The organism is Nocardia sp. NPDC060255, assembly GCF_042727395.1.
Taxonomy (GTDB): Bacteria; Actinomycetota; Actinomycetes; order Mycobacteriales; family Mycobacteriaceae; genus Nocardia.
This window is the reverse complement of the sequence record NZ_JBHXAU010000012.1, coordinates 1-57,155: the sequence shown is the minus strand read 5'-3', so window position 1 is coordinate 57,155 and position 57,155 is coordinate 1. Positions and strand designations below refer to the sequence as shown.

Below are 57,155 nucleotides of genomic sequence, written 5' to 3'. Positions count from 1 at the left end.
CTGAGATAGTGGTCTCTTGGTCGGCGGTGTGTCGGTGGTTTGCCATAGTCTGGAATGAAGGGTTGCGCGGTAACGACATCGCGTTACTGTCGCAAACCGAGACGAAATACCCGTTGAGGGAGAGGGAAGAACTGTGCGCACGTCCGGCAGCCGGCTATTCACCAGTGAGTCCGTGACCGAAGGTCACCCGGACAAGATCTGTGACGCCATCAGCGATTCCATTCTCGACGCGTTACTGACCGAGGACCCGCGCAGCCGGGTCGCGGTGGAAACCCTCGTGACGACCGGCCAGGTCCACGTCGCGGGTGAGGTCACCACCACGGCGTACGCCGACATTCCCCGGATCGTCCGGGAAAAGGTCTTGGAAATCGGATACGACTCGTCGGCAAAGGGTTTCGACGGCAACTCGTGCGGCGTGAACATCGCGATCGGCGCGCAGTCGCCCGATATCGCGCAGGGCGTCGACACCTCGCACGAGGCGCGCGTCGGCGGCTCCGACGACGAGATCGAGAAGCAGGGCGCGGGCGATCAGGGCCTGATGTTCGGCTACGCGACCACCGATACTCCCGAGCTCATGCCGCTGCCGATCGCGCTCGCGCACCGGCTCTCGCGCCGGCTCACCGAGGTCCGCAAGTCCGGCGTGCTGCCGTACCTGCGGCCCGACGGCAAGACCCAGGTCACCATCGAATACGAGGGTGATCGCCCGGTCCGGCTCGACACCGTCGTGATCTCCACCCAGCACGCGGCCGACATCGACCTGGACAACCTGCTCGCGCCCGACATCAAGGAAAAGGTCGTCGACGCCGTCATCGCCGACCTCGAGCTGCCCTCGCTGGACACCTCGAACATCCGGCTGCTGGTCAACCCGACCGGCAAGTTCGTGCTCGGTGGCCCGATGGGCGACGCGGGCCTGACCGGCCGCAAGATCATCGTCGACACCTACGGCGGCATGGCCCGCCACGGCGGCGGCGCGTTCTCCGGCAAGGATCCGTCGAAGGTGGACCGCTCGGCCGCGTACGCCATGCGCTGGGTCGCCAAGAACGTCGTCGCGGCCGGCCTGTCCGACCGGGTCGAGGTGCAGGTGGCCTACGCCATCGGCAAGTCCGCGCCGGTCGGCCTGTTCGTGGAGACCTTCGGCACCGAGAAGGTCGACCCGGCCCGCATCTCGGCCGCCATCGCCGAGGTCTTCGACCTGCGCCCCGGCGCGATCATCCGCGACCTGGACCTGCTGCGCCCGATCTACGCACCGACCGCCGCCTACGGCCACTTCGGCCGCACCGACGTCGACCTGCCCTGGGAGCACACGGACCGTGCGGACAAGCTCCGCGCAGCAGTCGGCCTGTAGGCCCGACCGCACCGAGTGAACAAACCCGCGGCGGAAACCCCCGCCACACCGGGGGTCCCGCCCGCGGGCCCCGCAGCCGTGGAGCACCCGATAGCTCGGGTGCTCCCATTGCTGTCTCCGGCCCACCTGGACCGTGACTTCGATTACCTGGTCCCGCCCGAGTTGGATGCGATCGCGCAGCCTGGTGTGCGCGTTCGTGTCCGCTTCGCCGGTCGGCTGGTCGACGGGTACCTGCTGGAGCGTCGCACGCACAGCGACCACAGCGGGAAGCTGGTGAAACTCGAACGCGTCGTTTCTGGCGAACGCGTACTGACGCCCGAGATCATGAAACTGGCCACCGCAGTGGCCGCCCGCTACGCCGGTACTCGCGCCGATGTCCTTCGCTTGGCCATCCCACCGCGGCATGCGCGCACCGAAACCGGCGGGGCGAAGAAGTCGGCGGATGCCGAAGCTGGAGAAGAGGATTCGGCGGACAGCGCGTCGGACACGCCGAGTCCCGCACGGAAGCAACGGCGTTCAACCGCCAAAGCTCCACTGCGGGTCGACCCCTTGCCTGAGATGACGCCCCCCGTCGATTCCGCTGATGCCGAGGCCGATTCGATCGGCCGTGATCCGGCGGGCGATGAGAGTTCCGCTGGATCCGCAGAGATTCGGGAGGACTCGGACCGATCAGGAGTAGGTGGCGCGGCCGGATCGGCGCAGTCATCCGATGGAACGGCCGCGAAGGCTGATTCGGCTGGAAGCATTGCGGAGTTTCCCGCCGCGTCCGATACCGCTGGCGTCATGGAGAGTCCGCAGAACTCGGACCGATCGCCCGACGTGGATGCCGCGGCCAGTTCGGCGCAGCCGTCGGACGCGGCGGCCGCCAATGCCGATTCCGCTGGTGCCGAACTTGATTCAGTGACGTGCGAACCGACGAACGATTCGGGTTCCCGCACCACTACCACCAGCGGGGCAAGTTCCGCTGACCAGCGGAGTGTCCAGTCCACGCCACCAGGCGTGAATGCGCCAATGCGGTCGGCGAAGTCGTCGAATTCAGTGCCTTCGACTGCCGATTCCACTGGGTCTGAAGCTGATTCGCCCGCAGCCCATGGGACAGTCGACGGTAGGTCTCTCGCGGCATCCGCGCCGACCGCAGCCGAGCCTGTACCGACGCAAGAAAACCCACCCGTTCCATCAGACGTGCATGGTGCCGCGCAGCCGGATAGGTCGCTCCACGGGGTGCCTTCGACTACTGATTCTGCTGTCGTCGAGGACGATTCGACGCCGTATGATCGCGCGGTTGACGAGAGTACCGCCACAACCGCGACGGATGCACCTAGTTCCGTAGGCGGGCAAGCGGATTCGGCCGCACTGTCAGACGCGCCAAGTTCCGCGGAGCCGCGACAGGAACTGGCGTCCTCGAACACTTCGGGGGTCGAAGGGGATTCGGTGGTTGCTAATTCGGCCGCGGACGCGGGTGACAAGGCGCCCGTGCGCGATGGCGAGCTGGTCTCGGCGGCGGAGTCGGCTGGTGCCGTAGCGGCTCGGCCGGTTGAGCCTGCCTCCTCGGGTGCGCCGAGCATTGCGGGGCGGCCGTCGGAATCGGTGTCACCGAATGACGATGAGATCGAAGGTGATTCGGTGGTCGCCGGTTCGGCAGCAGAAGCGAGTGCGACGGCGAGCACAGGGAGCGGAAGCGGCAAGCTTGCCTCGGTGGCGGCCGACACGGGGGATGGCGGTGGCGAGCCGGAGCCGGAGCCGGAGGTCGAGTCGGACGGTGGTTTGTCTGTTGCCGTCGTCGGCCAAGGGCCTTGGGGGCGATACATTCACGGCCCGGCGTTTCTGACTGCGCTTGCGGGGGGTAAGGGGCCGCGGGCGGCTTGGCAGGCGTTGCCGGGGGAGGACTGGCCGCGGCGGTTGGCGGAGTTGGCGGCGGCGGTTGCCGAGCAGGGGCGTAGTGCGATTGTGATGGTGCCGGATCAGCGGGATCTGGATCGGGTGTTGGCGGAATGTACTCGGCTGCTGGGGGAGTCGGCGGTGGGGTTGTCGGCGGGGCTCGGGCCGGCGGCGCGGTATCGGCGGTGGTTGGCGGTACTCCGAGGGACGGCGCGGGTGGTGGTCGGGACGCGTAGTGCGGTGTTCGCGCCTGCGAAAGACCTTGGGCTGATCGCTATTTGGGATGACGGGGACGACACCTACGCGGAGCCGCGTTCGCCGTATCCGCATGCGCGGGAGGTGGCGATGCTGCGGTCGCACGAGACGGGGGCTGCGTTCGTCGCGGCCGGTTTCGCGCGGACTGCCGAAATTCAGGCCGTTGTCGAGTCCGGCTGGGCGCACGACCTGGTTGCCGATCGGATGGTGGTGCGCGATGCCGCGCCGCGGATCAGCGTGCCCGGCGATACCGATCTGGCGATGGAGCGGGATCCGGTCGCGCGGGCGGTCCGGATTCCCGGCGTCGCGTACGCGGCCGCGCGGGCGGCGCTGAAGGAGGGTGCGGGTGTGCTGGTGCAGGTGCCGCGTCGCGGGTACGTCCCGTCGCTGGCCTGCGCGAAATGCCGGACCCCCGCTAGGTGCAGGCACTGCAACGGGCCGCTGGCACTGCCGGATGGCCGTGCGCGGCACAGTGATTCGCAGGGCGACGCCGCGCACAGCCCGAGCTGTCGCTGGTGTGGCATCACCGAGGCGGCGTTCCGCTGTTCGTCGTGCGGTTCGCGGGCCTTGCGCGCCGTGGTGATCGGCGCGACCCGCACCGCGGAAGAACTCGGCCGGGCATTCCCCGGTGTGCCGATTCGCGGGTCCGGTGGTGGCGCGATGCTCGACACGGTGGAACCCGGTCCGCAGGTGGTGGTCGCGACCGTCGGCGCCGAACCGGTCCTGCCCGGCGGTTACGGAGTAGCTCTGCTGCTCGACAGTTGGGCCCTGCTCAGCCGCGCCGACCTGCGCGCCTCCGAGGACGCGCTGCGCCGCTGGATGACCGCCGCAACCCTGGTCCGGTCGCGCGGTCAGGTCATCGTGATGGCCGACCCCGGCATCCCCACCGTGCAGGCGCTGGTCCGCTGGGACCCGGTCGGCCACGCCAGAGTCGAGTACGCATCCCGCGCCGAGGTCGGCTTCCCCCCGTCCGTCCGAATGGCGGCAGTCGACGGCACCTCCGACTCCATCGCCGAATTACTCTCCGCCACAGACCTTCCCGCCGACGTAGAGGTACTCGGCCCGGTCCCCCTGCCGATCGGCGCCCGCAAGCCGTTCTCCTCCGGCGACACCCCCGCCGAAGTCGAACGAATCCTGCTCCGCGTCGACCGCAAATCCGGCCCCGCCCTGGCGCGCGCCCTGACTGCCGCCCAAGCTATCCGCAGCACCCACCGCTCCGACGCCCCACTGCGAGTGCAAATCGACCCGGTCGACATCGGCTGACCCGGTTCCGACCCGCATCGCCGAATCGCCTTTCGCCCCGGAGCTTCCTGCGGATGCCGAGGCGCCGGGCCCGGCGCTACTGCAGTCGGCGCCGCACGCTGTTCTCCTAGGATGATGCTCCCTGCCGGGGGCGAGCCGATCTCGCTGCAGGGCAGTCGACAGCGCATCTACGAGCACCACGCGCTCACCGTGCGGCGTGTCATACGGCGAGTTAACCAGCAGTTGGCGAGAACGTGTGCGGCGTCGTGATTGAGTGGATGGATGACGACACCCTTGCTCCGCCGCACCCTCGCGACCGCGTGCTTTGTGGTCGTTGCGCTCGGACTGGCGTCCTGCTCCTCTGACGATCCCAAACCGCCGAAGTCCACGTTGAACCTGACTGTCACGCCGGCGACTCCGGGGTCGACGCCGACGCACGTCACGCTCACCTGCGAGCCGACCGGCGGCGATCATGCCAATGCCGAGGCGGCTTGCAAGGCGTTGGCGGCGGTCGGCGGCGACTTCGACAAGCTCACCGGCGATCCGACCGCCGTCTGCGTACAGGTCTTCGAGCCGGTCGACGCTGCGGTGACCGGCACGTGGCAGGGTAAGCAGGTCGACTGGCGCAAGGTATTCGGCAACAAGTGCGAACTGAGCGCCCGGACCACCCCGGTCTTTTAGGGCGCGCGCAACGCCTCGATCTCCCGCTCGGCCGCGGCGAGCAACTCGACCGGGCAACCCCAGTAGTCGTAGATGCCGCCGCGGTCCCGGTTGCTGCCGCAGACCACGAACACTCCGGTGCCGAGCGCGCGTTTGAGGTGGCCCGCCAGCCATCCGACGAACCCGCTGTTGTCCAGCCCGGCGGGGAAATGGAACGAGAACAGGCCGAACTTCTCCACGTCGGCACCATCGGCCGCGGCGAACGGGACGAGCGCGCTCCAACTTTCCGCATCGCGCACCACCGCCAGCGTGCGCGGGGTCAACTGGGGCGGATCGGCCAGCGGCGATTCCCTGAAACACCACACACCCGAGTGCACGTCGAGCTCCGCAGCGGCAATGACCCGCCGAAGTCGTTGCGTCGTCTGGGTTTCGGTCTCGATGCTGATATCCACCACCTGGCCACGGTAGCAATCGGCGCTGACCTCAATTCTTTAACTGGCCAATCAGTTAATGATAAGATCTCGGCATGGCCCGCACCGTCGATCCGAATCGTGTCGCCGAACGTCGTCGCGCCATCACCTCCGCCGCGGCGGAACAGTTCGCCACGCACGGCTACGAACGGACCACGGCCACCCAGATCGCCCGCGCCGCCGGACTGAGCTCGGGCAGCGTCTTCTACTACTTCAAGGACAAGGCCGCCGTCTTCCGCTCGATCTTCGAGCAGTCGATTCCCGAGCACACCGAACTCATCGCGCGCCACATCCACCGAACCGATTGCCTGGAGGCCATTCTCGACATCGTCGAGGGGCTGGCCGGCGAGGTGCTCGACCCGGCGGCGCCCGGGCTGATGTTCGAGCTACTGCGCCGCCTCGGTCACGACGACGAACTGGCGACGATCATGCTCGACGACGCGCGACTCAGCGCCGAGGCCCTCGCCGCACTACTCGATCGCGGCGTCGACACCGGGCAGATCGACCCGGGATTCGAGTCCATGGAAACCGCACGCTGGATTCTTGCCGTCGTAGACGGCGCCTTTCTGAATACCGACCCGGCCGACCCATACGACCCGCGCCCGCTGGTGCGCGCGACCGTGTCCCGGCTGCTGCGACCGATCGAAACGGGGCACCCATGACGACCACCTCCGCGCCCACTGTGCTGCGCTTTTCCACGGTATGGGCCTGGCTGTTCGTGGTCGGTGGGCTCGCCATCGGCTGCGGCATCGGTTTCGCCGTGCATCCGGTCGGCCACTGGGTGTCCGATACCTTCGACGGCAGCCCCGGCCCACTGAAGCTCGCAACGAGCGTGCCGACCGGGTGGCTCGTGCTGGTCACCACGCTCGTCGGAACCGTTGCGGGCGTTGTACTTTACGAGGCCGCCCGCACCGAGAGCCTCACCCTCACCGTCGCCGACGACTATGTCGAGCTGGTCAAGGAGGGGCGTTCCCAGCACGTCCCACGCAGGCGCGTCGTCGCCGTGTTCCGCGAGGACGCCGACCTGGTGCTCACCGACCGGAACAAACGCAGGCTCGCGCGCTTCGGCGCAAATGACCTGAGCCGCAATGACATCGAGCATGCCTTCCGCAGTCACGGCTACCCATGGCTGGACCAGAACGACCCGTTCGGCGCGGACTACGTGCGCTGGGTCGAGGGCCGACCCGATACCGGGAAGGCCGTCGACACCGTCCTGCGTGCCCGCCGGCGCGCGCTGGCCGACGAAAAACCCCTCGATGTCGAAGAACTCGACGAGAAACTGCTCGAACTCGGCATCGACGTCCGGGATCGCCACGGGGAGCAGCACATTCGAGTCTTCGATCTGACGGGATAGCGACGATCAGCCGAAGGCGACCCGATTGCGTTGTGCCCATTCGGCATAACTCGCGGGCAGCCGGCCGAGCACCAGCCGCACGTCTGGGCTGATCTGCTGCTCGGCGGCGGTCGGTTCGCCGAGAATCGACAGTGTGTGCTCCACCACCGGCTCGGGCATGAACCGTGACATCCCGGTAAAGGCCTGCGCCCGAGTCAATTCCACGAATCGGATCGGTGCGTCGAGCGCGGCGCCGATCGCCTCGGCCTGCTCCCGCGGCGTGCTCAGAGCAGGTCCGGTGAGGGTGTAGATCTGCTTGGCATGCCCGTCCTCGGACAACGCGGCGGCCGCGACCGCGGCGATATCGGCCGGATCGATGGACGGCAATCCGATCGCCCCGAACGGTGCGGCAACCGTCCGCTCGGCGCGCACGGATTCTGCCCACGCATATGTATTGGAGTAGAAACCTGCTGGCCGCAGGATGGTCCAGTCCAACCCGGACCGTTGAATGGCCTCCTCATAGGCGGTCAGCCGCGCGTACCCCTCGGCCCCTGCCCTGGTACCCACGCCCTGCGACGACACGAACACCACCCGCCGAACGCCGCCCGCCTCGGCGACCTCGAGCACCCGCTCCGGATCCGGCCCACTCACCAGTTGCTCGCCGGTGATGAGCAGAAACAGTGCATCGGCACCTGCGACGGCAGGGGCGAGGCTGTCCGGATCGGCCAGGTCGGCCACCACCGAACGCACACCTTCGGGCCATGCGATCTCTTTGCTCCCACGGGAAACCGCCGTGACCTCGTGACCCGCCGCGGCGAGGTTCCGCACGAGGTCCGCGCCGATGTTTCCAGTTGCTCCGGTAACCACGATCATCTTGCTCACTCCATTTAGTTAGTTGGCTGACTTAAACGAAGCTATCCGACAAAGCCCAGCGTGTCTATAGTTAGTTAAGTGACTAACTCAGCAGCCCAAGATCGCCCGAAGGGTGGTAAACGCGAGCGCCTCGGCGCCGCCGCGGCCCGTGTGTTCCACGAGCAAGGGGTCGAGAAGACCACGATCGCCGACATCGCGCACGCCGCCGACGTCCCGGTCGGCAACGTCTACTACTACTTCAAAACCAAGGACCAGCTGGTCCGCGCCGCGATCGGCGCCCATGAACAGGCGCTGAGCGGCCTGATCGCAGTGCTCGAGCAGCTGCCGACCCCGCAGGACCGGCTCAAAGCGCTGATCGGCGGCTGGGTCGACGAGCGCGAGACGGCCGCCCGGATCGGCTGCCCCTCGGGCACCCTCGCCACTGAACTGGACAAGCGAGCCGACGGTCTGGACCGCGAGCTCGCCGACGTCATGCGGCAGCTGGTCGACTGGGTCGAGGGGCAGTTCGAGGCGATGGGTCGCGCGGACGCCAAGGGGCTTTCCGTCGCACTGATCGCGGCCTATCAGGGAATCTCGTTGCTCACCAACACCTTCCGCGACCCCGAGTTGATGGTGACGGAAGGGGACCGGCTGACGCGCTGGATCGACTCGCTCGTGCCGTGAGCCGCTGGCCGCTCAGGAATTCTCGAACCGACCCTTGCGTTCGATGCATTGACGATATATCGTCGATAACATGAAACGAACACGAGGGCCTGAGGAGGCTTACATCATGGAAAACCAAGGACATCGAGAATTTGGACGGCGCGGCCCCTGGCAGCGTCAGGGCGAGGACGTCGATCCTCGTCAGCGACTCCGCCGCGGCGGACGGCACGGTCACGGTCCCGACTTCGGACCGGGCTTCGGCCCAGGTTTCGGGCCGGGCTTCGGGCCGCATTTCGGTCGCGGTCGTGGTCGCGGTGGTCGTGGCCGGCGCGGCGACGTGCGGGCGGCGGTCCTGCTGCTGCTCACCGAGCGGCCGATGCACGGCTACGAGCTCATCCAGCAGATCCGCGAGCGCAGCGACGACGTCTGGCGTCCGAGCCCGGGGTCGATCTACCCCGCGCTGGCACAGCTGGAGGACGAGGGCCTGGTCCTCATCGAAAAGGTCGCCGGGCGCAAGACGGCTCAGCTGACCGAGACCGGCACCGCCTACGTCACCGAACACAAGGAAGATCTGGGTGACCCGTGGGCGGACGTCAAGGAAGACGTCGGCGCGCAGGCCATCGACCTGCGGGAACTCGTCGGTCAGCTGATGGGTGCGGTCGCGCAGGTCGCAGCGGCGGGTACGCCCGGACAGGCGGCCAAGGCGGCGGAACTGCTCACCGAGACCAGGAAGTCGCTCTACCGGATCCTGGCTGAAGACGAGACCCCCGAAAAGTAACGGCAGGTGAAACACCCCGCTGGAGCGCGCATTTGGGGCGGGTTCAGTAGATCATTGTGAGATGCGACAGTTTCGGGGTTTGTGGGTTTGGGGAATTTCACACTTGGGTAGGGGGATGCTGGTCGCCGCACTTGCCGTAGTAGCCATGCTCGGCACCGGTGCGGCGCAGGCCGCGCCGTCCGGCTACCGCTCGCCCGAGATCCCCACCCAGCCCGGACCGCCGCAAACCGATCACCTCGGCGCGGCAGCCTATCTGAAGACACACAAGAACGCGGTTCCGTTGGGCACCAACAACTTCGGCTGCAAGCCTACCGTCGCCCACCCGCGGCCGGTGGTGCTCGCGCACGGCACGGACTCCAGTGCCTACTCGGACTACTCGGCCATCGCGCCGCAACTCGCCGCCGCCGGATTCTGCGTCTTCGCGCTCAACTACGGCGGCAGCCCGGGGGCGGACAGTTACGGCACCGAAGACGTGGTGCTCAGCTCGTACCAGATCGGCGAGTTCGTCGACCAGGTGCTGACCGCCACCGGCGCCACCCAGGTCGACCTGGTCGGCTTCTCCCAGGGGGCCTCGGTCACCCGGTTCTACACCAACAAGCTCGGGGGCGCGCCGAAGGTCGGCAAGTGGATCGGCCTGGCGTCGCCCAGCTACGGCGGGGTGATGTACGGACTGGTGCCCATCGTGCAGGCGGTGCCGGGCGGACTGCAGGCATTCGCGCGGGTGACCTCGCTCGCCGCGATCCAGCAGGCGCAGGGTTCGGCGGTGATGACCGAGCTCAACGCGGGCGGGGACACCGTGCCTGGCCCGCAGTACACCACGATCGGCAGCAAGGTCGACGAGATGATCCAGCCGAACAGCAATATCGCCCTGCGCGGGCCCGGCGCGGAGAACATCTCGCTGCAGGATCGTTGCCCGGTCGACCTGACCGGGCACTTCCACATGGTCTACGACCCGTTCGTGCAGCAGCTGCTGCTGAACGTGCTGGATCCGAGTACCCCGGCGCCGGTGTGCCGTCCGGTGATGCTCGGCACCGGCATTCCGGAAGTGATCATCGCGGGCAATTCCTGAACGGGCGGCCGGACGGAGGACAACGCACCCCGTCCGACCGCACTGGAGTTCTACCAGCTTCGGGCTGGTGGATCGGGGACATTCGGTCGTCTCACTAGAATGAGACGACCGTGTTCGTCGCTTCCGGGAGTTTGCCGTGACCATTCAGCCTGTTCGCCTGTTCGGCGATCCCATTCTGCGTGCCCGCGCGGCGGAGGTCACCGACTTCGACCGGGAGCTGCAGCAGCTGGTGACCGACCTGACCGACACCATGCACGACGATGGTGGCGTCGGCATGGCCGCACCGCAGATCGGAGTGGGGTTGCGTGTTTTCGTGTACGACACTCATGACGCCGCGGGGCATCTGGTGAACCCGCTGTGGGAAGTGGTCGGCGACGAGGAGCAGGTCGGGCCCGAGGGCTGCCTATCGATTCCCGGTGTGCGCTACGACACGCGGCGTGCGCTGCGGGTGCGGGCGACCGGCGTCGACATGCACGGTGCGCCGGTCGAATTCACCGCCGAAGGGCTGCTCGCCCGCTGCGTGCAGCACGAGACCGATCATCTCGACGGTGTGCTGTTCATCGATCGACTGGACCCCGCCGCGCGCAAGGACGCGATGCGGACCATTCGTGAATCCGATTGGTTCAGTGCGGGTGTGACGGCGCGGCCGTCGCGGTCGGTGACTGGAACGGGCCAGGCCGGTCCGTTCGGACGGGGGCGTTGATGCGCATTGTCTTCGCGGGCACGCCGGATCCGGCGGTGCCGTCGCTGCGGCGGTTGATCGAATCCGAGCGCCACGAGGTGATCGCGGTCGTGACCAGGCCCGACGCCGTCGCCGGTCGCGGGCGCAAGGTGACGAGGTCACCGGTCGGGTTATTGGCCGACGAGCACGGGATTCCGGTGCTGACGCCGCGGCGACCGTCCGAACCCGAGTTCATCGAACAGCTCACCGCGCTGGCGCCCGACTGCTGTCCGGTGGTCGCCTACGGCGCGCTGCTGCCGCAACGTGTGCTCGACATCCCCCGGTTCGGCTGGATCAACCTGCACTTCTCGCTGCTGCCCGCCTGGCGCGGCGCGGCGCCGGTACAGGCCGCGATCGACGCCGGCGACGAGATCACCGGCGCGTCCACCTTCCAGATCGAGGCCGGGCTCGACACCGGTCCGGTGTTCGGCATGGTGACCGAGAAGATCGCCGTCACCGACACCGCGGGCGAACTGCTCGCGCGGCTCGCCCTCAGCGGTGCACAGCTACTCGAAGCGACCCTCGACGGCGTGGAAAACGGGACCTTGCAAGGTGTTCCGCAGGCGACCGAGGGCGTCTCGCACGCGCCCAAGATCACCGCTGACGCCGCGCACATCCGCTGGGACCTGCCCGCCCTCGCCATCAACCGCCGCATCCGCGCCGTCACCCCGGCCCCCGGTGCATGGACCTCGGTCGACGGCAACCGACTGAAGCTCGGTCCGATCGAACTGGTCGAGGAGACCCTGCCGCCCCGCACCATCGAGGTCCGCAAATCCGGCGTCTACGTAGGCACCGCAACCACCGCGATCCGCCTGGATCAGGTTCAGCCACAAGGTAAACGCATGATGGCGGCCCTCGACTGGGCCCGCGGCGCCCGACTGCAGCCGGGCGCGGTGGTCGAGTGACGATCCTCGATCGTCTTGACGGAAGGACCCTGGCGGGGCCGAAGGCAGGTGGCGGTGAATGCGCCCGATCCCTGTCGCGGAGCACTTTTGCGGCCGAGCGCGGTGGAGTGTCGCTTGTCGATCGTCTGATCGGCGAGCCCCAGGCGCGGGCGAAGGTGGCCCGCAGTCTTCATATCCGTGGCGATGCGCCGCGACCTCAACGAGAGCGGTGGAGCATGTCAGCACGGTGCGAGGATTTCCTGGTCGACGGGGCTGTCGACGCCGGGTTCGAGCAGGACGCGGTGGTCGGATGACGCCCCCGGAACGCAAGCGTGGCAACGAGTCTCGCGACTCGGATCGGTCGCGCAACGATAGATCGAACGGTGCCGAATCCGGACGCGGGAATACGGGGGCCCGGACGAACAGTGCGCGCGCGGGAGACTCGCCGCGACAGTCCGCGCCACGACGTGACGACTCTCGCGGACGGCCCGGCGGCTCGAATCAACGGCCCGCACAGTCGAAGTGGAACAGGTCCGACGAGCAGAGTGGTGACCGTCCGGTGCGTCGTGCGGCATCGTCGAATTCGGCCGCGGGCCGGTCGGAATCCAGTCGAGGTGGATCGGCGCAGGAGCGTTCGCGTTCGACCGATGGTCCGACTGGCCGGTCAGCAGCGGCGCGCGGCGGGCAATCGGCGCCGGGTGGTGCGCGTTCGGGCAATGGCTCGAACGACCGGGCGGGGGCGCGCGGGGGACGGCCTGCGCTGGGTGGTTCGCATTCGGCCGATGAGTCGGCTGGCCGGTCGGCGGTGCGCGGGCAGTCGGCGCAGGGTGGTTCGCGTTCGGCCGATAGTTCGGCTGGTCGGTCCGCAGCGGGCGGCGCTCAGTCTGCCCGGGGCGGTTCGCGTTCGGCCGATAGTTCGGCTGAGCGTTCGGGCGCTCAGCGCGGTGCGGAATCGGCGAAAGGTGGTGCGGGGACTGGTGCTGGTCGGTCGGCACCACGTCGTAGCGGGCAGTCGGCGCAGGGTTCGCGTTCGGCGGATACTGCGGGGCGGCCGGTTGTGGCGGCGAAACGTGGTGGCGGACCGAAGGATCGGGGATCGGCTTCGGGTGGACGGTCTGGCGTGAGCGATTCCGTTGACGCGCCTCGGCTGGTTGCGCGTGATGTGTTGCGGGCGGTGCGGGAGCGGGATGCGTACGCGAATCTTGTGCTGCCGGGGCTGCTTCGGGAGCGGCGGATCAGTGGGCGGGATGCGGCGTTGGCGACGGAGCTCACCTACGGGGCATGCCGTTCGCGTGGGTTGCTCGATGCGGTGATCGAGGCGGGGGCGGGGCGGCCGATCGCGGAAATCGATGGGGCGTTGCTGGATGTGTTGCGGTTGGGGGTCTATCAGCTGCTGCGGACCCGGATCGGGGCGCACGCGGCGGTGGATACCTCGGTGGCGCTGGCGCGCGCCGAATTCGGTGCGGGCAAGGCGGGTTTCGTGAACGCGGTGCTGCGGCGCGCGGGGGAGAAGACCGTCGAGGAGTGGGTGGAGCAGCTCGCGCCGCAGGATCCGGTGGGGCGGTTGGCATTCGAGTTCGCGCATCCGGTGTGGATCGCGCAAGCCTTCGCCGATGCGCTCGGCGCACGCGCGGGCGAGCTGCGTGACGCGCTGGCTGCCGATGACTCGCGGCCTGCGGTCCACCTCGTCGCCCGGCCCGGTGAGATCACCGCCGAGGAATTGGCGCTGGTCACCGGCGGAGAAGAGGGCCGCTGGTCGCCCTACGCGGTGTATTTGGACGGCGGCGACCCAGGAAAACTCGAGCCGGTCCGCGAAGGCATGGCCGGTGTGCAGGACGAGGGCAGTCAGCTCGTCGCACTCGCACTGACCCGCGCGCCACTGAACGGGCCGGACGGCGGTCGCTGGCTGGACCTCTGCGCCGGACCAGGCGGCAAGGCCGCACTGCTCGGCTCCCTCGCCGCCATCGACGGCTTCCGCGTCGACGCGGTCGAGCCCGCCGAACACCGCGCCGAACTCGTCCGAAAGTCCGTGCAGGGCATGCCCGTCGACGTCCACGTCACCGACGGCCGCGACAGTGGACTCACCCCCGGCTACGACCGCATCCTGGTCGACGCACCGTGCACCGGCCTCGGCGCACTCCGCCGCCGCCCCGAGGCCCGCTGGCGCCGCACCCCCGCCGACGTCGCCGAACTCGTCACCCTGCAACGCGAATTACTCACCGCCGCATGGGATCTCCTCCGCCCCGGCGGCGTCCTCCTCTATTCCACCTGCTCCCCCCACCTCTCGGAAACAGTCGTGGTCGTAGCCGACGCGGCCCGCCGCCTAGGCGCCGAACAACTCGACGCCCGAGACCTCCTCCCCGGCGTAACCGACCTGGGCGACGGCCCCACCGCCCAACTCTGGCCCCACCGCCACGGCACCGACGCCATGTTCATGTCCGCCCTCCGCAAACCCTGACCCCACCCCGCGCACGATTCCGCTGCCCGCGCACGGTTCGGCCAGCGATTTCGTGCGCGGCTGCGTGGAATGTGCGCGGCGGCACGGAACGTTGGCGTTGGTGTGCGCCGTCGGCGAAGCCTGGGCGACAGGCGGTTCCGAGTTGACCTGTGAGCTAGCACTGCGCTCTGCGCATGAGTTTGCTGGCCGCGTGCGAATCAGCCAGCGATTTTGTGCGCAGCGACGTGGAAAGCGCGCTGCTCCGAGCTGTGCGCGGCGATGACGCGATAGTCCTCGACCGAGGGGGAACTGGTGTAGTTGGCTTCTCGGGCGATGCCGACACCAGTTCCCAGTGATCAGTTGTCCAGCTCGTTGGTTCCATTTGTCCAAGCCGGGGCGCATGGTCAGCGAGCAGACTGGCGTTTATGGCACTGACTTGGGAAGACGTGGTCAAGATTGCGACCGGGCTGCCGGGTGTCGAGGAATCGACGTGGTGGCGTAGCCCGGCACTGAAGGTGGGTGGGAGAGGGTTCGGCAGGTTGCGCATCGAGGCCGAAGGGGGTTTGGCTCTGGTGTGTGATCTGACAGAGAAGGAGGCGCTACTGGCCTCCGGTGATCCGGCTTTCTTCACCACACCGCATTACGACGGAACCGGGTTCATCCTCATCGATCTGGACCGCATCGATCCCGAACGGTTGCGCGAAATGCTCGATGACGCATGGTGGCTCACCGCGCCGCCGAAAGTGCGCGGGCAGCGTGAGTTCCAAACGTACTGAGCCGGCTACTCGCGACTGGACTGTTCCCGCAGTCGCGCAAGGGTTTTCGCGAGGATGCGGGAGACGTGCATCTGCGAGATGCCCATCTGCTGGGCGATCTGGGTCTGCGTCATCGATTCGAAGAACCGCATGGTGAGGATCCGCCGCTCCCGCTCGGGCAGCCCGGCCAGCAGCGGGCGAATCGCGACATACTCTTCGACACGGTCGAATTGGGTCTCTTCCTCGCCGAGGGTGTCCAGCAGTGACGCGTCGGTGTCGCGGCCGAGGGTGGCCGCGTCGATGGAGCTGGGCTGGTAGGCGTTGCCCGCGATGACGGCCTGGGTCACCTCGTCCGGGTCGACGTCGAGTTCGGCGGCGATCTCCTTGGCGGTCGGTGATCGGCCGAGGCGCTGGGAGAGCGCGTCGATGGCCGCGCCGATCCGCAGATGGGTCTCCTTGACCCGGCGTGGCACCCGCATGGCCCAGGTGTTGTCGCGGAAGTAGCGGCGGACCTCGCCCATGATGGTGGGCACCGCGAAGGAGAGGAAGTTGGAGCCGCGCTCGACGTCGAATCGGTCGACGGCGTGCACCAGCCCGACCCGCGCCACCTGGGTGAGATCGTCGAACGGCTCACCGCGCCCGCTGAATTTGCGCGCGATGTGATCGGCCAGCGGGATGCAGCGGCTGATCAGTTCCGCGCGGATCGCGGTGTGCCGCGCGGTCCCCGGCTTGGCCGCGCCGAGCTGTTCGAACAGCAACCCGAGGTCGTCGTAGCTGGCGACGGTCTTCACGGCTTCGAGGGTTTCGGTTTCCTCGGCGGCGTCCTCGGTGGTGACGGTCTCCGCGTCGTCGGCGGGCTGCTCCGCCGCATCGGTGACGGTATCGGCGTTGTCGTCGCGATCGGAGTCGAACACGGTGTCCTCGTCCGCCACTACGCTTTCCCCCGGACCCGACGGAACTCGACCGTCGTCGGATATCCGGAAACCGTCGAATCGAACGAATCCTGGGTCGCCTGTACCTCATCGGTGAGCGTGCGCAGCACGTGCCAGCCGAAGCTGCGCTGATCCGGTAAGCCCGCCTTGGCGGCGATTCCACTGACGCGGACCAGTAATTCGGTCTCGCCGACGGTGAATCGACAGTTCAAGCTGGTGTCGGGTCCGGCGACAGCGATCAGCGTCGAGCAGACCTCGTCGACGGCCAGCCGGATGTCGGCTACCTCGTCCAGCGTGAAATCGCTTAGTAGGACCAGAGTTTCGGCGAGCCCACGAACGATGGGCAGCTGTGTGACCGATGCGGCCACCCGAATCTCCACCGGGGTGCTGTACAGCCCCTGTTCCGCCGAAATGTTGATCACCCTCATCAGGCTACCCACTCCCGCGCTGGGCAACCCCCACTACCGATAGACTGCGACGTTGTGTCCACCCCGACTTACGCGCGTCCGGCCGTCCCGATGATTGCCCCCTCCATCCTGTCCGCCGACTTCGCACACCTCGCGGACGAGGCGCGAGCGGTCGCCGGCGCCGACTGGCTACACGTCGATGTGATGGACGCGCACTTCGTGCCGAACCTGACGCTCGGGCTCCCGGTGGTGGAGAGCCTGTTGAAGGCGACCGACATCCCCCTCGACTGCCATCTGATGATCGACGACCCGGGCCGCTGGGCGCCGCCGTACGCCGAGGCGGGCGCGCACAATGTGACCTTCCACGCCGAGGCGACCGACGATCCGGTCGCGGTGGCCCGCGATATTCGCGCGGCGGGTGCCAAGGCCGGGCTTTCGGTGAAACCGAACACACCGATCGAGCCGTACCTGGAGATTCTGCGTTCGTTCGACACGCTGCTGGTGATGAGCGTCGAGCCCGGTTTCGGCGGTCAGTCGTTCATCGCCGACGTGCTGGAGAAGGCGCGCATCGTCCGCAATCTGGTCGACGCGGGCGAGCTGCGCCTGCTGGTGGAGATCGACGGTGGCATCAACACCGACACGATCGAGGCCGCAGCTGAGGCGGGCATCGACTGTTTCGTCGCCGGGTCCGCTGTGTACAACACGGCCGATCCCGGTGCCGCTGTCGAGAAGCTGCGCAGGCAGGCCGCCGCGCTGCGAACGGTCTGATCCGCGAAAACGCTTACAGCACGCGGACTTTGCGGGTGCCGATGGCGCGGGTCGCCTCGATCACCGTGTTGAGCGGCGGCCGGGTGGTCGCCGATTCGGGCGGGCGGATCCAGGTGCGATAGCCGGTGTGCTCGTCGTCCGGAGACGGCAGCACGACCTGGCTGCCGGTGCAGGCGACCGTGGCGTACATCCGGAACAGCTCGGCGGAGACCGCGGCGCTCAGGGTGTCCGGACGGTACGGACCGGTCAGGAAGGTCCAGCGTTTGGCGCGCGGATGATCGACGATCGGTCCCGCGATGGCGGCCTGTTCGAGCCGTTGCCGCACTCGCTCGCCGAGATCGGCCGGCATGGTGATGGCGCCGTAATGGGCGCCGATATGCAGCAGAATGCGACGCGAGGTGGGATCGATCGAGGCGGGCAGGTGCAATTCGCGCCGGTACTGTACGCAGCGAACTTCCAGCGTCGAATCGAGAAGAGTGGTCACTGCGCGCCCCCAACTGTGTCGAACTTGATTTGACCCACTGTGGTTATCTGACTTCCTCGAGTGGTGGACAATCCCTGGGTCGAACTTCCTGGGTCTGCACCAGCGTCACCAGGTCGAACGGTTCCGCATCGAACTGCTCGGATCGGAAGTTGAACGGTAGGAATCAGCTACATAACAATATTGCTGCTATTTCTGTCACGGCGCAAGCAAACGTTAAAAGTGTGTTGCGAGTGGGTATGCCAAGGATTCGCGGGTTTGCTAGCGGTCTGCAAAACGCAACTTTGCGGTATCAATAATGCGATCAAACAATTATCGTCGACATGAATTGTGTGACAAATCCGCATGCTCGAACTTAATTCGACATTAATTCGTTATTGGCCGTTTGGACAGGCGGGCGTGGCCCGGCGGGCGGTTTGATTCCCTCGGCGGTTGCCGGGATGAGGTCCGATGGTTTCCACAACGCGGAACCGTGCTGTCGGCTACGACGAGCCGTCGTTAAGCTGGGGCCAGCGGCACCGACCGGCGGGAATACCCGTCGCGGCCGGGCTGTTCCGCAACCGGGGACAACGACGCGACAGGGAGTCAGGCATGTTCACAGGCATCGTCGAGGAACTGGGCGAGATCGTCGCCACCGAGCGGCTGGCCGACGCCGCCCGGCTGACGATCCAGGGCGCACTGGTGACCTCCGATGCCGGGCACGGTGATTCGATCGCGGTGAACGGCGTGTGCCTGACCGTCGTCGAGGTGATCGGCGGCGATTCGTTCACCGTCGACGTCATGCAGGAGACGCTGAACCGGTCCAGCATCGGCAAGCTGGACACCGGATCGAAGGTCAACCTGGAACGCGCCGCCGCGCTGAACAGCCGCCTCGGCGGACATCTCGTGCAGGGCCACGTCGACGGCACCGGCACCGTGCTCTCCCGCACCCCCTCGGAGAACTGGGAGGTCGTGCGCATCTCGCTGCCCGACGCGATCGCCCGCTATGTGGTGGAGAAGGGCTCGATCACCGTCGACGGCATCTCGCTCACCGTCTCCGGCCTCGGCGTCAGCGACGAACCCGCCGAAACCGACAGCAGGGACTGGTTCGAGGTCTCGCTCATCCCCACCACCCTCGCCATGACCAACCTCGGCTTCGCCACCGTCGGGACTACGGTCAATCTGGAGGTGGACGTCATCGCCAAGTACGTCGAACGATTGCAGCAGCGCGGGTGAACGGCCGGGCGGTCAACATCCGCGAGCCAGGCCGTAGTGTAGTGGCGGACCTATTTCGAGATGGAGCACAACAGACGTGACCAGGTTCGACACCATCGAGCGCGCAGTCGCCGACATCGCCGCAGGTAAGGCGGTCGTCGTCGTCGACGACGAGGACCGCGAGAACGAGGGCGACCTCATCTTCGCGGCCGAGAAGGCCACCCCGGAGCTGGTGGCCTTCATGATTCGCTACACCTCCGGATACATCTGCGTGCCGCTCACGGGTGACGACTGCGACCGGCTCGGCCTGCCGCCGATGTACGCGATGAACCAGGACAAGCACGGCACCGCCTACACCGTGTCGGTCGACGCCCGCGAGGGCATCACCACCGGCATCTCCGGTGCCGACCGCGCCACCACCATGCGACTGCTCGCCTCCGACGAGGCCAAGGCCGACGACTTCACCCGGCCCGGCCACGTGGTCCCGCTGCGCGCGAAGGACGGCGGCGTGCTGCGTCGGCCCGGCCACACCGAGGCCGCGGTCGACCTGTCCCGGATGGCCGGGCTGCGGCCCGCGGGCGTGATCTGCGAGATCGTCAGCCAGAAGGACGAGGGCCACATGGCCCGCACCGAGGAGCTGCGCGTCTTCGCCGACGAGCACAACCTCGCGATGATCTCCATCGCCGACATGATCGCCTGGCGGCGCAGGCACGAGAAGCACGTCATCCGGGTCGCCGAGGCGCGGATCCCCACGGCGCACGGCGAATTCATGGCCGTCGGATACCAGAGCATCTACGACGAGGTCGAGCATGTCGCGCTGGTGCGCGGCGATATCGCCGACGGCGACGATGTGCTGGTACGGGTGCACTCGGAGTGCCTCACCGGCGACGTGTTCGGCTCGCTGCGCTGCGACTGCGGTCCGCAACTGGACGCCGCGCTGGAAATGGTGGCCGAGGAAGGCCGCGGCGTGGTGCTCTACATGCGCGGGCACGAGGGCCGCGGCATCGGGCTGATGCACAAGCTGCAGGCCTACCAGCTGCAGGACTCCGGCCACGACACGGTCGACGCGAACCTGGAGCTCGGGCTGCCCGCCGACGCACGGGACTACGGCACCGGCGCGCAGATCCTGGTCGACCTCGGGATTCGCACGATGCGGCTGCTCACCAACAATCCGGCCAAGCGGGTCGGATTGGACGGATACGGGCTGCAGATCACCGACCGGGTGCCGATGCCGTTGCGCGCCAACGCCGAAAACCTGCGGTACCTGCGGACCAAGCGCGACCGGATGGGCCACGACCTGATCGGGCTCGACGACTTCGATATGGGCGAGACCGCCCGCTGATTCACGGAGAGGCAGACATCGATGAGCGGTACCGGCGTACCGACTTTCGCGCTCGCGGATGCCAAGGACCTGAAACTCGGCATCGTCGCGTCGCGCTGGCACACCACGATCTGCGACACCCTGGTGGCCAACGCCGAGCAGGTGGCCAAGGACGCCGGCGTCGTGCACGTCACGGTGGTGCGGTGCGCGGGTGCGATGGAGCTGCCGGTGGTGGCGCAGGAACTGGCCCGCTCGCACGACGCGGTGGTCGCGCTGGGTGTGGTGATCCGTGGCGGCACACCGCATTTCGAGTATGTCTGTGATGCGGTGACCGCCGGGCTCACCCGGGTTTCGCTGGATGCTGGTACGCCGGTTGCGAATGGGGTGCTCACCACGAACGACGAAGATCAGGCGCTGGACCGCGCCGGGTTGCCTGGTTCCGCTGAGAACAAGGGCGAGCAGGCTTGCGCCGCGGCGCTCGATGCCGCGCTCACCCTGCGCTCGCTGCGGCAGTCCGCATTGTGAGTATGGCCGGGCGGAGTCTGTCGATGGGCGTGGCTGAGCAAGATTCGTTCTCTCGTCTGTTGCCGGGCCGGGTCGGGCTGCGGTCGCCCTACCTTGCGTTGTCGGGTGGAGTCCGACCGTCGATGCGTGGCAGGGCAGAGTCCGTGCTCCCCGGTGTCGGCAGGTTAGGAGCGTTGGCTGCACCGTGCGTCGGCGAGCAGGGGCGGTGCATCGGTGTGTTGCCGCGACGCGTGCGTGGGACGGGTATCTGATGCCGGTTGTACGGATATTCCGGAGGAACGCCGAACCCGTTGCGGGACAGGGTGATCTGCCCGAGTGGGAACTCGAGGTGCGGCCGCGTCGTGCGGTGCGTACTGCCCGGATCGTCGCCGCCGTGATCGCTATCGCGTTCCTGGCCGGCGGCATCTGGTTGCGGACTGGCTCGACCGGCGTCAACTTCCGGGTCGCCGACCAGCTCGCGATGATCGGTATCGGTCTCCTCATCGCGGCTGCCGTTCTCCTGCTCACTCGCCCGCGCGTACGCGTCGGCGCTAACGGCGTCTCGGTCCGGAACATCTTGGGCGACAGTGACTTCCCGTGGGACACCGTGCGGGGTGTCACCTTCCCGGACAAAAAAGCGTGGGCCCGCCTGGAACTCGTCAACGACGACTACGTCCCCATGCTCGCCATTCGCTCCAACGACAAGGAACATGCCGCCCAGGCGATGGACAAGCTGCGCGAGCTCGGCGCGAAGTACACCGCCGACCAGGAGTGACCTGAGGACTCCGACACGGTCGCGTGTCGGAGGTTCATGCCGGGGTATGCGCTGGGTGGCCCGTTAACCTGCACCTATGCAGACCGGTGCGTTCGTCCTTGCGGCGGCCTTCGCCGAGGATCCGCTGATGACCTATCTCTGGCCGCGGCCGGCGATGCGGGAGCACGCGTTGCCTGGCTTCTGGGATTCGCGCATCGCGTCGCGAGCCGAGACCGGCATGGTCGACTCCGCGTGTGACGACGACGGGAACATCGTCAGCGTCGCGCTGTGGGAACCCGCCGGGATCGTCTCCTCGATCGCCAAGCCGTTCAGCCTGTTACGAGCGCTGAAGGGACACCTACCGCGAGCGCTCGCGGCATCGCGCCAAATGGAAGACGCCCGCCCCGACGTGCCACACCTGTACCTGGCCGCAGTCGGCACCCGCCCCGATTCCCAGCGCCAGGGCTTCGCCTCATCGTTGCTCGAACAACGCCTCGCCAGCTCCGTCGAACCCTGCTTCGTAGTCTGCAATTCCCGCGCGACCCTGCCGTTCTACGAACGCTTCGGCTTCGTCCAACAGGGCGAACTGACCATCGACCACGGCCCCGTCGTCTACCCCATGCTCCTGCCCCGCTGATTCCGCCGCCAACAGCAACGGATCCGCTCTGTTTCTAAGGATTCGCGCGCACTCTGACCCTAGGCAGCGTGCGGATTCCGAGAGCCGGTGCGGCTGCTGTCACAGCCGCACAGCCAGGATGCGCCACCAAACGGCATCAACGCGACCGTCGAACGGGAGATGGTGGCGGCCCTACTCGTACATTGCCGCCACCATGTCCCGTTGATCATGAAATCCGACCACCACCGCGTCCCCACTGTCAGCCGAACACCGTTTCTGTCACCCGAACACCCGGTACAGCGGGTGTGAGGCTTACGGAAACGGTGTTCGGCCGCCACAAAGGGAGTGCGTCGGAGCCGCAGCGGTCCCCAAACCGCCACACGACATCCTCACTCCCGTCCAAAGCGCTCGAGAACAGCACCACAGCCAGTCCTCCCGCTCCCAACCGCACATTTATTACCCAGGCCGCGGTAGAGCAAGTCGGGGACCCCACCTGACGTGCCCAGCACTACTCCGGTCATCTGATGAACCAGTCGACAATCTCGGAGCCAGCACACCACCGGAGTTCTCTGTGTGTATACCAACCCGGACCTGTACACAAACAGACCCTCGGAAAGGTGCACTTATCCGGGCAAGTGCTTCTTAGGGATTCCAGGCGATGACCTGTTCATTGAGCTGAAGACCTGATCCCATGTTTTCTTGTGAGTAGTGCTGGGCGCGTCGTGTGCCGTACCCGGCTTTAGGTGCGCGTCAGGTGCGCGATGTCACGTTCCCGAGGTGGTCATCTGGCTGTGGTTGCGTCACAAGCGCTTTGGACAAGAGCGGGGTGGTCGGCTGCGGTTTCGGTGCGCGATCAACCCCATCAGGCGGTCCATGGCGGTTTCAGTGCGCGATCAACCCCGCCGGGTGCACCCCGACCCCGGCATGCCCGAGATCTGCACTCTGTCTCGGGATCGGCACTCGGAATAGGGCCCTATAGCCAGTGCCGATCCCGAGTTAAGGTGCGGATTCTGCTGCCCGCGTGGCGCGTTGGAGGCCGCTCACCCTTTGTGTAATGCGCTCACCTCGTGTACTGGGTGTTCGGCTGACACAGTGGGTGTACGGATGGGTTCTCGCGTGGCGTTCGGGTGGTCGTCAGCGGTCGTCGCCGAGGACCGCGCCCTCGCGGCGGGGGTCGGCGCCGCCGACCCAGCCTTGGCCGTCGTGTTGGAGTGCGCTGAGGCCGCTGGATTGGGGAGCTATCGAGACCTTGTGGCCTAGTTCGCGGAGGCGAATGACCAGGGGGTCGGTGTTGCCGTTGTCGGCGGTGATGATGCTCGGATGTTCGCCGCCGAGGCCGGTTTCCGGGGCGTTGCCCGCGCCGAACGAGAGCGACGAGACGGCTTGTTGGGGGTCGAGGCCCCAATCGAGCATGCCGATCAAGGTTTTCACGACGAACTGGATGATCACCGAGCCGCCGGGGGAGCCGGTGACATAGGAGAGGGGGCCGCGGGTGCCGTCGGGGGCCTTGTCGAAGACCAGGGTGGGGGCCATCGAGCTGCGCGGGCGCTTGCTGGGCTGGACGCGGTTGGCCACGGGGACACCGTCGGTGCCGAGCGGGTCGGCGGAGAAGTCGGTGAGCTGGTTGTTCAGCACGAAGCCGTCGACGACGTGGAACGAGCCGAACGCGGATTCGACCGTGGTGGTCATCGCGGCGGCGTTGCCGTACTTGTCCACCACGGAGATGTGGCTGGTGCCGTGTTCCGGTGGCTGCGGGCCGACGCCGAGCGGGACGGGGCCGAAGTCGCCGGGCTGCGCGGTGCCCATGCTGTGGCCGCGGTCGATCAGGCCGGCGCGCTGCTTGAGGTAGTCCTTGTTCAACAGGGTCTGCGGTGAATTGCCGGGCAGCGGAATGAAATCGGTGTCGGCCACGTACTTGTTGCGGTCGGCGTAGGCGAGGCGCTCGGCCTCCGAGATGAGGTGCACCGCGTCGGCCTTCGGCTTACCGCCGTTGCGGGCTTCGGCACCGGAGCCGAGGTTGTCCGGTGGCAGGGCGGCGAGGTCGAAGTTCTCCAGGATGCCGAGGGTCGAGGCGACGGTGATGCCGCCGGACGACGGGCTCGGCATGCCGCAGATTTCGTGCGTGCGGTAGCCGGTGCAGAGGGCGGTGCGCTTCTTCGCCTGGTAGTTCGCCAGGTCGGCGGTCGTGATCAGGCTGGGGGTGCGGCCGCCGGAGGTGGTGGTGGCCGCGTCGACGATGTCCTTCGCGATCGCGCCGGTGTAGAAGGCCTGCGCGCCGTCGGAGGCGATGGCGCCCAACGTCTTCGCCATCGCCGGGTTGGTCAGCGTGGTGTCGGCCGCCTTGCCGGTGCCGTCGGGATTCAGGAAGTAGGCTTTCGCGGCGTCGTCGAGGGCGAGATCCTTGGCCGACTCCGCGATCTGCTGGGCGAAGCGGGCGCTGATCGGGAAGCCGTGGTCGGCGAGCTGGATGGCGGGATCGAACAACTCGCGCCAGCCGGTCTTGCCGTGATCGCGATGCGCCATCTCCAGCATCCGCAAAACGCCGGGCACGCCGATGGATCGGCCGCTGGCCCGGGCGTTCGGCTTCGGCTGGCTCCGGTCGACGTCGTCGACCCAGCGCAGATAGTTCTCGGTCGCCGCGGCGGGCGCGAGCTCGCGTCCGTCGTAGGCGTCGACGGTTTTGCTGGCCGCGTCGTAATACATCATGAAGGAGCCGCCGCCCAGGCCGGAGGCCTGCGGTTCCACCAATCCGAGCACCGCCTGCGCCGCGATCAGCGCATCCGCGGCGGTGCCGCCGTCCCGCAGGACCGCACATGCGGCCTTCGTCGACACCGGGTTCGCCGTCGCTACCGCGAACGTCTTCGTGTGCACCGGCGTCATCCCCGACCGGTATCCGGTGGCGATCTCCGGATTCGTGCTGATGTCCGGCGTCTTACCGCCGGTGGTACCGGCCGGCGTCGCGGCCACCGGCGTTCCGTTCGGCACCGTGTCGCAGACGCCGCTCGCCTTGTCCTGGTCGGATGAACAAGCCGTGACCGTCCCGAGGGCGAGCAGCAATGCCGCCGCCACACCCGTCCACATTCCTCGCGCGCGCCTCATGGGGGGACTCTAACGCTCGCCACCGACACTGCGGGAGAGTTTGTCGTACCAACGCTAGGGCGGTCCGTAGATCAACACCGGCGGAGTTGCCGGGGTGATCTGTCGATCGAGGTCGGGAGAATTCGTAGCGCCGAGCGGTGCCGGCGTTTCCCACCTGTCGGGATGAACTCGATTGCGCGCCACCACTTGTCGTCCGGAACCGGCCGGTCCGTCGCTATCCGCGGGGCCGTGGCCTGCGACGACCCCGGGCGCCGCGGATCCATCGGTAGGCTGGCCGCGTGACCATCGAGGCGGTGCTCTTCGACTATTCCGGGACCTTGTTTCGACTCGAGGACGACGATTCGTGGGTGGACCATATGGTCGGCGCCGACGGCCGAGCGTTCGACGTGCACGAGAAGACCGAGATCCTGCGCAGAATGACGGCGCCGGTCGAGCAGCTCGTCCAGTTCGGCACCGACGGCCAGTACGCCTGGGACAACCGCGACCTGGATCCGAAGCTGCACCGGCAGGCCTATATGGAGGTCCTGCGCAGGTCCGGCGTCCCCACCGACGACCAGGCGGCCATCCTGTACGAGCGCCTGATCGATCCGCTGACCTGGACGCCCTACCCCGACGTCGAAGAGGTCCTCACTCTGCTTGCGGCCCAAGGCATTCAGGTCGCCGTGGTCAGCAATATCGCCTTCGACATCCGCCCCGCCTTCACCACCCGGAACTGGGACCGCTACATCGACGCCTTCGCCCTCTCCTTCGAGATCGGCGCGGTGAAACCCGATCCGCGCATCTTCGCCTCGACCCTCGACAAACTCGGCGTCGAACCCGAGGCGGCCCTGATGATCGGTGACAGCGCCGAGGCGGACGGCGGCGCGACCGCCCTCGGTTGCCGATTCGCCCTGGTAAACGCGGTGCCGACGCAAGAACGTCCGTCCGGTCTCCGCGACGCCCTACGCAGTCACGGACTTTCGCGCTAGCAACGATCACCCGGACCCGGGCCGATCACGGCAAGATCATTTTTGGGTCACGGTAATTCCGTCCGAGTTGTCCGGCTCTTTCCCGTGATCTACCGTTCTGCCCGCGCGCCCGTTGACTCGGGCCGAGAGTGTGGATCGGAAGTGGGGGAGCGCCGTGGGCGCGGAATTTTCGGACGATGATCTGGCCGTCGCCGAGCGATTATGGGCGTTGAGCGCGATGCCCGAGCCCGCGCGGGAAGCCAAGGAAGCCGCCTTCGGTCTGGCCGGATTCGGCCTCGCGTACGCGGTGCTCATGGGCCTGACGCTCGGGGCCGAAGCCGCAGGTGGCGCGGCAATTCAGTTCCTGTTCAGCTGGCTGCTCGCCCCGGTCGTGTGGGGTTTCACCCGCGGCGCGAGCGGCGTGCGGGTACTGGCGATCATCTTGGCGGCCGCGCAGGCCGTGGTCGGCTGGCGAACCCATCCCCTCGACGTGCCGTTCGAGCAGTGGATCGTGGCTGTGTGCTATTCGCTCGGCGCGTCGACGGCCGTCGTCTACCAACTGACCCGCGCCGAAGCCAAGGCCTGGTTCGACATCGACGAATCGTGAGTCGCGCGCGCGACCGAAACGTTCCTGTCGCGCAGTAAGTTTCGGCGGTTCAGCGCGCGACCGTTCGGACCGGCACGCGGAACCCGGCGCTGTGCCGGACCTGTCGGACGTCCTCGATAGGCTTGATGGGTGGCAGATCCAGCGACGTACCGGCCCAAGCCGGGCACGATTCCCGTCGAACCCGGGGTATACAAGTTTCGGGACGCTCATCGGCAGGTCATCTACGTCGGCAAGGCAAAAAGCCTGCGCAGCAGGCTGAACTCGTACTTCGCCGACGTGGCTTCGCTGCATCCGCGCACCCGGCAGATGGTCACCACGGCGGCGAGCGTGGAATGGACGGTCGTCTCCACCGAGGTGGAGGCGCTGCAGCTCGAATACAACTGGATCAAGGAATTCGACCCGCGATTCAACGTGCGGTACCGCGACGACAAGTCGTATCCGGTGCTCGCGGTGACGTTGAACGAGGAGTTCCCGCGCCTGTTCGTCTACCGCGGCGCGCGTAAGAAAGGCGTGCGCTACTTCGGCCCGTACGCGCATGCCTGGGCGATCAGGGAAACCCTCGACCTACTGCTGCGCGTGTTCCCCGCGCGCACCTGCTCCAACGGAGTGTTCAAGCGGCACAACCAGATCGGCCGCCCCTGCCTGCTCGGCTACATCGACAAGTGCTCGGCGCCGTGCATCGGCCGGGTCAGCGCCGCCGAGCACCGCCAGATCGTGGAGGACTTCTGCGACTTCCTGGCCGGCCGCACCGACCGCATGGTGCGCCAGCTCGAGCGCCGGATGCAGGAGGCCGCCGAGGATCTGGACTTCGAGAACGCCGCGCGCCTGCGCGACGACGTGCAGGCGCTGCGCCGCGCGCTGGAGAAACAGGCCGTCGTGCTCGGCACCGGCACCGACGCCGACGTGATCGCCTTCGCCACCGACGAGTTGGAGGCGGCGGTGCAGATCTTCCACGTCCGCGACGGCCGGGTCCGCGGCCAGCGCGGCTGGGTGGTCGACAAATCCGGCGACGCCATCGACGCGCCGGAGGCGGGCAGCGAGCTGGCGGTGCTCGTCGAGCAGTTCCTCACCCAGTTCTACGGCGAACAGGTCTCGGTGGCCGAACTCGGCGAGGCCGAGCAGCCCGCCACCGTGGTGCCGCGCGAGGTGCTGGTCCCCGAACTCCCCGCCGACGCCGACCAGCTCCAGGAATGGTTGTCGAACCTGCGCGGCTCGGCCGTGCACCTGCGGGTGCCGCAACGCGGCGACAAGAAGGCCCTCGCCGAGACCGTGCAGCGCAACGCGATGGAGGCGCTGCAGCAGCACAAGCTCAAGCGCGCGGGCGACCTCACCTCGAGATCGGCTGCGCTACAAGCCATTCAAGACGCCCTCGAACTCGACAGCGCCCCGCTGCGGATCGAATGTGTCGACATCAGCCATGTACAGGGCACCGACGTGGTCGCCTCGCTGGTGGTGTTCGAGGACGGCCTGGCCCGCAAATCCGAGTACCGCCACTACACCATCAAGGAGGCCGCGGGCGACGGCCGTTCCGACGACGTCGGCAGCATCAGGGAGGTGACCAGGCGGCGCTTCTACAAGCTGCAAAAGGAGCGCGACCTGATGGCCAGCGAGGACCTGGAAGCCGAAAACGCCGACGACACAACGGAACTCCTCTCCCGTCCCGGCATCGATCCGGACACCGGCCGCCCGCGCAAGTTCGCCTACCCGCCCAACCTCTACGTCGTCGACGGCGGCGCGCCCCAGGTCGCGGCCGCCGCCGAGGTGCTCGACGAACTCGGCATCACCGATGTCGCGGTGATCGGCCTGGCCAAACGCCTCGAGGAGGTGTGGGTGCCCGGCGAGAGCGACCCGGTGATCATGCCGCGCAACAGCGAGGCCCTGTTCCTGCTGCAACGGGTGCGCGACGAGGCACACCGATTCGCAATCACCTTCCACCGCAGCAAACGCTCGCGCCGGATGACCGCGTCCGCGCTGGACTCGGTGCCCGGGCTGGGTGCGGCGCGCCGAACCGCGCTGGTTACCCATTTCGGTTCCGTCGCGAAACTGAAGGAGGCCACGGTGGAGCAGATCACCGAGGTCCCCGGCATCGGGCTGGCCACCGCGAAAGCGGTACTCGCCGCGTTGCAAGGGGGCTGAGAAACATCGGAATCATCGGCTTCCCTGCCATCCACCTATATTCTCGGTACCGTTCCATCACATGTTTGCGAGCCAGGCGTCAGCGAGCTAGCCAGGGAATCAGCGTCCACGTGCACCACAGAAGGTAATCGCGCATGTCTGCGCCCGATACCGGGAGCAGTGCGGGATGATTCCGAGAGGTACCCAAGACGGATCCGGTAGGACATGACACGCGTCGAATCGAACAACACTGCGGGAAATCCGCGACAGACCGAGGGGCGGGCCAGCCCCTCGAGCGCTGTCGCAGCGGCGAACCCGCAGGTCGAGGTCGTCATCGTGACCGGGCTATCCGGCGCGGGCCGCGGCACCGCCGCCCGCGTGCTCGAGGATCTCGGCTGGTACGTCGCGGACAACCTGCCGCCGGAGCTGATCGGCCGGATGGTCGAACTCGGTGCGTCCGCCGAGCCGCCGATCCGCAGCCTCGCCCTGGTGATGGACGTGCGCAGCAGGTTTTTCACCGGCGACCTCTCCGTGGTCACCGATCAATTGCGCAAGCTCGGCATCGGGACCAGGGTGCTGTTTCTCGAAGCCTCCGATGACGTGCTGATCCGGCGCTTCGGCTTCGCCCGCCGCAGGCACCCGCTGCAGAGCGAGAGCAAAGATGGCACACTCTCCGCGGGCATCGCCGCGGAACGGATCCGGCTCTCGGCCGTGAAAACCGCGGCGGACCTGGTCATCGACACCACCGAACTGTCCATCCATCAGCTGCACCGCAAGCTGGAGGAGGCCTTCGGCGGCGGCGCGCCGAGCGCGTTGCAGCTGACCGTGCAATCCTTCGGCTTCAAGCGTGGGGTTCCACTGGACGCCGACATGGTGTTGGATGTGCGTTTTCTACCTAATCCACATTGGATACCGGAATTGCGGGAACACACTGGTCAGGAATCAGTGGTGAGCGAGTACGTGCTGTCGCGCCCCGGCGCCGACGATTACCTGCGTACCTGCCACCACCTGGTCGACCTGACGATGAACGGTTACCGCCAAGAGGGGAAGCGATACATGACGGTGGCAGTGGGCTGCACCGGAGGCAAGCACCGCAGCGTGGCGATCGCCGAGGCTCTCGGCGAACTGATGAGCGAGGTCACCGGCGGCACCGAGGGATCCGCCGACGTGGTGCGGGTCGTGCATCGGGATCTGGGGCGAGAATGACTGGTTGGGAATCGGATCCCAGCATTGTCGCGCTGGGCGGTGGGCACGGCCTGTATGCGACGTTGACCGCCATCCGGCGGCTGACCAGGAAGATCTGCGCGGTCGTCACCGTCGCGGACGACGGCGGTTCGTCCGGTCGCCTACGCGCCGAACTGGGCGTGCTACCGCCCGGTGACCTGCGGATGGCGCTGGCCGCGCTGGCCGAGGAGTCCGACGGCATCTGGACGCAGACCGTGCAGCACCGCTTCGGCGGCACCGGCGCACTGGCCGGTCACTCGGTCGGCAACCTCATCCTGGCCGGATTGGCCGAGGTACTCGGCGACCCCGTCGCCGCGCTGGACGAACTCGCGAAGATGTTGCGCATCACCGGACGGGTGCTGCCCATGTCGCCCATCGCGCTCGATATCGAAGCGGATGTGGCTGGGCTGGAAGCGGATCCGCGCGTCAGCCGGTGCATTCGCGGTCAGGTCGCCATCGCGACCACCCCCGGCAAGGTGCGGCGGGTGCGGTTGATCCCGTCCGACCCGCCGGCCAGTCAGGAAGCCACCTCGGCCATCGAACACGCCGACGTGGTCGTTCTCGGACCAGGATCCTGGTTCACCAGCGTCATCCCCCATGTGCTCGTCCCCGAACTACGAGAGGCGCTGGTGTACACCCGAGCCAGAAAAGTTCTGGTGCTGAACCTCGCCGCCGAGCCCGGCGAAACGGCGGGTTTCTCCGCCGAACGGCACCTGCATGTATTGTCCCAGCACGCACCGGAATTCGTGGTCGACGACGTGGTGGTCGATTCGGGCTCGGTGCCCGAGGGTCGCGAAAGAGAACATGTGGCGAGAGCCGCCGAACAGTTGCGCGCACGGGTAACCTTCTCCGATGTCGCCGAGGCGGGGACAGACCGGCATCACCCCGGAAAGCTTGCCGCCGCACTGGATCAACTGATCCGGCAACCTCGGCCGCAAATGGCAGGGCTTCGAGTCGAGGGACGGCACATGGGTCAGGATGTGCGTTCCGGGTTGGGTGGAAAGGAGCGCGTCTCGTGGCGATGACAGCCGATGTGAAAGACGAGCTGAGCAGGCTCACGGTGTCGCAAGTCAGTTCCCGCAAGGCGGAACTGTCCGCGCTGCTGCGCTTTGCGGGCGGCCTGCACATCGTCGGTGGGCGAGTGATCGTCGAGGCCGAGGTGGACATGGGTTCCATCGCGCGCAGGCTGCGCCGGGAGATCTTCGAGCTATACGGCTACGGCTCCGACGTGCACGTGCTCGGCGCGGGCGGTCTGCGTAAGACCTCCCGCTACGTGGTGCGGGTGTCGAAGGAGGGCGAGGCGCTGGCCCGGCAGACCGGGCTGCTCGATGTGCGCGGTCGTCCGGTGCGCGGCCTGCCCGCCCAGGTGGTCGGCGGCAGCATCGCCGACGCCGAAGCCGCTTGGCGCGGAGCGTTTCTCGCGCACGGTTCGCTCACCGAGCCCGGTCGTTCCTCCGCGCTGGAGGTCAGCTGCCCGGGGCCGGAGGCGGCGCTCGCGCTCGTCGGTGCGGCCCGCAGGCTCGGCATCACCGCTAAAGCGCGCGAGGTGCGCGGCACCGATCGGGTCGTGGTGCGGGACGGCGAGGCCATCGGCGCGCTGCTCACCAGGATGGGTGCGCATGGCACCCGGATCGTCTGGGAGGAGCGCAGGCTGCGCCGCGAGGTGCGGGCCACCGCCAACCGGCTGGCCAACTTCGACGACGCCAACCTGCGCCGCTCGGCCAGGGCCGCGGTCGCCGCGGCGGCCAGGGTGGAGCGCGCGCTGGAGATCCTCAGCGACGACGTGCCCGACCATCTCGCCGCCGCGGGCAAGCTGCGCGTGCAGCATCGTCAGGCGTCACTGGAGGAACTCGGCCAGCTCGCCGACCCGCCGATGACGAAAGACGCTGTGGCGGGCCGGATTCGGCGCCTGCTGTCGATGGCGGACCGGCGCGCCAAGGAACTCGGCATCCCGGACACCGAGTCGGCCGTCACCGCCGAACTACTCGACGAAGCCTGACGGACACGTCACCCGGCCGGTTGCCCCCAGGGGCACCCGGCCGGACCGCTGTCCGCGCATCCGCTCCGATGACCGCCACACCCGCACTCTGTCTCGGGACCTGCACTGGCTTTAGGGCCCTATTCCGAGTGCGGCTCCCGAGAGTCAGTGCGGATTCTTGCGGGCGGGTGCGGATTCCGGGCGAAGGGGACGTATGTCACCCCTGCGGGGGTACTGCCCTGGAATGTCAGGGTGGTTGACGGGGCTGCGGCGCTGGTAGGCGCGTCGTACTGTGAGGAAACAGACCGGTCGGTGATTGATTTCGCTGGTTACCGTGGTGGTGTGTCCAGGTGCATGTCAGTGCGGTAACAGGCGGGCACTACTGTTACAAGACATCGGAATGATCCGCTTGAAAGCTGAGGAGCGATAACGTGACTGTCCGGGTAGGCATCAACGGCTTCGGTCGTATCGGACGTAACTTCTTCCGGGCGGTGGAGGCGCAGAAGGCGCTGGGCACCACCGACATCGAGATCGTCGCGGTCAACGACCTCACCGACAACGCGACTCTCGCGACCCTGCTCAAGTACGACTCGATCCTGGGCCGCTTGCCGCAGGACGTCTCGCTCGACGGCGACGACACCATCGTGGTCGGTGACCAGCGGCTCAAGGCGCTGGCCATCAAGGAGGGCCCGTCGGCACTGCCGTGGGGCGACCTGGGTGTCGACGTGGTCGTGGAGTCGACCGGCATCTTCACCGACGCGACGAAGGCCAAGGGCCACCTCGCGTCCGGCGCCAAGAAGGTCATCATCTCCGCACCCGCCAAGGGTGAGGACCTGACCGTGGTCATGGGCGTCAACGACGACAAGTACGACGGCAGCCAGAACATCATCTCGAACGCCTCGTGCACCACCAACTGCCTCGGCCCGCTGGCCAAGGTGCTGCACGACGCCTTCGGCATCGAGCGTGGCCTGATGACCACCATCCACGCGTACACGCAGGACCAGAACCTGCAGGACGCGCCGCACGCCGACCTGCGTCGCGCCCGCGCCGCCGCGCTGAACATCGTGCCCACCGGCACCGGCGCCGCGAAGGCCATCGGCCTGGTGCTCCCCGAACTGCAGGGCAAGCTGGACGGCTACGCGCTGCGCGTGCCGGTCCCGACGGGCTCGGTCACCGACCTCACGGTGAAGCTGGCCAAGTCGGCGTCGATCGACGAGATCAACGCCGCTTACCAGGCCGCCGCCGCGGGCGCGCTGAAGGGCTACCTCAAGTACAACGTGGACCCGATCGTGTCCAGCGACATCGTCACCGACCCGCACTCCTGCATCTACGACGCGCCGCTGACCAAGGTCATCGACGATCAGGTGAAGGTCGTCGGCTGGTACGACAACGAGTGGGGCTACTCGAACCGTCTCGCCGATCTCATCGGCCTCGTCGGCAAGTCGCTCTGAGGCCATGACAGTCAAAACTCTCGAGGACCTGCTCAGCGAGGGTGTCGAAGGTCGGGGCGTGCTCGTGCGCTCCGACCTGAACGTCCCCCTCGACGACAGCGGTCAGATCACCGATCCCGGTCGGATCATCGCGTCCGTGCCGACCATCAAGGCGCTGGCCGAGGCCGGCGCGAAGGTGATCGTCACCGCGCACCTCGGTCGGCCGAAAGGTGAGCGGGATCCGAAGCTCTCGCTCGCTCCGGTCGCCGCGAAGCTCGCCGAAGAACTGGGCCGCAACGTCCAGCTCGCCGGCGACGTGGTCGGCGGGGACGCGCTCGCGCGCTCCGAGGGGCTGACCGACGGCGATGTGCTCCTGCTGGAGAACATCCGCTTCGACCCGCGCGAAACCAGCAAGGACGACGCGGAGCGGGCCAAGCTCGCCGCCGCGCTGGTCGAGCTGGTCGGCGACGACGGTGCGTTCGTGTCCGACGGTTTCGGTGTGGTGCACCGCAAGCAGGCGTCGGTCTACGACGTGGCCAAGCTGCTGCCGCACTACGCGGGCAAGCTGGTCGCGGCCGAGGTCGAGGTGCTCGCCAAGCTGACCACGGACACCGAGCGGCCGTACGCGGTCGTGCTCGGCGGTTCCAAGGTCTCCGACAAGCTCGCGGTCATCGAGGCGCTCGCGCCGAAGGTGGACACGCTGGTCATCGGTGGCGGCATGTGCTTCACCTTCCTTGCCGCACAGGGCCTTTCGGTGGGCGCCTCGCTGCTGCAGGAAGAGATGATCGACACCTGCAAGGATCTGCTCGATCGGTACGCCGACGTCATTCACCTGCCGCGCGACATCGTGGTGGCGAACAAGTTCGCGGCCGACGCGGACTCGAAGGTTGTTCCGGCGCACGAGATTCCGGACGGTTGGCTGGGTCTGGACATCGGCCCCGAATCGACCAGCCGGTTCGCCGCGCTGCTGACCGAGGCGAAGACGGTGTTCTGGAACGGCCCGATGGGCGTGTTCGAGTTCGAGAGCTTCGCGGCCGGCACCAAGGGCGTGGCCGAGGCCATCGTCACGGCGACCGGCAAGGGCGCGTTCACCGTCGTCGGCGGTGGCGACTCGGCCGCGGCCGTGCGTGCGCTCGGGCTGCCCGACGACGGTTTCTCGCACATCTCCACCGGCGGCGGCGCGTCGCTGGAATACCTGGAGGGCAAGGAACTTCCGGGCATCGCAGTGCTGGAAGATTGAGGAGTGCTACGACTGTGACAAAGTCTCTCGCCAGGAAGCCGCTCATCGCGGGCAACTGGAAGCTCAACCTCAACCACCTCGAGGCGATCGCGCTGGTGCAGAAGATCGCCTTCGCGTTGCCGGAGAAGTACTTCGCCAAGGTCGATGTCTCGGTGCTGCCGCCGTTCACCGATCTGCGCAGCGTGCAGACGCTGGTGGAGGGCGACAAGCTGCTGCTCACCTATGGGGCGCAAGATATTTCGGCGCACGACTCGGGTGCTTACACCGGCGAGATCAGCGGCGCGATGCTGGCCAAGCTCGGCTGCACCTTTGTCGCGGTCGGGCACTCCGAGCGGCGGCAGTACCACTGCGAGGATGACGCCACCGTGCTGGCCAAGGCCAAGCAGGCGCTGAAGTACGGGATCACGCCGATCGTCTGCATCGGTGAGGGCCTGAACGTCCGCGAGGCGAAGACGCACGTCGAGTACAACCTCGAGCAGCTGCGTGGTTCGCTGAAAGGCCTGACGGCGGAGGAGATCTCGAAGGTCGTCATCGCCTACGAGCCGGTCTGGGCCATCGGCACCGGCAAGGTCGCCACCCCCGCCGACGCGCAGGAAGTCTGCGGCGCGATCCGCGCGGAGCTGGCCAAGCTGGCCACCCCGGAGATCGCGGCCGGTGTCCGGGTGCTCTACGGCGGCTCGGTCAACGCCAAGAACGTCGGCGAGCTCGTCGGCCAGACCGACATCGACGGTGCCCTCGTCGGCGGCGCCTCGCTCAAGGGTGACGAGTTCGCCACCCTCTCCGCGATCGCCGCGGGCGGCCCACTGCCGTAACCGTTTCCACCCACCAGGGCCGGGCACCGCAACAGCGCTGCCCGGCTCTGCTGTGTTCTGGATAGTCTGTGCCGTATGCCGACCGAGCGAGCCGAATACCTTGCGGCGCTGCCACGTAAGCCGATGGGGGCCGGTGCGCTGTTCGTCGACGAGGCGGAACGGGTGTTGCTGGTCGAGCCGACCTACAAGGACCATTGGGAACTGCCGGGCGGCGTCGTGGAAGCCGATGAAGCGCCCTACGCCGCTGCCGTCCGGGAGATCGGCGAGGAGTTGGGTCTGACGGTGCCCATCGGGCGGCTGCTGGTGCTGGATTGGGTTCCGCCCGGCCGCTACCCGACCGATGGCGTGATGCTCGTCTTCGACGGTGGCGTGCTGAGCGTCGGCCAGGCCGCGGCGATATCGCTTCCGGCGCAAGAGCTTCGGAGCTGGGCCTGGTGTGACGCGGCCGCGGCTGCGGCGCGTCTGCCTGCGGTGCTGGCCAGGCGGGTGGCGGCAGCGAGCCGCGCTCGGGCCGAGGGGATTACCGCCTATCTGGAGGACGGGTTCGTCGTGCGCTGATTACTCGGCGCGCAGGGTGAGGCCGTTGCCGTTGGTGTTGCGGAGGGTGAGGGTGTCGGCGTCTGCGGTGGCGGTTGTCTTGCCGTCCAAGGCTTTCAGGACTGCTTGCTCGACCTCCATTACCTCGGGGGAGCACAGCATTTTGGTGGTGGCCACCTGGAAGGTGAGGTCGGTGTCGGGACCTGTTGCGTGGCCGGTCATTCGGTTGCAGCCCGCGGTGCCGGAGACGGTGCCGTCGTCGGCGATGGTGAGGGTGGGTTTCACCTCATCGATTGTCTGGGAACGGATTTGGGCGTCGGGGGTGATGAGGGCGGTGACGATCCAGGTGTGGCCCTTGATCGGGCGGTCCGGCTTGGCCACCTTCTTGTCCAGCATGGTCACCGTCAGCTTGTCGCTCTTCAGGGTCAGTTTGGTGTCGTCGAGCTGCCAGGTGGGGTCGGAGGTCAGCAGGCCGTTGAGCCATTCGTCGGCACCCGCGTGGTCGCCCGCGCAGGCCATGAGGGTGCCTGCCAGGCCGGTCACGTGCAGCTTGTTGTTGTCCAGCGTGACCGCGCCCGAAAAGGAGTTGCAGCCCGCATCCGCGGCGATCCGGCCGTCGGTGAAGGAGAGGGTCAGCGGACCGCCGCCGGGAATCGGCGCGCCGTCGACCGCGGTGGAGAGGAAGGTGCGGCCCGCCAAGCCCGGCGCGGTCGTCTTCGGGGTCGTGTCGCCGCTGGAGCAGGCGGTGACCGCGAGGAGAGCCAACAGGGCGACCGAGCCGAACCGCACGCGAGTAGCCGACATGACGGCGATGCTACCGATGACGTGCGGCCCGGCCCGGTCTCCGGCAGGTCAGACCGGCATGCCGAGGGCGGAGGCGAGGGTCTGGCCGATGGCGTTGGCGAACGCCGCGAACGCGCCGGGATCGAGGATCTGCAACGGCACGTCGCGATTGCTGCAGCTCTCCGGCGCGGGAACGCCGTTGAGCCGATCGTTGAGCCACAGTGCGGCCGAACCCGCGCCCGAGACGGCGGCGATGCCGTGCTCGCTGAGCAGTTCCCGGGTGTAGAACACCTTGGCGCTCGGGTCTTTGCAATAGGTGTCGTAGACCTTGTTGAGCGAGTTGACCGGCATCACCTCGTCGAGCGGCGCCTCATAGAAGTACATCGGGGACATCGGTGTGCCGCGGCGGCCGAGACTGATTTCTTCGAGCATGGGCTGTAGTTCGGGCGCACTGAGCGGGTCACCGCCGGGGTAGTCGAACAGCCCCTTGATGTTCACGAACGGGAACCCCGCGAATTGCAGTGCGACACACTGTCCTTCGTGCACCACGCGGATGGCTTTGCCGAGCGGGTTCATGTATCGGTCGACGAATTGGTTCAGCTCCGGATATTCCCTTGCCACGCCGAACAATCCACCGAGCACAGCACCGCCGAACGTGGAGGTGCCGTTGTTGTAATCGATCGCCGCACGGATATCGGCCATCACGCCGCCCGCCGCGGTGCCGACGAGATTCAGCTCCGGTGCGTACGCGCGTTGCAGTTCGGCGGCGTGCGCGGTCGGGATGGCGCCGCCGGAGTAGCCCCACATCGCCGTGCGCGTTGCGGCTCCCGGCAGTCCGGCCGGCTCGAAGTTCTGGGCCGCGCGAATGGCGTCCAACGTGATCCGGCCGCCGAGCGGACCGGTCGCGTAGGCCGCGTTCGGTCCCTGATGGTCGGGCACCACGACCGCATGTCCGAGCTGCAACATGGCCTGAACCTCGATGAACTCCGCACTGATCACCGGGTTGGTCGGGTTGGGCAGCGAGCCCATTTGCAGCACATAGGACGGTGCGCAGTTGACCGACAGCGAGTCCTCGGCGAACTGGAACGAGACGAGACTGCGGTCGGGAGTCGGCGACGGGCGGTACGGCACGATGACCGTGGCGACCGCCGGGATCGGCTCGCCACGCGTGTTGGTGCTGCGATACGACAACTGCCAGGCCCGCACGTTCAGGGGGATCAGGAAGAAGTTCGCGAGATTGACCTGTCGGGCCGCCAGGATTTCGCCGGGTTGTGCGGCCGTGACCTTGGCCGGATCGGGGTTGTAGAAGCCCTGATCCAGAAACGGCGGCGCGGGCGGCAGCGGGAACGGCAGTGGCGGCGCCACCGGTACCGGATCCGCGTGTGCGGTGCCGATCATCACAGGGCAGATCGCGACGGTTAATCCCGCGGTCAGCGCCAGGCAAGTTTGCGCGACCATTCTCTTGGTGCCCGCGGCAGTGCCCATCTTCATTTGGAACTCCTCGACCTCTACGCAACGCTGCGCGCCACGGCTCTCGGGCAAAAAGAGAGCAAATGTTTCCTAACTGGCGCGTCGACTGTAAAGTGCGTGCTGTCGCTGTGTCAACGATCACGCTGACCCGATGACCGCCCGTGCGGGACCGGGCGGGCAGGATGGGGAATCATGACCGGGAGCGCCGAAACACCGCGTCCACGGCGGACGCAGCAGGAACGCCGCGCGGCCACCGTCGCCAAGCTGATCGATGCGACGATCGCCGCGATCGGCGAGGTCGGCTATCAGCGCACGACCGTGCAGGAGATCTGCGGTCGGGCCGGGCTGTCCGTCGGGGCCATGTTCCGGCAGTTCGACAGCAGGCTCGACCTGATCGTGCGGACCGCGGAGGAGATCGTCACGCGGCAGCTCGCCGCGTTCACCGTGGTGATGGAACACCTTGGTGAGCATGCGAATCCGCTCGACACCGCGTTGCGCTTCCTGCAGGAGGCCCAGTCCGACGGCGTCACGCACGCACTGCGCGAGATCTACCTCGCGGCCCGCTCGGACGCGGAACTGCGGGTCAGGATCGCGCCGACGGTCGAGAACTATTACGACGAGATCGTCGCTACGGTAGACCGCACGGGAGTGCTGAACCAGTTTCCGCAGCGGCTGCGGGAGCCCATTTTCTTCATGGCGCTGCATGTGTTCTCGGGGCAGGCGGTCGTGCGCGGGGTGTATCAACGGCCTGACCTCGACGAGTCGGTTCTGACGCTGGTCGCGGACATGTTGCGCACCTACGCCGGTTCGGTGGACGAATAGGTCGCGCGGGGTGAGGTTGTGGACGCTGCAGGCGCCCGAGGCGGTCGCCGCGGTGCGGGCAGCAGGTCGCTACCGCGCGAGCTGGGATCTCGTGTCATCGAGTTTTCGGCCGGCGTATCGGCTGATGGCCGCCGAAATGGCAAGGCGCGGTATCGATTGCGCGGATGCGCCGCCGATATGGTGCTGGCCGGGGCGCGGACTTCGCGGTGCTTCCGTCCGGCGCACCGCGAATGCGCTTCTCGGAGAACATGAATGGGTGCACGGTAGGTGGTTGCTGAAACTCCGTGTGCCGGAGCCGGTTACGCTCGCCACGTCATACTCGGCATGGAACGACCACCTCGCTTACACCCTCGGCGACCCGCATGGCACGGCTGAGATGGACTGGACCGGTCGGTTGCACACCGACTGGGACGAACATCAGGTGACGATCCCCGAGCTGCGTTCCGAGTGGATCGTGCGAGCGCGGCCCTACTCGCCAGACGCCGAGACCGCAGCCAGGATCGCAGCGGATCCATTGCTACGCACGAAAGAGCTGTAGTCGTGCGAGGACAGCGCCACCTTTCAGGTCGGGGCAACGGCGAGGATTACCGCAGGTCTCGTGCTCCCCACGCAAGCACTTTGAATGCGGGCGACAAGCCGTGCTGCCAGGCGCTAGGCTCGGCTTCGTGCACCGACGCTTTCCAATCTCCCCGCCGCCCGCCTCCTGAGCGAGGTGTAGGCGTACTTCCGTATTAGCCCCAGCCACGCGCGTTCCGACGGGCCGTGTCGGGTGGTGCCTGTTGCTGCGCGTTCACTACGGCGACTTGCGGCCTGCGCAAGCCGAGTTCGGCGGTGCTCATTCCGCGTAGCTGAGCGTTCGTTGCGGCGCTGCGCGGTCCAGTGGGCCGTGTTGGGTGGCACCTGTTCTGCGTATCTGCGTCCGTTGCTGCGATGTGCGGACTAGCAGGCTGAGTTCGGCGGCGTTCGTTCGGACTCGCTGCGGCGAATACGTAGTCCAGTGGCCGTGCCTGTCGGCGTTGGTTCCGCGCACATGCGATTCGCATGGCGATGCGTGGCGGGCAGTGCTGGTTGGTCTACGTTCTGCGGGACCTGCGGATTCGCTGTGGTGACGCGTGGTTTATCGGGCCGTGCCGGTTGGTGTACGTTCCGCGGACCTGCGGATTCGCTGTGGCGATGCGCATCTCGGCGGGGCCGTGCCGGTTGGTGTTCGTTACTGACACTTGCGCGTTCGTTGCGGCGATGCGTGGTCTGCGGACGGACGGTACGGGCTTGTGCGTCTGTTCGGCATTCGTTGTGCACCTCGCTTCCGCGACCTCATCCCTCTCTGTCGCAGGAGCGCGAAACCATCATGTCCATATCTCTGTCCACGACCGGCCGTTCCGGGCTGGTCTACCTTGTCGGTGCCGGAATGCTCTGGGGCACCGGCGGTTTGCTCGGTACTCTGCTCGGCCGGGCGACTGGGTTGTCACCGATTGCGGTGGCTACCTGCCGGCTTGCCGTCGGCGGGCTGTTGCTTGTTGCTCTACTTGCCGCAAAGCGGCAGCCGTGGCCACGAAATCTCTTGGCCTGGCGCAGGATCAGCGCGGTCGCCGTGCTGGCCGCTACCTTCCAAGCGTGCTACTTCGGAGCGGTGGCGGCATCATCGGTCAGTGTCGCCACGCTGATCACCATCGGTGCGTCACCGGTGGTGGTTGCGCTGCTCGAACAGGTCACCGGCCGCCGCGCCGTAGATCGCAGGCGGGCTGCGACAATCGGGCTCGCCCTGTCCGGATTGGCGCTACTGGTCGGCGTGCCCTCCGAGGACGTGGGATCGGCCGGACTGCTCGCCGGTGCTGCCCTCGCCGTCGTGGCTGCGAGCGCGTTCGCGACGGTCACCGTGATCAGCGCCCGGCCGGTACCCGGCCTCGACCCGATGACCACGACCGGCCTCGGATTCACCGGCGGCGCAGTACTACTCGCCCCACTGGCGATCACCACCGGAATCACCTTCGCCCCGAACATCGGCAGCTTCGCCCTGCTCGCGGCCCTCGGATTGGTGCCGACAGCGATCGCCTACACCCTGTACTTTCGCGGCCTGCCCGACGCCGGACCAGGCACCGCCGCGATCCTCGCGCTACTCGAGCCGCTGACCGGCGCCATCCTCGCCGCCATCGTCCTCGGCGAACGACTGACCCCACTGGGCATGCTCGGTGCCGCCCTGCTCACCGTGGCACTGATTCTCACGAGTAGTCACCCGAGTACCAGCGAAACAACGGACCGGATGCATTGAGCGGCAACCGATCCACGCGTGCCGTGTGCCGAGGCCGACATCGGCTCGCGGCATGATACCGGCCTCATCGTGTCGGTCACCGTAAGGAGAGTCGGCGATATCCACGACAGCGATTTGAAATCGCCTCGAGCGACGCCGCTTCCGGGCATGGTGCCGGTACCGGTGAATAGCTGCTGCGTCGGTGCTGGCGGACGTGATGTCAGGTGGCTCGGAAGCGGCGGTTCAACAGTGCGTTACGTACCACGCACCCGGCTGAGCCGCCGCATTCCACCGCGCTGATAGGCCGGATCGTCCCCGGCGAGGTGACCAGGCGCGGGCCAGCAGCGACGACGTGCCGTCCGTACCGGCGCGGCGCCCCTGCCGTTCGGATGGCTAAGCTTCGGTGAGTGATCACCGCGCCTAACACCGCTGTCTCGACCTGGGCTCCGTTGAGGTCGAGGGTGTATCGCGCCTTGTGGATCGCGCAGCTGGTGTCGAATCTGGGCACCTGGATGCAGACCGTCGGCGCGCAGTGGGTGTTGGTCGACGAGCCGAACGCGGCCGTGCTGGTGTCGTTCGTGCAGACCGCGATCACGCTGCCGGTGATGCTGCTCGCCATTCCGTCCGGTGTGATCGCCGACCTGGTCGATCGGCGCAGGCTGCTGCTCGGCGCGCAGTCGACGATGGCGGTGCTCGCCGCAGTGCTCGCGGTGTCGACGGCGACCGGGCACACCACCCCGTCGGTATTGCTCATTCTGCTGTTCCTGATCGGCTGCGGGCAGGCGCTCACCGGCCCCGCCTGGCAGGCGATTCAACCGGAACTGGTGCCGCGCGAACAGATTCCGTCGGCGGCCGCGCTCGGCAGCATGAGCATCAATATCGGGCGCGCGGTGGGGCCCGCGATCGCGGGCGTGCTGGTCTCGCTGTCCGGGCCGACGTTCGTGTTCGTGCTCAACGCGGTGTCGTTCGGCGGCATCGTCGCGGTGCTCGCGCTGTGGCGCAGGCCCGCGACGGATCGGCGGCTGCCGAGCGAGCGCCCGTTGGCGGCGCTGCAGGCCGGGACCCGGTTCATCAAGGCGGCGCCCGCGATCCGGCGGGTGTTGCTGCGCTCGATCCTGTTCATCGCACCGGCGAGCGCGGTGTGGGCGCTGCTGCCGGTGATCGCGCGTGACGAGCTCGGGCTCGGCTCGTCCGGCTACGGGCTGATGCTGGCCGCGCTCGGCATCGGCGCGGTGCTCGGCGCCCTCGGTTTGGGGCGGCTGCGCACGCTGATGACGCCCACGCAGCGGCTGAGCACGGCCGCCGTGCTGTTCGGGATCGCGTCGGCGGGGACCGCGGTGCTGCATGTGGTGCCGCTGGTGTTGGCGCTGCTGGTCTTCGCCGGTTTCGCCTGGCTGCTCGCGATGTCGACGATGAACTCGACCATGCAGTTGCTGCTGCCGGCATGGGTGCGTGCGCGCGGGCTCTCGGTGTATCTGCTGGTGTTCATGGGTGGGCAGGCGATCGGTTCGCTGGTCTGGGGTGTGCTGGCCGGCGCGGCCGGGCCGGTGTTCGCGCTGCTGACCGCGGCGGTGCTGCTCGGGCTCTGCGCGGTGAGCACGGTGTGGCTGCCGATCAGTCACAACGCGGAGAACCTGGATCAGACGCCCGCGGCGTTCTGGCCGGAACCGCAGGTCGTCGTCGAACCCGATCCGGCCGACGGACCGGTCATGGTGCTGCGCACCTACGACGTGCCGCCGGAGAATCTGGACGAGTTCATGACCGCGATGGTGTTCGTCGGCCGGTCCAGGCAGCGCACCGGTGCGATGGAGTGGCGGCTGTATCGCGATATCGGCGTGCTGGACCGCTACGTCGAGGCGTTCGTGGTCCGGTCCTGGGCCGAGCACATGCACCAGCACCAGGTCAGGCTCACCGCGCAGGATCAGATCCGCGAGCAGGAGGCGTACAAATTCACCATTGGGGACGACCAGATCACCCACTTGGTCGCGATCTTGCCTGCTTAGGATCGCCCTTGCCGAGTGCCTGATTCGGTGGGATCGGATCGTCCGCATACACTGTCCGGCATGCGGATGTTCCTCGATATCCTCCTGATCATCGCCAGCGTGCTGCTGGTGCTGCTGGTGCTGCTGCACCGCGCCAAGGGTGGAGGTCTGTCCAGCCTGTTCGGCGGCGGTGTGCAGTCCAGCCTCTCTGGCTCGACCGTTGTGGAGAAAAACCTCGACCGAATCACTGTCTTCACCGGGCTCGTCTGGCTCATCGCCATCGTCGGCATCGGCTTGGAGATCAAGTTCGCCTGATCAGGCGCGTCACCACACCGGCCGCGATCGTCGCGCCCACCAGCACGATGGTGGCGATGACGAACGCGGCCGGATAGCTGTCGCCGATGACCGGCGCCACCACCAACGGACCGAGCATCTGCCCCGCGCCATAGACGGCGGTGAGTGGTGCCGCCGCGTCGCCGTCCGAGAGTTCACCGCCGATCCGGATCGCCAGCATCACGATGCCGACGAAGGTCGCGCCGAACAGCGCCGCCGACAGCAGGGCAGGCCACACCGCGGTCGACATGGCGGGCAGCACCGCCGAAACACACTGCGCCAGTAGCGCGATCGGCATCGCGACCGCCGGACTCCAGCGGCGCGCGGCGACACCCCACAGCACGGTGGCCGGCACCGCGGCCGCGCCGACCACCACCCAGATCCACGCGCCGACGACTTGCCCGCGTTGATCACTGACCGCTGCCACCAGGAACGTGCCGATCACGATGTACCCGAGGCCCTCCAGAAAATAGGAGACCAGCAGCGCCCGCCACGCACCCTTCGACCGGATGGTGGCCTTGCCCGTGCGGCGACCGGGCTGGATATCGAGCCGTAACGCGGGCAGCAGCAACACCACGGTCAGCGCGGCCGAGACCAGCCACATGCTCTGCCAACCGAGGAACGGTCGCACCGCCAGCACCAGCAACCCGGTGAGCGCGATGCCGAAACCGACTCCGCTGATGGCGATTCCGGCCGCGTCCCGACTGCTGCCGTGTCTGGCGGCGACCCCGGCGCACGCGACGAAGATGACGGCGCTGGTGACACCGGCGATAAGGCGAAGTGCCGCAGGGAAAATCGTTGGTGCGGGCACGGCCATCAGCAGTTCGCTGACGATCAGCAGCACGGCGGAGATGCGGAAGATGGTGCGGCTGTTCAGTTCCGGCCAGCGCGTGAGCAGGATGGCGCCGAGTAGATAGCCCGCGTAGTTGGCGGTCGCGATCACCGCGCCGTCATTGGTGGTGATCTGGTGCGCGTCCACCATGATCGGCAGCAGCGGCGTGTAGACGAACCGGCCGACACCCATCGCGGCGGCCAATCCTGCGGCGGCGGCGAAGGCGGGTGCGAGGCTGTGGCGCGGTGCGGGGGCGAGGGTTGCGGTCACTACAGTGACCGTACGGTCTGGTTTTTCGTCTGTGAAATGCTTTCTACGCACCATGTATACGCTGGAAGCATGGACGAAGGTGCGCTGCCGGACGGCCGGCTTTCGTCTGCCGCGGGCGGTCGGCGCGTAGGCGGGTCGGCGAATATCGAGCTACGGCATCTTCGTGCGTACGTCGCGCTGTGCGAGGAGTCGAACTACACGCGTGCGGCCGTCCGGCTCCACCTGAGCCAACCCGCGCTGACCAGGACGATCCAGCAGTTGGAGCGGCAGATCGAGGGCCGGCTCATCGAACGCACCTCGCGGCGCTTCGAACTGACCGAGGAGGGTGCCGAACTGCTGGTACACGCCAGGCGAATCCTGGCCGACGTGGACACGGTCACCGCGCAGCTCCGGTCCCGCGCCGCCGTCGAGGTGGGCTTCGCCTGGCTGCTGCCCACCCCCTGGCTGGCCGCGACCCGCCGCCGCTATGAGGCACTCGGCGGGCGCGTCACGCTACGACGCATCGATGATCCGCTGGCCGCGCTCGATGCCAGGTCCATCGATATCGCGTTATACCGCGGCGAGACTCCACTGCCCGGCCATCTCGAATCGCGGATGATCGCCACCGAGCAGCGGATCCTCGCCGTCGCCGCGAACTCACCGCTCGCGACGGCGACCGACCTGCGCTGGGCCGATCTCGCCGGATATCCGCTCGTGGTGAACGTGGTATCCGGCACCACCCACGCCGAATCATGGGATCAGCGCGACCCGAACCGCCCGCTCATCACCTGCCGCAACTTCGAGGAGTGGATCGAACTGGTCGCGGCAAACCGCGGCATCGGCGGCGCCCCCGCCCTGGCCCGCACCCGCGCACCCCATCCCGGCGTCGTCTACCTGGACATCCCCGACGCCCCACCAACCCACGTCTACCTCGCATGGCAAACCACCCCCTCCCGCGCACTCCAACGCTTCCTCGCCGTCACCTAACCCTCACGCCAACAAGACGCGCACCCTCTCTCGGGACCTGCACTCGCTTTAGGGCCCTATTCCGAGTGCAGATCCCGAGTGGCAGTGCAGATTTCGCCGACAGTGCCACTCCGGGGTCCCGTTGGCGGTGCACCCGCACACCCTCGGTCAGCCGCATAACTCGTGCGCAGGGAGGGCTTCCTTGCCGTTGGTGGCGCGGATCTGCACTGAGACTCGGGACCTGCACTGGCTTTAGGGCCCTATTCCGAGTGCAGGTCCCGAGTAAGGGTGCAGATCTCGCCGATAGCGCGATCCCGAGCTCTGTTGATCACGACGGCGGTGGTCGGGCCTTCGTGGGATTCGGTGGTGGTTGCCGCGTATGAATTGTGTAGCCGCGCAGGGTATTGCTGGCAATTTCGAGCGCGGCTGCATAACTTGTGCGCGAGGAGGGCTTGCTCGCTGTTGGTGGCGCGGATCTGCACTGGGACTCGGGACCTGCACTGGCTTTAAGGCCATAGAGCCAGTGCGGATCCCGAGTGGGGGTGCAGCTGTTGCTGGCTGGTGCTCAACGGTCTGTGGGAGGTGTGGGCGCGCTGTCGAAGCGGCGAATGCGGGAGGCTAGGCGCGGCCGACTGTGGTCGCCCGCTGTCAGCGGCGGGGATCTGCACCCTTTCTTGGGCTTTGCCCACTGCGGACGGCCAGAGACGGTGCGGCTCTTAGGGCAAGGTGTGGAAGCGGTGCGGGTGGGTTAGTCGGCGCGGGGGATGCGGCCGTCTAGGTCGGTGAAGGCGTAGGCGTCGGCGAGATCGGCTACGCGCCAGGCGGATCCGGTGCGGGAGCGGCGGTCGGGGTCGGTGGCCAGGGCGACGACCGCGCGGCCGGGGAAGTGTGGGGTTTCTGCCTGGGCTAGGTCGAAGGTGCCTTCGCCGGGCAGGGTGACCAGGCGTTGGCCTTGGGCATCGGCCGGAACCAGTTGCAGGAGTTCGGTGTCCACGATGCCGGGCCACAGCGAGACTACGGTGACTTTGGTGTCGGCGAGGTTGTGGGCCATGTCGGCGGTGAGGCGGTCCAGTGCGGTTTTCGCGACGCCGTATACCGCGTTGTGCATGTAGCGCTGTGCGCCGGGTGACGAGATGTTGACGATCAGGCCGTCCGACTCGATCAGCAGTGGTGCGGCGAAAACGCTTGCCACGTAATGGGATCGGACGCCGATGTCGAAGGTTTCGTCCCAGGCTTTCGGCGGGACCTCCCAGAACGGTTTGCCGAGCCAGCGTGCCGCGGCGGGGGAGTTGTAGACGTTGTTCACCAGTACGTCGAGGCGTCCGTGGTCGTCGCGGATCTGCTGGAACAGGCGCTGCACCGCCTCGTCGTCGCGGTGATCGCAGACGAACGGCACGCCGACGCCGCCCGCCGCATCGATCGCGGCGGCGGTCTCACCCACCGTGCCGGGCAGTCGGCCCGGCGTATCCGAGCGCCCGGTGACGTACACCGTCGCACCCGCCGCACCGAGTTCCAAGGCGATGCCCTTGCCGATGCCGCGACTCGCGCCGGTGACGACGGCGATCTTGCCGGTCAGTGGGTTAGGTATTCCGCTCACGACTTCAGCACACTACCGTGAAACGAGAACACGTTCTAGGTTTTGGAGGCCGCAGTGGAGTTGACGCATCGGTTCGTGACGACCAACGGCGTCCGAATGCACGTCGCCGAGCAAGGCGAGGGATATCCGGTGATCTTCTGCCACGGCTTTCCGCACACTTGGTTCATCTGGCACAACCAGTTGGCGTCGGTGGCTGCGGCTGGATACCGGGCCATCGCGCCGGACCTGCGCGGTTACGGGCAGACCGATGTGCCGACCGACGTCGAGTCCTACACGAATCAAGCGGTGATCGGTGACCTGCTCGCGCTGCTCGACGACATCGGAGCCGAACAGGCGGTGTTCGTCGGCTTGGACTTCGGCGCGGCCCTGGTGTGGGAGTTGGCATTACGCGCGCCGGAACGAGTGCGCGGCGTCATCGTGCTGAACAACCCCTTCGCGCCTCGCCCGCCTCGCTCGCCGTCCCAACTCTGGGCGAAAGCCGCCGCGCGACACTTCCTGCACCTGCACTACTTTCAGACCCCCGGTGTGGCGGACGCCGAACTGGCCGCTCGCACAAGGGAATTCCTGACCCGGGTCTACTATTCGCTCAGCGCCGACTATCACTACCTCGACACCTGGCAGTTTCCGGCGGAGGGTACCGGATATCTCGACGTCCTCCCGGAAGCCCCTGCGCTGCCATGGCGCTGGCTCTCCGAAAGCGAATTCGACATCCTGGCCCAGGATTTCGAACGTACCGGGTTCACCGGCGGCCTGAACTGGTATCGCGCCCTCGACCGTAATTGGGAACTCACCGCCGACTATGCCGACGCTTCCGTCACTGTCCCCGCCTATTTCATGTACGGCGACCACGACCCGGACATGGAAGGCTTCAGTGGCCGCGACCCGCTCACGACCCTGCGCAACTCCGTCCCCGACCTGCGCGAAGTGACCAAGATCGCCGACGCGGGCCACCTCGTCCAACTGGAACGCGCGCCCGAAGTCAACAACCTGGTCACCGCCCACCTGCGCGAACTCGTCACCAATCCATCCGACGTGCCCGCGTAGCACCGCAGGACCATCGCAGCTACCACCAAAGGTGTTGTCCGGCCTGACTGTTGGCGCTATTCGCTGGACGCGACTCAGAGCCGCCGAACCGAAAATCGTTTGTGGTTATCTGGACGATCGATGATGATCGCTGTGGCAGGGGTGCGATCAGGTTCGTCGGGGAGGGCGGAATCGTGAGTCAGTCGGAAATCGGCGAGAGTTCGCCCGGCTATCTGGATCTACTGCGGCCGCAAGGTATTCCGTTGCTGTTCGCGGGCGCGTTCATCGGCCGAATGTCGGTGGGGATGATCCCGGTCGCGGTGGTGCTGTTCATTCAGCAGGCCACGGGATCGTTCTCCGTCGCGGGTCTGACGATGGCGGGGTTCGCGATCGGCATGGTGGTGGCGGGGCCGGTTCGCTCCTGGATTTCCGTTCGGGTCGGGCACAGTGCAGCGCTGTTGGTGTTGTCATTGGTCAGCGGATCCGCGTTGCTGGCGCTGGTACCGGCCGCGCACAGCGACAGGTCATGGCTGCTGGCCGCATTGGTGACGTTATCGGGTTGCAGCGCACCGCCGTTCGGTGCGCTGATGCGGGTCGGATGGTCACGGAAATTGCCGCAGCAGTGGGTTGCTCGTGCGTTCGGGTTGGACTCGGTCGTCGAGGAATCGACTCTGGTCGTCGGGCCTTTGGTGGCGACGGGGGCGGTGGCACTCGCGGGGCCCGGTGTTGCCGTGCTGGTCGCTGGTTCGGTGTGTGTCCTCGGTGGGTTACTGATGGCTTCGGCGGCGGAGAAGGGGCGTCTGGAATCTGCCGAGAGCAAGGCCGGTGGTGGCAGACTCTTGGTGGTGGCCATGCGAATTCGGTGGTTGCTGGTGGTTTTCGCGGGGGTCGGGTTCACGATCGGTGCGACGGAGGTGACGGTGCCTGCTTTGGCGACCGACGCCGGTCGCGCCTCGCTGGCGGGCGGGCTGCTCGCCGTGCTGGCGTTGGGCAGCGCGGTTGCCGCACTGCTCTACGGTCGTCGGGACTGGAGCATGAGCGCCTCGGCGCGGCTGATAGTTTTTGCGCTGCTGCTGGGATCGGCTGCCGCGCTGCTTGCCACCGTGCACGGACTCGGTCTCGCGGTTCCGCTGCTGGTCTTGGTCGGCGTTGCGATAGGTCCTGCGGTCATGACGGTATATCTGCTGGCCGACGCCCTGACCGAGGGAGCGGCCGCCAAGACCCACAGCGCGATTCTGGTCAACGTGGCCTGCAACGGCGGATCTGGGCTGGGCGCGGCCGTGGCCGGGATGGTTATCGCCGATTTCGGTGTCAGCCGGGCATTCCTGTTGTCCGGCAGCGCAACCGCGATCGCAACGGGTTTGGGTTTCGCACTCTTTGTTCGCGACCGGCAACCGGCGCGCCTGCCGAGTGCGGCGACTGACTACCCGGCGTGATCGCAGCCGATGGTGCCAAAGGCCCTCGGCTGGTGCGCCGTTCGTGTCGGTGGGTGTCGCTAATGTTCGATCATGAGCTACAGCCTGAGCGTTTACGTCGTCGAGTTGGATAGGGTCAGAGCCGCGATCGGTTCGCGGGACGACAAGCTCCGGCGGATGATCGGTGGCCGGTTCAAGGCGCAGTTGGCGCATGCCGACGACTGGTTCGCCGAGGAGATCGCCCACGGTGCCCCGGCGCGCTACGACGCGGTGCGTGCGGTCATCGACGGTGGGCCGTTCGATCCGGGCTACGGCTTTCAATACGCGTACGCGTATCAGACGATCTGCCAGTTCTACGGCCGATTCCTGGACAACCGCTACTTCTCGCCGTTCCGTGGCAGCTGGCTGCAACAGGTCGACGAGGGGCTCGCCGAACTCGGCATCAAGGCGATCAGCCTCGCCGATTTCGTCTACCACGCGCTACCTGCCGCCCTGCCCGAACCGGAGGAGCTACCCGGCTACGGCGAATGGACCCCGGAGCAATGCGCGGAAGCCCTGGTGCAATGGGAATCGACCACCCTTCGACAGCGTGAGGAGATCGACCACGAGGTGCTCGCCGCGATCGAATCGTGCATGGAGTGGATCCGGGAGGCGCAGGCCAGGCCGGGCTGGGGGATCGCGGGCTTCTTCGTCTGAGGGTGGAGCTCAGCGGTATTCGTCTTCCCGCTTCGGGTAGTCGGCCCACTGTGGCAGCGGTTCGTAGTCCAGGTAGGCGGTGAGCCGATCCAGCAGATACTGCCAGCGCGGGCCGATTTCGCGTGCGTCGGCCGGGCTGACATGACGACGGACCAGTTCGACATTGGTGACCACGCCGACCTGAGTCATCCGAATCTCCAGCAGACACCCGTCGATGTGCACGATCAACTCGTGCGGCGCCTGGCAGTGCCCGACCCGCACCGCGACCGGACGCGACACCGGTCCGTCCATGGGTTCGATCGTCAGATTCCCGCTGCCGCCCGACACCGCGCCGAGCCAGCGCGCCAACTGCCCGCGATCGGTCGCCGCCGACCACACCTCGAGCACCGGCTTGCGGAACGATCGCAGATAGTGCAGGAGCACGAGTTCGCCGTCCGCCGCGCGATCGTGCTCCGGCCGAACCTCGCCGAGCATGGACATCATCGTCACCCCGTGCCCTCCACTGCTGGTCGTCACCTGCCATTGGCTATCCAGTATTCCCCGGTCGAATCCGAATCGTGGGGATACGGGTCCGGCGTGCCAACACGGGATTCGGCGTTGCGTCGACGAGGACAACGGACGGCGGCAGTGTGACCGCCGTGTGACGAAGCGATGATGGGAAAACTGCCGATCGGTAGCAGGCCGGTCCGCAACCATCGTTGAAAAATAAAGTAGCGCAATACAATACAACTATTGTGCAACCTGCTAACACCGCATATTAGATGCGTTCGCCGAGATGCGGAACCGGTTGGTGGTCTGTACATTTGGTGCAGCCCGAACTGCGCAGAAGGGGTCGGGACTCGTAGAGCATGCCTTCGTCGTGAACGTGAGTGCGAAAGTACGGAACTTGTCACAGTCATTGAATGCGCCGGAAGGCGAGCGTCGGGAACCACTCTTTCGACGTCTGCGCATGCCCTTGTTAGCCCTGCTCACCTGCGCCGCGATCACCTCGGTCGTCGTGGTGATCGCGGTGTACTACGCGCCGACCGACTTCCGCATCCCGCTCACCGCGGGCGCGGTCACCGCCGCTATCGCGTTGTGCGCCACGGCAACTGCGGCCGTGCACTATCGCGGTGCCGCCCGGCGGGCCCGGGAGTCCGCGGCGGCGATCACCGCCGAGGCGACCGCCAGGATGGCGGCCGCGAGCGAGGCCGCCGGCGTGCACGCGTGGGAAGCGAAGAGCAGCGACAGTCGCCGGTCCGCGGCGATGGCGGCGTTCGCCGGTGCGGCGGGCCGCATGCAGGCGATGACCACCAGCATGCTCGCCGAATTGCGCGAGATGGAGCACCGGCACGCCGACCCCAAGGTGCTCGCCGACCTGCTGCACTTGGACCATCGCACCGCACAGGCGGGCCGCCTCGCCGACAGCATCGCCGTACTCAGTGGCGCCCGATCCGGGCGGCGCTGGGCCAAACCCATTGCCATGGAGTCGATCCTGCGTGGCGCGATGGGCCGCGTCGCGGGCTATCAGCGGGTCCGGTTGCGCGCCATCGCCGAGATCGCCATCGCCGGTCACGCGGCGGAGGGCGTGATGCACACGCTGGCCGAACTGCTCGACAACGCCTGCAATTTCTCCCCGCCCACCACCGAGGTGCACGTCTACGCCGCCGAGGTGCCCGCAGGCGTGGTGCTCACCATCGAGGACAGCGGCCTGGTGATGAGCGAATCGGCGCTGCGCCGTGCCGAACAGACCGTGTCGAACGCGCCCCAGGACGGGCGCGGCCAGCGTTCGTCGGACCTGTCGTCGTTGAGCGGCACCCGGCTCGGTCTCGCGGTCGTCGGACACCTCGCCCGCAAGCACGGTCTCACCGTCTCGTACCGGCCGTCCGCCATCGGCGGCACCGCGGTGGTCGTGGTGGTACCGCGGGATCTCACTGCGCGCGTTGACCGTTCACAACCGGCCTCACTCGCCACCAACCCGGCGATACCGACCTCGACGTTGCCCAGTGCGACCTCGCCGGTCGCCCTCGCAGCGCGGCCCGTCGCCCCGACACTCCAGCCCGTCGCGCTGACACCCCAGCCCGCCGCGCCGACAACCCTGGCCGCCGCGCCGACAACCCTGGCCGCCGAACAGGCGCCGCCGGAACCCGAGGCGCTGCCCGAGCCCGCCACCGAGCACACCAGCATGGGCCTGCCGAAACGGCGCCGCGGCAGCACGCTGGCCGCGGTCCACCCCGCCGGTCTCTCCCTACCCTCGCTCGACGCGCCCGCGGCGACCCCGCCCGCGTCGACACCGGCGGCCTTCGGTGCGTTCCAGCGTGCGTTGGCCGGTCGTGACACCGACAACTCCGCTGCCGCAACACCTTCCCCGTCCCCTACCGTTGCCGTGGAGAATGATCGATGACAACGTCTGTTCCGTCGCAACTCAGCTGGCTGCTGGAGCAACTGCTCGCCCGCACCCCGCGCACCCGCCACGCGCTACTACTCTCCGGCGACGGCCTCAAGATCTGCCACACCCCGGAACTCAGCATGGACAAGGCCGACCAGCTGTCGGCCATCGCCGCGGGCATCCAGAGCCTGTCGCACGGCGCCTCCGTCGAATTCGGTGACGGCAGAGGCGGTGTGCGCCAGTCGATGACGGAGTTCTACGGCGGCATCCTGTTCATCGTCGAAGCGGGTCTGGCCGCGCACATCGCGGTCGTCGCCGCCGAGGACGCGGACGCCGGCCTGGTCGGGCACAACATGCGGGAGCTGGTCGAGCAGCTAGGCCATCATCTCGCGTCCAAGCCACGAGTCGGGGGAGCGAGCGTGTCGTGAACAGGCCAGGGCGCGACGACGATCCCGACCGGCTCTACACACTGACGGGGGGACGCAGCAAACCGGACTCCGACAGCTTCGACCTGGTCACCCTGGTGGTCAGCGAATGCGATCCGACCCAGGGCATGCAGTCCGAGCACGTCGCGATCCTGGACATGTGCCGCGCGCCCACCGCGGTCGTCGAGATCGCCGCCGAGCTGCGCATCCCGGTCGGCATCGCCACCATCCTGCTGTCGGACCTGTTGCACGCAGGCAAGATCACCGTCCGGCATCCGAGCAACGGCCCCGCTTACCCTGACGCGCCGTGGAATTCGGTGCCCGACTCCACCACCCTCGAGAAGGTGCTCGTTGGACTCCGCAACCTTTGACGCTCGGCCCGCCCGCGCCGACGCCCCGCTGAACAGCGCGACCCGCCAGGGACTGAAGATCGTCATCGTCGGCGGTTTCGGGGTCGGCAAGACCACCATGGTTCGCGCGGTCAGCGAGATCCGCCCGCTCGACACCGAGGCGACGATGACCAACGCGGGCATCGGCATCGACGATCCGAGCGGTGCGCCGGGCAAGTCGACGACAACGGTCGCCTTCGATTTCGGGCGCATCAGCATCGACGCCGAAAACGTGCTCTATCTGTTCGGCGCGCCGGGGCAGGAACGTTTCTTCTTCCTCTGGGATCGATTGTTCTCCGGTGCGCTCGGCGCGATCGTGCTGGTCGACCAGCGCCGGATCGCCGACTCCTGGTACGCCATCGACCGCCTCGAAGCCCAGCACACCCGATTCGTGGTGGCGTGCAACAACTTCGGCGGGCCCTCTCGGCTCGACGAAGTCCGCGACGCCCTTGACCTGGATCCGCAGGTGCCGCTGGTCGACTGCGACGCCAGGTCGCGCGAATCCTGTAAGAGCGTGCTGATCAGCCTGGTCGAGCACATCTATGCCGATGCACCGCGAGCGGAGACCGCATCATGACCATCTCGAGCGCAGCATCCTCGGCTGCCACCGGCGGCTGCCCGGTCAACCACGACGCGGTGCCGCTGAGTGGCCCGCGGTTCCACACCGATCCGCAGCACCTCTACCGGGAGATGCGCCGCGAGCACGGGCCGGTCGTCTCGGTCGAGCTGCCGGGCAATGTCCCGGCGTGGCTGGTCATCGGCTACCGCGAGCTGCATCAGGTCACCAGCGATCCGGAGCTGTTTCCGCGCGACGTCAGCCTGTGGAACCAGTGGCCGAACATTCCCGAGGATTGGCCGCTGCTGCCGATGGTCGGGCAGCCGCGCCCGTCCATCTATTTCACCGCAGGCGCCGAGCATCGTAAGCATCTGGCGATGGTCGAGCCCGCGCTGGAATCGGTCGATCCGTTCGAATTGCGCCGCACCTGTGAGGAATTGGCCGACCGGCTGATCGACGGGTTCTGCGGCCGGGGCGAGGCGGACCTGGTCGCGGAGTTCGCGGTGCCGATGCCGGTGCTCGCGCTCGCCTGGGCGCTCGGCTTCCCCGACGAGGACGGGCCGCGGCTGGCGTGGAGCATGAAGGCGCTCGCCGACGGTGGTGCCGACGCGCAAGCCGCGTACGGGCGGTACTACGAGCAGATGCAGCAGGTGCTCGCCTCGAAGAAGGCGCGGCCGGGCACCGATCTGGTGTCGCGGATGCTGGCGTATCCCGGTTCGTTCAGCGACGAAGAGTATGTGCAGGACCTGATGGCGGTCACCGCCGCGGGGCACCTGCCGACCGCCGACTGGATCGGAAACTCGGTGCGGCTCATGCTCACCGACGATCGGTTCGCCGCGGCGCTCGGCGGCGGGCGGCGCAGTGTCGGCGAGGCGATGAACGAGGTGCTGTGGGAGGACACGCCCACCCAGATCCTCGCCGGGCGCTGGGCGGCGCGGGATACTCGGTTGGCGGACAAGGTGATTCGGGCGGGGGACATGCTGCTGCTCGGACTCGCGGCCGCCAACGCGGATCCGCATGTGCGCCAACATCTTGTCGACGGTGTCGAACCCGCACACACCGGTAACAGTGCGCACTTCGCGTTCAGCTATGGCGAGTACCGGTGCCCGTTCCCGGCTCAGCAACTGGCCGAGATCATCGCGCGGACCAGCATCGAGGTGCTCCTCGATCGGCTGCCCGATATCGATCTCATGGTTCCCGCGCAGAACCTGGTGCGCCGCCCGTCGGCGTTCCTGCGCGGCATGACTTCTTTGCCGGTTCGTTTCACCCCAGTTCGTGCAGTCGGAGGTACCCCGTGACCCAAACATGTCCATTCGCCATCGATCCGATGGTCGGTGACCTCGCCGGCGAGACCACCTATCTCCGCACGAATGGCCCGGTGGCGCGGATCGAACTGCTCGGCGTGCCCGCCTGGACGATCACCGAGCATGCCGTGGCCAGGCAGCTGCTCGTCGATCCCCGGCTGATCAAGGACATCAGCGGCTGGTCGCTGTGGAACTCCGGTGTGGTGACGCGGCAGTGGCCGTTGATCGGCATGATCGATGCCGGCCGGTCCATGTTCACCGTGGACGGGGCCGAGCATCGGCGGCTGCGGATCAAGACGACGCAGGCGTTGTCGCCGCGTCGACTAGAGGAGATCCGGCCCGTCATCGAGCGACTAACCGCCGAACTGCTGGACGATCTCAGCGCCTCGAGCAGTGGCGATGCTGTCGTCGATCTCAAAGAGGTCTTCGCGTACCCGCTGCCGATGCGCGTCGTCGGTGAGCTGATGGGGGTGGATCGCGCCGATCACCCGATGCTGCTCACCTGGTACAAAGCGTTCTTCTCGCTGGTCACCCCGCAGGACGAGCGGCTGCGGGTGATCGATGAAATGGATGTCTACTACACGGATTTGGTGCGCAAGAAGACCGCCAACCCCACCGACGATCTCACCAGCGCCCTCATCCTGGCCGCCGACGGCGGCGAGCCGCTGACCGAGGAGGAAGTGGTCGGCAACCTGAAGGCGCTGGTCGCCGCCGGTCACGAGACCACCGTCGGCCTCATCCTCAACGCCGTCCGCGCCCTGCTGGCCCGGCCCGAACAACTGGACAAGGTGCGCAGCGGCGACATCGAGTGGAAGCAGGTCGTCGAGGAAACGCTGCGCTGGGACAGCCCCGTCAGCCACCTCCTGATGCGCTTCGCCACCGAGGACATCACCATCGGCGACACCGTGATCGAAAAGGGCGAGGGCGTCGTCATGTCCTACCGCGCCATCGGCCGTGACACCGCGGTCCACGGGGAGAACTCCGACGACTTCGACATCACCCGCTCAACCGCCAACCGCCACTTGACCTTCGGCCACGGCCCGCACATCTGCCCCGGCGCCGCCCTCTCCCGCCTGGAAGCCGGCATCGCGTTGCCCGCCCTCTTCGACCGCTTCCCCAACCTCCGCCTCGCGGTGCCCGACGAGGAAATCCGCAACCTCCCCGTCCTCACCCAAAACGACCTCGCCGCCTTCCCCATCCACCTGGGCTAGCCCGCGCACGTGTACGCGCCGCTCACGTGAACGGCATCTGCACTCTCACTCGGGATCTGCACTCGGAATAGGGCCCTATTCTCGGGAGTGTCCGGGAAACGGTGGATTTGATCTTGGTCTGACACGCCGAGCGTTGCTTGGCGGGAAGGATCGATGATGAGCGAAACACTGGATCCTA

General features: G+C 67.3%; 55 protein-coding genes and 1 pseudogene. 45 read left to right on the top strand and 11 right to left on the bottom strand.

The genetic code is table 11. The annotated features are described in order from the left end of the window. Positions 1–133: 133 nt before the first annotated feature. The 4 genes and pseudogenes from metK to ACFWF1_RS22265 all read left to right on the top strand — a co-directional run bounded on the left by metK (position 134) and on the right by ACFWF1_RS22265 (position 5,401). Positions 134–1,345, top strand: coding sequence for a methionine adenosyltransferase (gene metK, locus ACFWF1_RS22280; RefSeq protein ID WP_379287534.1), 1,212 nt, complete (start codon positions 134–136; stop codon positions 1,343–1,345). A 78-nt stretch (positions 1,346–1,423) separates the two neighbouring features. Further along, positions 1,424–1,780 (top strand): annotated as a pseudogene (locus ACFWF1_RS22275) (primosomal protein N'); the annotation flags it as partial. Positions 1,781–2,776: 996 nt separating this feature from the next. Next, a complete protein-coding gene (locus tag ACFWF1_RS22270) occupies positions 2,777–4,741 on the top strand; it encodes a primosomal protein N' (RefSeq protein ID WP_379322210.1) in 1,965 nt (654 codons plus the stop codon). Between the two features lie 261 nt (positions 4,742–5,002). After that, positions 5,003–5,401: an SSI family serine proteinase inhibitor gene (locus ACFWF1_RS22265; RefSeq protein ID WP_379291948.1), complete on the top strand. Its 399-nt coding sequence runs from the start codon at positions 5,003–5,005 to the stop codon at positions 5,399–5,401. Here the strand turns inward: ACFWF1_RS22265 and ACFWF1_RS22260 are convergent. After that, positions 5,398–5,835 carry a DUF6196 family protein gene (locus ACFWF1_RS22260; protein ID WP_379291949.1) on the bottom strand — a complete coding sequence of 146 codons (438 nt, stop codon included), beginning with the start codon at positions 5,833–5,835 and terminating at the stop codon, positions 5,398–5,400. The two genes, ACFWF1_RS22265 and ACFWF1_RS22260, sit on opposite strands and share 4 nt — an antisense overlap. A gap of 71 nt (positions 5,836–5,906) precedes the next feature. Here ACFWF1_RS22260 and ACFWF1_RS22255 point away from each other — a divergent pair, with 71 nt between their 5' ends. Together ACFWF1_RS22255 and ACFWF1_RS22250 are read left to right on the top strand one after the other, a co-directional pair. Then, positions 5,907–6,512 (top strand): TetR/AcrR family transcriptional regulator, encoded by a 606-nt coding sequence (locus tag ACFWF1_RS22255; protein ID WP_379291950.1) that lies wholly within the window; start codon positions 5,907–5,909, stop codon positions 6,510–6,512. Next, entirely contained in the window at positions 6,509–7,204 is a 696-nt protein-coding gene (locus ACFWF1_RS22250; protein ID WP_379291951.1) for a hypothetical protein, read from the top strand. The genes ACFWF1_RS22255 and ACFWF1_RS22250 overlap by 4 nt, the downstream gene beginning before the upstream one ends. A gap of 6 nt (positions 7,205–7,210) precedes the next feature. On the opposite strand, the gene ACFWF1_RS22245 is transcribed toward ACFWF1_RS22250, so the two are convergent. Further along, positions 7,211–8,056: an SDR family oxidoreductase gene (locus ACFWF1_RS22245; RefSeq protein WP_379291952.1), complete on the bottom strand. Its 846-nt coding sequence runs from the start codon at positions 8,054–8,056 to the stop codon at positions 7,211–7,213. A 78-nt stretch (positions 8,057–8,134) separates the two neighbouring features. Between ACFWF1_RS22245 and ACFWF1_RS22240 the strand changes: the two genes are divergently transcribed. From ACFWF1_RS22240 to ACFWF1_RS22205, 8 genes are all read left to right on the top strand, one after another. Further along, the gene (locus ACFWF1_RS22240) at positions 8,135–8,719 is read left to right on the top strand and encodes a TetR/AcrR family transcriptional regulator (protein WP_379291953.1); all 585 of its coding nucleotides are present in this window, start codon (positions 8,135–8,137) and stop codon (positions 8,717–8,719) included. Between the two features lie 106 nt (positions 8,720–8,825). Then, positions 8,826–9,476 carry a PadR family transcriptional regulator gene (locus tag ACFWF1_RS22235; protein ID WP_379291993.1) on the top strand — a complete coding sequence of 217 codons (651 nt, stop codon included), beginning with the start codon at positions 8,826–8,828 and terminating at the stop codon, positions 9,474–9,476. Between the two features lie 115 nt (positions 9,477–9,591). After that, positions 9,592–10,545 (top strand): esterase/lipase family protein, encoded by a 954-nt coding sequence (locus ACFWF1_RS22230; RefSeq protein WP_379291954.1) that lies wholly within the window; start codon positions 9,592–9,594, stop codon positions 10,543–10,545. Between the two features lie 136 nt (positions 10,546–10,681). Then, the gene (gene def / locus ACFWF1_RS22225) at positions 10,682–11,248 is read left to right on the top strand and encodes a peptide deformylase (protein ID WP_379291955.1); all 567 of its coding nucleotides are present in this window, start codon (positions 10,682–10,684) and stop codon (positions 11,246–11,248) included. Further along, positions 11,248–12,171 (top strand): methionyl-tRNA formyltransferase, encoded by a 924-nt coding sequence (gene fmt, locus ACFWF1_RS22220; protein ID WP_379291956.1) that lies wholly within the window; start codon positions 11,248–11,250, stop codon positions 12,169–12,171. The genes def and fmt overlap by 1 nt, the downstream gene beginning before the upstream one ends. Next, entirely contained in the window at positions 12,168–12,464 is a 297-nt protein-coding gene (locus ACFWF1_RS22215; RefSeq protein ID WP_379291957.1) for a hypothetical protein, read from the top strand. Before fmt ends, ACFWF1_RS22215 begins: the two co-directional genes overlap by 4 nt. Positions 12,465–13,270: 806 nt before the next feature. Continuing rightward, entirely contained in the window at positions 13,271–14,608 is a 1,338-nt protein-coding gene (locus ACFWF1_RS22210) for an RsmB/NOP family class I SAM-dependent RNA methyltransferase (protein ID WP_379291958.1), read from the top strand. Between the two features lie 404 nt (positions 14,609–15,012). Then, positions 15,013–15,363: an MmcQ/YjbR family DNA-binding protein gene (locus ACFWF1_RS22205; RefSeq protein WP_379291959.1), complete on the top strand. Its 351-nt coding sequence runs from the start codon at positions 15,013–15,015 to the stop codon at positions 15,361–15,363. Positions 15,364–15,368: 5 nt separating this feature from the next. Here the strand turns inward: ACFWF1_RS22205 and ACFWF1_RS22200 are convergent, their stop codons facing one another. Together ACFWF1_RS22200 and ACFWF1_RS22195 are read right to left on the bottom strand one after the other, a co-directional pair. Next, positions 15,369–16,274 (bottom strand): RNA polymerase sigma factor SigF, encoded by a 906-nt coding sequence (locus tag ACFWF1_RS22200; RefSeq protein WP_379291960.1) that lies wholly within the window; start codon positions 16,272–16,274, stop codon positions 15,369–15,371. Continuing rightward, positions 16,274–16,696 carry an anti-sigma factor gene (locus ACFWF1_RS22195; protein ID WP_357392013.1) on the bottom strand — a complete coding sequence of 141 codons (423 nt, stop codon included), beginning with the start codon at positions 16,694–16,696 and terminating at the stop codon, positions 16,274–16,276. The genes ACFWF1_RS22200 and ACFWF1_RS22195 overlap by 1 nt, the downstream gene beginning before the upstream one ends. Positions 16,697–16,792: 96 nt before the next feature. On the opposite strand from ACFWF1_RS22195, the gene rpe reads away from it, so the two are divergent. Beyond that, on the top strand, positions 16,793–17,449 hold the full coding sequence (gene rpe / locus ACFWF1_RS22190) for a ribulose-phosphate 3-epimerase (protein ID WP_379291994.1): 657 nt from the start codon (positions 16,793–16,795) through the stop codon (positions 17,447–17,449). Positions 17,450–17,462: 13 nt separating this feature from the next. Here rpe and ACFWF1_RS22185 read toward each other — a convergent pair whose 3' ends face one another. Continuing rightward, positions 17,463–17,933 (bottom strand): hypothetical protein, encoded by a 471-nt coding sequence (locus ACFWF1_RS22185; RefSeq protein WP_379291961.1) that lies wholly within the window; start codon positions 17,931–17,933, stop codon positions 17,463–17,465. A 588-nt stretch (positions 17,934–18,521) separates the two neighbouring features. On the opposite strand from ACFWF1_RS22185, the gene ACFWF1_RS22180 reads away from it, so the two are divergent. From ACFWF1_RS22180 to ACFWF1_RS22160, 5 genes are all read left to right on the top strand, one after another. Then, positions 18,522–19,145, top strand: a complete 624-nt coding sequence (locus ACFWF1_RS22180) for a riboflavin synthase (protein WP_379291962.1) — start codon at positions 18,522–18,524, stop codon at positions 19,143–19,145. Positions 19,146–19,221: 76 nt separating this feature from the next. Then, positions 19,222–20,466 carry a bifunctional 3,4-dihydroxy-2-butanone-4-phosphate synthase/GTP cyclohydrolase II gene (locus tag ACFWF1_RS22175; protein WP_379291963.1) on the top strand — a complete coding sequence of 415 codons (1,245 nt, stop codon included), beginning with the start codon at positions 19,222–19,224 and terminating at the stop codon, positions 20,464–20,466. A gap of 21 nt (positions 20,467–20,487) precedes the next feature. Beyond that, a complete protein-coding gene (gene ribH / locus ACFWF1_RS22170; RefSeq protein ID WP_379291964.1) occupies positions 20,488–20,970 on the top strand; it encodes a 6,7-dimethyl-8-ribityllumazine synthase in 483 nt (160 codons plus the stop codon). A gap of 250 nt (positions 20,971–21,220) precedes the next feature. Next, positions 21,221–21,724: a PH domain-containing protein gene (locus ACFWF1_RS22165; RefSeq protein WP_379291965.1), complete on the top strand. Its 504-nt coding sequence runs from the start codon at positions 21,221–21,223 to the stop codon at positions 21,722–21,724. 76 nt (positions 21,725–21,800) lie between these two features. Beyond that, entirely contained in the window at positions 21,801–22,340 is a 540-nt protein-coding gene (locus ACFWF1_RS22160) for a GNAT family N-acetyltransferase (protein WP_379291966.1), read from the top strand. Between the two features lie 1,113 nt (positions 22,341–23,453). On the opposite strand, the gene ACFWF1_RS22155 is transcribed toward ACFWF1_RS22160, so the two are convergent. Further along, on the bottom strand, positions 23,454–25,418 hold the full coding sequence (locus ACFWF1_RS22155) for a gamma-glutamyltransferase family protein (protein ID WP_379291967.1): 1,965 nt from the start codon (positions 25,416–25,418) through the stop codon (positions 23,454–23,456). 278 nt (positions 25,419–25,696) lie between these two features. Between ACFWF1_RS22155 and ACFWF1_RS22150 the strand changes: the two genes are divergently transcribed. From ACFWF1_RS22150 to ACFWF1_RS22105, 10 genes are all read left to right on the top strand, one after another. Further along, positions 25,697–26,386 (top strand): HAD family hydrolase, encoded by a 690-nt coding sequence (locus tag ACFWF1_RS22150; protein WP_379291968.1) that lies wholly within the window; start codon positions 25,697–25,699, stop codon positions 26,384–26,386. Between the two features lie 154 nt (positions 26,387–26,540). Next, a complete protein-coding gene (locus ACFWF1_RS22145; RefSeq protein WP_379291969.1) occupies positions 26,541–26,972 on the top strand; it encodes a hypothetical protein in 432 nt (143 codons plus the stop codon). 129 nt (positions 26,973–27,101) lie between these two features. After that, positions 27,102–29,108 (top strand): excinuclease ABC subunit UvrC, encoded by a 2,007-nt coding sequence (gene uvrC, locus ACFWF1_RS22140; RefSeq protein WP_379291970.1) that lies wholly within the window; start codon positions 27,102–27,104, stop codon positions 29,106–29,108. A gap of 204 nt (positions 29,109–29,312) precedes the next feature. Continuing rightward, positions 29,313–30,293, top strand: coding sequence for an RNase adapter RapZ (gene rapZ, locus ACFWF1_RS22135; protein WP_379291971.1), 981 nt, complete (start codon positions 29,313–29,315; stop codon positions 30,291–30,293). After that, positions 30,290–31,336, top strand: coding sequence for a uridine diphosphate-N-acetylglucosamine-binding protein YvcK (gene yvcK / locus ACFWF1_RS22130; protein WP_379291972.1), 1,047 nt, complete (start codon positions 30,290–30,292; stop codon positions 31,334–31,336). The genes rapZ and yvcK overlap by 4 nt, the downstream gene beginning before the upstream one ends. Beyond that, a complete protein-coding gene (gene whiA / locus ACFWF1_RS22125; RefSeq protein ID WP_040736336.1) occupies positions 31,327–32,310 on the top strand; it encodes a DNA-binding protein WhiA in 984 nt (327 codons plus the stop codon). Before yvcK ends, whiA begins: the two co-directional genes overlap by 10 nt. Positions 32,311–32,720: 410 nt before the next feature. After that, positions 32,721–33,740 (top strand): type I glyceraldehyde-3-phosphate dehydrogenase, encoded by a 1,020-nt coding sequence (gene gap / locus ACFWF1_RS22120; protein WP_150408421.1) that lies wholly within the window; start codon positions 32,721–32,723, stop codon positions 33,738–33,740. 4 nt (positions 33,741–33,744) lie between these two features. After that, positions 33,745–34,959, top strand: a complete 1,215-nt coding sequence (locus ACFWF1_RS22115) for a phosphoglycerate kinase (RefSeq protein WP_379291973.1) — start codon at positions 33,745–33,747, stop codon at positions 34,957–34,959. 14 nt (positions 34,960–34,973) lie between these two features. Next, on the top strand, positions 34,974–35,771 hold the full coding sequence (gene tpiA / locus ACFWF1_RS22110) for a triose-phosphate isomerase (RefSeq protein ID WP_379291974.1): 798 nt from the start codon (positions 34,974–34,976) through the stop codon (positions 35,769–35,771). 75 nt (positions 35,772–35,846) lie between these two features. After that, complete coding sequence (locus ACFWF1_RS22105; RefSeq protein WP_379291975.1) at positions 35,847–36,329, top strand: NUDIX domain-containing protein; 483 nt, start codon at positions 35,847–35,849, stop codon at positions 36,327–36,329. Here the strand turns inward: ACFWF1_RS22105 and ACFWF1_RS22100 are convergent, their stop codons facing one another. Further along, positions 36,330–37,112 (bottom strand): META domain-containing protein, encoded by a 783-nt coding sequence (locus ACFWF1_RS22100; protein WP_379291976.1) that lies wholly within the window; start codon positions 37,110–37,112, stop codon positions 36,330–36,332. 48 nt (positions 37,113–37,160) lie between these two features. Then, positions 37,161–38,582 (bottom strand): lipase family protein, encoded by a 1,422-nt coding sequence (locus ACFWF1_RS22095; RefSeq protein WP_379291977.1) that lies wholly within the window; start codon positions 38,580–38,582, stop codon positions 37,161–37,163. Positions 38,583–38,753: 171 nt separating this feature from the next. On the opposite strand from ACFWF1_RS22095, the gene ACFWF1_RS22090 reads away from it, so the two are divergent. The 5 genes from ACFWF1_RS22090 (at position 38,754) to secG (ending at position 43,928) form a co-directional block, all read left to right on the top strand. Next, positions 38,754–39,383, top strand: a complete 630-nt coding sequence (locus ACFWF1_RS22090) for a TetR/AcrR family transcriptional regulator (protein WP_379291978.1) — start codon at positions 38,754–38,756, stop codon at positions 39,381–39,383. Positions 39,384–39,654: 271 nt separating this feature from the next. Continuing rightward, a complete protein-coding gene (locus ACFWF1_RS22085; RefSeq protein WP_379291979.1) occupies positions 39,655–39,921 on the top strand; it encodes a hypothetical protein in 267 nt (88 codons plus the stop codon). An 810-nt stretch (positions 39,922–40,731) separates the two neighbouring features. Then, a complete protein-coding gene (locus tag ACFWF1_RS22080; protein ID WP_379291980.1) occupies positions 40,732–41,652 on the top strand; it encodes a DMT family transporter in 921 nt (306 codons plus the stop codon). A 386-nt stretch (positions 41,653–42,038) separates the two neighbouring features. After that, positions 42,039–43,634, top strand: coding sequence for an MFS transporter (locus ACFWF1_RS22075; RefSeq protein ID WP_379291981.1), 1,596 nt, complete (start codon positions 42,039–42,041; stop codon positions 43,632–43,634). A gap of 60 nt (positions 43,635–43,694) precedes the next feature. After that, positions 43,695–43,928 carry a preprotein translocase subunit SecG gene (secG, locus tag ACFWF1_RS22070; protein ID WP_357392034.1) on the top strand — a complete coding sequence of 78 codons (234 nt, stop codon included), beginning with the start codon at positions 43,695–43,697 and terminating at the stop codon, positions 43,926–43,928. Here the strand turns inward: secG and ACFWF1_RS22065 are convergent. Beyond that, positions 43,915–45,048, bottom strand: a complete 1,134-nt coding sequence (locus tag ACFWF1_RS22065) for a YbfB/YjiJ family MFS transporter (RefSeq protein WP_379291982.1) — start codon at positions 45,046–45,048, stop codon at positions 43,915–43,917. The genes secG and ACFWF1_RS22065 overlap by 14 nt on opposite strands. 69 nt (positions 45,049–45,117) lie before the next feature. Here ACFWF1_RS22065 and ACFWF1_RS22060 point away from each other — a divergent pair, with 69 nt between their 5' ends. Beyond that, positions 45,118–46,014 carry a LysR family transcriptional regulator gene (locus tag ACFWF1_RS22060; protein ID WP_379291983.1) on the top strand — a complete coding sequence of 299 codons (897 nt, stop codon included), beginning with the start codon at positions 45,118–45,120 and terminating at the stop codon, positions 46,012–46,014. Between the two features lie 727 nt (positions 46,015–46,741). Here the strand turns inward: ACFWF1_RS22060 and ACFWF1_RS22055 are convergent. Continuing rightward, positions 46,742–47,590 (bottom strand): SDR family NAD(P)-dependent oxidoreductase, encoded by an 849-nt coding sequence (locus ACFWF1_RS22055; protein ID WP_379291984.1) that lies wholly within the window; start codon positions 47,588–47,590, stop codon positions 46,742–46,744. 54 nt (positions 47,591–47,644) lie between these two features. Here ACFWF1_RS22055 and ACFWF1_RS22050 point away from each other — a divergent pair, with 54 nt between their 5' ends. From ACFWF1_RS22050 to ACFWF1_RS22040, 3 genes are all read left to right on the top strand, one after another. Further along, complete coding sequence (locus tag ACFWF1_RS22050) at positions 47,645–48,634, top strand: alpha/beta fold hydrolase (protein ID WP_379291985.1); 990 nt, start codon at positions 47,645–47,647, stop codon at positions 48,632–48,634. Between the two features lie 173 nt (positions 48,635–48,807). Continuing rightward, positions 48,808–50,049, top strand: coding sequence for an MFS transporter (locus tag ACFWF1_RS22045; RefSeq protein WP_379291986.1), 1,242 nt, complete (start codon positions 48,808–48,810; stop codon positions 50,047–50,049). Positions 50,050–50,121: 72 nt separating this feature from the next. Next, on the top strand, positions 50,122–50,724 hold the full coding sequence (locus tag ACFWF1_RS22040; RefSeq protein ID WP_379291987.1) for a hypothetical protein: 603 nt from the start codon (positions 50,122–50,124) through the stop codon (positions 50,722–50,724). A 9-nt stretch (positions 50,725–50,733) separates the two neighbouring features. Here the strand turns inward: ACFWF1_RS22040 and ACFWF1_RS22035 are convergent, their stop codons facing one another. Further along, on the bottom strand, positions 50,734–51,240 hold the full coding sequence (locus ACFWF1_RS22035; RefSeq protein ID WP_379291988.1) for a hypothetical protein: 507 nt from the start codon (positions 51,238–51,240) through the stop codon (positions 50,734–50,736). A gap of 433 nt (positions 51,241–51,673) precedes the next feature. On the opposite strand from ACFWF1_RS22035, the gene ACFWF1_RS22030 reads away from it, so the two are divergent. The 6 genes from ACFWF1_RS22030 to ACFWF1_RS22005 are packed head-to-tail and all read left to right on the top strand — an operon-like array spanning position 51,674 to position 56,977. Beyond that, positions 51,674–53,107 (top strand): sensor histidine kinase, encoded by a 1,434-nt coding sequence (locus ACFWF1_RS22030; RefSeq protein WP_379291989.1) that lies wholly within the window; start codon positions 51,674–51,676, stop codon positions 53,105–53,107. Next, on the top strand, positions 53,104–53,520 hold the full coding sequence (locus ACFWF1_RS22025; RefSeq protein WP_150408408.1) for a roadblock/LC7 domain-containing protein: 417 nt from the start codon (positions 53,104–53,106) through the stop codon (positions 53,518–53,520). Before ACFWF1_RS22030 ends, ACFWF1_RS22025 begins: the two co-directional genes overlap by 4 nt. Beyond that, positions 53,517–53,888 (top strand): DUF742 domain-containing protein, encoded by a 372-nt coding sequence (locus ACFWF1_RS22020; protein ID WP_357392043.1) that lies wholly within the window; start codon positions 53,517–53,519, stop codon positions 53,886–53,888. The genes ACFWF1_RS22025 and ACFWF1_RS22020 overlap by 4 nt, the downstream gene beginning before the upstream one ends. Then, positions 53,869–54,483 carry an ATP/GTP-binding protein gene (locus ACFWF1_RS22015; protein WP_379291990.1) on the top strand — a complete coding sequence of 205 codons (615 nt, stop codon included), beginning with the start codon at positions 53,869–53,871 and terminating at the stop codon, positions 54,481–54,483. The genes ACFWF1_RS22020 and ACFWF1_RS22015 overlap by 20 nt, the downstream gene beginning before the upstream one ends. Beyond that, positions 54,480–55,760, top strand: a complete 1,281-nt coding sequence (locus ACFWF1_RS22010; RefSeq protein WP_379291991.1) for a cytochrome P450 — start codon at positions 54,480–54,482, stop codon at positions 55,758–55,760. Before ACFWF1_RS22015 ends, ACFWF1_RS22010 begins: the two co-directional genes overlap by 4 nt. After that, a complete protein-coding gene (locus ACFWF1_RS22005; protein ID WP_379291992.1) occupies positions 55,757–56,977 on the top strand; it encodes a cytochrome P450 in 1,221 nt (406 codons plus the stop codon). The genes ACFWF1_RS22010 and ACFWF1_RS22005 overlap by 4 nt, the downstream gene beginning before the upstream one ends. The last annotated feature ends 178 nt before the right edge of the window (positions 56,978–57,155 follow it).

Bases quoted from the DNA above. Each gene is read 5' to 3' on its own strand.
- ACFWF1_RS22060 (WP_379291983.1), top strand. From the start codon at position 45,118: ATGGACGAAGGTGCGCTGCCGGACGGCCGGCTTTCGTCTGCCGCGGGC.
- ACFWF1_RS22205 (WP_379291959.1), top strand. From the start codon at position 15,013: ATGGCACTGACTTGGGAAGACGTGGTCAAGATTGCGACCGGGCTGCCG.
- ACFWF1_RS22010 (WP_379291991.1), top strand. From the start codon at position 54,480: ATGACCATCTCGAGCGCAGCATCCTCGGCTGCCACCGGCGGCTGCCCG.
- ribH (WP_379291964.1), top strand. From the start codon at position 20,488: ATGAGCGGTACCGGCGTACCGACTTTCGCGCTCGCGGATGCCAAGGAC.
- secG (WP_357392034.1), top strand. From the start codon at position 43,695: ATGCGGATGTTCCTCGATATCCTCCTGATCATCGCCAGCGTGCTGCTG.
- ACFWF1_RS22235 (WP_379291993.1), top strand. From the start codon at position 8,826: ATGGAAAACCAAGGACATCGAGAATTTGGACGGCGCGGCCCCTGGCAG.
- ACFWF1_RS22230 (WP_379291954.1), top strand. From the start codon at position 9,592: ATGCTGGTCGCCGCACTTGCCGTAGTAGCCATGCTCGGCACCGGTGCG.
- ACFWF1_RS22095 (WP_379291977.1), bottom strand. From the start codon at position 38,582: ATGAAGATGGGCACTGCCGCGGGCACCAAGAGAATGGTCGCGCAAACT.
- ACFWF1_RS22115 (WP_379291973.1), top strand. From the start codon at position 33,745: ATGACAGTCAAAACTCTCGAGGACCTGCTCAGCGAGGGTGTCGAAGGT.
- ACFWF1_RS22155 (WP_379291967.1), bottom strand. From the start codon at position 25,418: ATGAGGCGCGCGCGAGGAATGTGGACGGGTGTGGCGGCGGCATTGCTG.
- ACFWF1_RS22080 (WP_379291980.1), top strand. From the start codon at position 40,732: ATGTCCATATCTCTGTCCACGACCGGCCGTTCCGGGCTGGTCTACCTT.
- ACFWF1_RS22180 (WP_379291962.1), top strand. From the start codon at position 18,522: ATGTTCACAGGCATCGTCGAGGAACTGGGCGAGATCGTCGCCACCGAG.
- ACFWF1_RS22090 (WP_379291978.1), top strand. From the start codon at position 38,754: ATGACCGGGAGCGCCGAAACACCGCGTCCACGGCGGACGCAGCAGGAA.
- ACFWF1_RS22165 (WP_379291965.1), top strand. From the start codon at position 21,221: ATGCCGGTTGTACGGATATTCCGGAGGAACGCCGAACCCGTTGCGGGA.
- rapZ (WP_379291971.1), top strand. From the start codon at position 29,313: ATGACACGCGTCGAATCGAACAACACTGCGGGAAATCCGCGACAGACC.
- ACFWF1_RS22255 (WP_379291950.1), top strand. From the start codon at position 5,907: ATGGCCCGCACCGTCGATCCGAATCGTGTCGCCGAACGTCGTCGCGCC.
- ACFWF1_RS22245 (WP_379291952.1), bottom strand. From the start codon at position 8,056: ATGATCGTGGTTACCGGAGCAACTGGAAACATCGGCGCGGACCTCGTG.
- yvcK (WP_379291972.1), top strand. From the start codon at position 30,290: ATGACTGGTTGGGAATCGGATCCCAGCATTGTCGCGCTGGGCGGTGGG.
- ACFWF1_RS22030 (WP_379291989.1), top strand. From the start codon at position 51,674: ATGCCCTTGTTAGCCCTGCTCACCTGCGCCGCGATCACCTCGGTCGTC.
- ACFWF1_RS22105 (WP_379291975.1), top strand. From the start codon at position 35,847: ATGCCGACCGAGCGAGCCGAATACCTTGCGGCGCTGCCACGTAAGCCG.
- ACFWF1_RS22160 (WP_379291966.1), top strand. From the start codon at position 21,801: ATGCAGACCGGTGCGTTCGTCCTTGCGGCGGCCTTCGCCGAGGATCCG.
- ACFWF1_RS22040 (WP_379291987.1), top strand. From the start codon at position 50,122: ATGAGCTACAGCCTGAGCGTTTACGTCGTCGAGTTGGATAGGGTCAGA.
- ACFWF1_RS22250 (WP_379291951.1), top strand. From the start codon at position 6,509: ATGACGACCACCTCCGCGCCCACTGTGCTGCGCTTTTCCACGGTATGG.
- ACFWF1_RS22025 (WP_150408408.1), top strand. From the start codon at position 53,104: ATGACAACGTCTGTTCCGTCGCAACTCAGCTGGCTGCTGGAGCAACTG.
- ACFWF1_RS22100 (WP_379291976.1), bottom strand. From the start codon at position 37,112: ATGTCGGCTACTCGCGTGCGGTTCGGCTCGGTCGCCCTGTTGGCTCTC.
- ACFWF1_RS22265 (WP_379291948.1), top strand. From the start codon at position 5,003: ATGACGACACCCTTGCTCCGCCGCACCCTCGCGACCGCGTGCTTTGTG.
- rpe (WP_379291994.1), top strand. From the start codon at position 16,793: ATGATTGCCCCCTCCATCCTGTCCGCCGACTTCGCACACCTCGCGGAC.
- fmt (WP_379291956.1), top strand. From the start codon at position 11,248: ATGCGCATTGTCTTCGCGGGCACGCCGGATCCGGCGGTGCCGTCGCTG.